General features: G+C 48.0%; 40 protein-coding genes and 1 pseudogene. 21 read left to right on the top strand and 20 right to left on the bottom strand.

The features are described from left to right. Window positions 1–259: 259 nt before the first annotated feature. From B7992_RS11540 to B7992_RS11520, 6 genes and pseudogenes are all read left to right on the top strand, one after another. Window positions 260–649 (top strand): hypothetical protein, encoded by a 390-nt coding sequence (locus B7992_RS11540; protein ID WP_141100453.1) that lies wholly within the window; start codon window positions 260–262, stop codon window positions 647–649. Between the two features lie 10 nt (window positions 650–659). Then, window positions 660–2,036, top strand: a complete 1,377-nt coding sequence (locus B7992_RS11535; RefSeq protein ID WP_088666326.1) for a GspE/PulE family protein — start codon at window positions 660–662, stop codon at window positions 2,034–2,036. Window positions 2,037–2,041: 5 nt separating this feature from the next. Next, on the top strand, window positions 2,042–3,271 hold the full coding sequence (locus B7992_RS11530) for a Tfp pilus assembly protein FimT/FimU (protein WP_088666325.1): 1,230 nt from the start codon (window positions 2,042–2,044) through the stop codon (window positions 3,269–3,271). Next, a pseudogene (locus tag B7992_RS17425) lies at window positions 3,264–3,329 on the top strand (prepilin-type N-terminal cleavage/methylation domain-containing protein); the annotation flags it as partial. The gene B7992_RS11530 and the pseudogene B7992_RS17425, both read left to right, overlap by 8 nt. A 51-nt stretch (window positions 3,330–3,380) precedes the next feature. After that, entirely contained in the window at window positions 3,381–3,632 is a 252-nt protein-coding gene (locus tag B7992_RS11525) for a hypothetical protein (RefSeq protein ID WP_254917692.1), read from the top strand. After that, the gene (locus tag B7992_RS11520) at window positions 3,625–4,017 is read left to right on the top strand and encodes a type II secretion system protein (RefSeq protein ID WP_088666323.1); all 393 of its coding nucleotides are present in this window, start codon (window positions 3,625–3,627) and stop codon (window positions 4,015–4,017) included. The genes B7992_RS11525 and B7992_RS11520 overlap by 8 nt, the downstream gene beginning before the upstream one ends. Here the strand turns inward: B7992_RS11520 and B7992_RS16385 are convergent. From B7992_RS16385 to B7992_RS11470, 10 genes are all read right to left on the bottom strand, one after another. Next, window positions 4,004–4,249, bottom strand: a complete 246-nt coding sequence (locus B7992_RS16385) for a hypothetical protein (RefSeq protein WP_176421933.1) — start codon at window positions 4,247–4,249, stop codon at window positions 4,004–4,006. The genes B7992_RS11520 and B7992_RS16385 overlap by 14 nt on opposite strands. Window positions 4,250–4,514: 265 nt before the next feature. Next, complete coding sequence (locus tag B7992_RS11510; RefSeq protein ID WP_176421932.1) at window positions 4,515–4,874, bottom strand: hypothetical protein; 360 nt, start codon at window positions 4,872–4,874, stop codon at window positions 4,515–4,517. 155 nt (window positions 4,875–5,029) lie between these two features. Further along, entirely contained in the window at window positions 5,030–6,223 is a 1,194-nt protein-coding gene (locus tag B7992_RS11505) for a PilN domain-containing protein (RefSeq protein ID WP_088666320.1), read from the bottom strand. Further along, complete coding sequence (locus B7992_RS11500; RefSeq protein ID WP_141100449.1) at window positions 6,220–8,145, bottom strand: secretin and TonB N-terminal domain-containing protein; 1,926 nt, start codon at window positions 8,143–8,145, stop codon at window positions 6,220–6,222. Before B7992_RS11500 ends, B7992_RS11505 begins: the two co-directional genes overlap by 4 nt. 183 nt (window positions 8,146–8,328) lie before the next feature. Further along, window positions 8,329–9,618 carry a histidinol dehydrogenase gene (gene hisD / locus B7992_RS11495; protein ID WP_088666318.1) on the bottom strand — a complete coding sequence of 430 codons (1,290 nt, stop codon included), beginning with the start codon at window positions 9,616–9,618 and terminating at the stop codon, window positions 8,329–8,331. Next, a complete protein-coding gene (gene cimA / locus B7992_RS11490) occupies window positions 9,609–11,183 on the bottom strand; it encodes a citramalate synthase (protein ID WP_088666317.1) in 1,575 nt (524 codons plus the stop codon). The genes hisD and cimA overlap by 10 nt, the downstream gene beginning before the upstream one ends. A gap of 152 nt (window positions 11,184–11,335) precedes the next feature. Continuing rightward, window positions 11,336–12,901: a peptide chain release factor 3 gene (locus tag B7992_RS11485; RefSeq protein ID WP_073160866.1), complete on the bottom strand. Its 1,566-nt coding sequence runs from the start codon at window positions 12,899–12,901 to the stop codon at window positions 11,336–11,338. Window positions 12,902–13,044: 143 nt separating this feature from the next. Next, on the bottom strand, window positions 13,045–14,094 hold the full coding sequence (locus B7992_RS11480; RefSeq protein ID WP_073284889.1) for a GGDEF domain-containing protein: 1,050 nt from the start codon (window positions 14,092–14,094) through the stop codon (window positions 13,045–13,047). A gap of 160 nt (window positions 14,095–14,254) precedes the next feature. After that, the gene (locus B7992_RS11475; protein WP_088666316.1) at window positions 14,255–14,716 is read right to left on the bottom strand and encodes a 23S rRNA (pseudouridine(1915)-N(3))-methyltransferase RlmH; all 462 of its coding nucleotides are present in this window, start codon (window positions 14,714–14,716) and stop codon (window positions 14,255–14,257) included. An 8-nt stretch (window positions 14,717–14,724) separates the two neighbouring features. Continuing rightward, on the bottom strand, window positions 14,725–15,453 hold the full coding sequence (locus B7992_RS11470; RefSeq protein WP_073160872.1) for a metallophosphoesterase: 729 nt from the start codon (window positions 15,451–15,453) through the stop codon (window positions 14,725–14,727). 144 nt (window positions 15,454–15,597) lie between these two features. Here B7992_RS11470 and B7992_RS11465 point away from each other — a divergent pair, with 144 nt between their 5' ends. Further along, the gene (locus B7992_RS11465) at window positions 15,598–16,227 is read left to right on the top strand and encodes a peptidylprolyl isomerase (protein ID WP_073160874.1); all 630 of its coding nucleotides are present in this window, start codon (window positions 15,598–15,600) and stop codon (window positions 16,225–16,227) included. Next, window positions 16,227–16,916, top strand: a complete 690-nt coding sequence (gene rpiA, locus B7992_RS11460; RefSeq protein ID WP_249269346.1) for a ribose-5-phosphate isomerase RpiA — start codon at window positions 16,227–16,229, stop codon at window positions 16,914–16,916. The genes B7992_RS11465 and rpiA overlap by 1 nt, the downstream gene beginning before the upstream one ends. Before the next feature lie 303 nt (window positions 16,917–17,219). Here the strand turns inward: rpiA and B7992_RS11455 are convergent, their stop codons facing one another. Both B7992_RS11455 and B7992_RS11450 read right to left on the bottom strand, forming a co-directional pair. Next, the gene (locus tag B7992_RS11455) at window positions 17,220–17,924 is read right to left on the bottom strand and encodes a hypothetical protein (protein ID WP_073160878.1); all 705 of its coding nucleotides are present in this window, start codon (window positions 17,922–17,924) and stop codon (window positions 17,220–17,222) included. A gap of 365 nt (window positions 17,925–18,289) precedes the next feature. Next, on the bottom strand, window positions 18,290–18,469 hold the full coding sequence (locus B7992_RS11450; RefSeq protein ID WP_139259155.1) for a hypothetical protein: 180 nt from the start codon (window positions 18,467–18,469) through the stop codon (window positions 18,290–18,292). Window positions 18,470–18,580: 111 nt separating this feature from the next. Between B7992_RS11450 and B7992_RS11445 the strand changes: the two genes are divergently transcribed. Further along, window positions 18,581–21,232 (top strand): U32 family peptidase, encoded by a 2,652-nt coding sequence (locus B7992_RS11445; protein ID WP_254917691.1) that lies wholly within the window; start codon window positions 18,581–18,583, stop codon window positions 21,230–21,232. Window positions 21,233–21,241: 9 nt separating this feature from the next. Here the strand turns inward: B7992_RS11445 and B7992_RS11440 are convergent, their stop codons facing one another. Genes B7992_RS11440 through B7992_RS11430 form a run of 3 tightly spaced genes read right to left on the bottom strand, consistent with a single transcriptional unit; the run spans window position 21,242 to window position 26,937 of the window. Further along, window positions 21,242–23,161 carry a nucleoside-diphosphate sugar epimerase/dehydratase gene (locus tag B7992_RS11440; RefSeq protein ID WP_088666315.1) on the bottom strand — a complete coding sequence of 640 codons (1,920 nt, stop codon included), beginning with the start codon at window positions 23,159–23,161 and terminating at the stop codon, window positions 21,242–21,244. 52 nt (window positions 23,162–23,213) lie between these two features. Beyond that, window positions 23,214–24,833 carry a hypothetical protein gene (locus B7992_RS11435; protein ID WP_249269348.1) on the bottom strand — a complete coding sequence of 540 codons (1,620 nt, stop codon included), beginning with the start codon at window positions 24,831–24,833 and terminating at the stop codon, window positions 23,214–23,216. Further along, entirely contained in the window at window positions 24,793–26,937 is a 2,145-nt protein-coding gene (locus tag B7992_RS11430) for a polysaccharide biosynthesis tyrosine autokinase (RefSeq protein WP_088666314.1), read from the bottom strand. Before B7992_RS11430 ends, B7992_RS11435 begins: the two co-directional genes overlap by 41 nt. A 163-nt stretch (window positions 26,938–27,100) precedes the next feature. Here B7992_RS11430 and aqpZ point away from each other — a divergent pair, with 163 nt between their 5' ends. The 12 genes from aqpZ (at window position 27,101) to B7992_RS11370 (ending at window position 47,442) form a co-directional block, all read left to right on the top strand. Beyond that, on the top strand, window positions 27,101–27,820 hold the full coding sequence (aqpZ, locus tag B7992_RS11425; RefSeq protein ID WP_073160886.1) for an aquaporin Z: 720 nt from the start codon (window positions 27,101–27,103) through the stop codon (window positions 27,818–27,820). A 206-nt stretch (window positions 27,821–28,026) separates the two neighbouring features. Continuing rightward, complete coding sequence (locus B7992_RS11420; RefSeq protein ID WP_254917690.1) at window positions 28,027–30,312, top strand: CotH kinase family protein; 2,286 nt, start codon at window positions 28,027–28,029, stop codon at window positions 30,310–30,312. A gap of 154 nt (window positions 30,313–30,466) precedes the next feature. Continuing rightward, window positions 30,467–32,584, top strand: a complete 2,118-nt coding sequence (locus B7992_RS11415) for an FISUMP domain-containing protein (RefSeq protein ID WP_176421931.1) — start codon at window positions 30,467–30,469, stop codon at window positions 32,582–32,584. Window positions 32,585–32,610: 26 nt separating this feature from the next. Beyond that, window positions 32,611–35,193 (top strand): FISUMP domain-containing protein, encoded by a 2,583-nt coding sequence (locus B7992_RS11410; RefSeq protein WP_088666311.1) that lies wholly within the window; start codon window positions 32,611–32,613, stop codon window positions 35,191–35,193. Window positions 35,194–35,303: 110 nt separating this feature from the next. Continuing rightward, on the top strand, window positions 35,304–36,998 hold the full coding sequence (locus B7992_RS11405) for a diphosphate--fructose-6-phosphate 1-phosphotransferase (protein ID WP_088666310.1): 1,695 nt from the start codon (window positions 35,304–35,306) through the stop codon (window positions 36,996–36,998). 144 nt (window positions 36,999–37,142) lie between these two features. Continuing rightward, a complete protein-coding gene (locus B7992_RS11400; protein ID WP_088666309.1) occupies window positions 37,143–39,503 on the top strand; it encodes an RND family transporter in 2,361 nt (786 codons plus the stop codon). A 107-nt stretch (window positions 39,504–39,610) separates the two neighbouring features. After that, entirely contained in the window at window positions 39,611–40,297 is a 687-nt protein-coding gene (locus B7992_RS11395; RefSeq protein ID WP_369680977.1) for an outer membrane lipoprotein-sorting protein, read from the top strand. Window positions 40,298–40,321: 24 nt separating this feature from the next. Beyond that, on the top strand, window positions 40,322–41,536 hold the full coding sequence (locus B7992_RS11390; protein ID WP_083542168.1) for a DUF1302 family protein: 1,215 nt from the start codon (window positions 40,322–40,324) through the stop codon (window positions 41,534–41,536). A 63-nt stretch (window positions 41,537–41,599) separates the two neighbouring features. Beyond that, window positions 41,600–41,845 carry a FeoA family protein gene (locus B7992_RS11385; RefSeq protein WP_176421930.1) on the top strand — a complete coding sequence of 82 codons (246 nt, stop codon included), beginning with the start codon at window positions 41,600–41,602 and terminating at the stop codon, window positions 41,843–41,845. Continuing rightward, on the top strand, window positions 41,842–43,872 hold the full coding sequence (gene feoB / locus B7992_RS11380; protein WP_088666307.1) for a ferrous iron transport protein B: 2,031 nt from the start codon (window positions 41,842–41,844) through the stop codon (window positions 43,870–43,872). The genes B7992_RS11385 and feoB overlap by 4 nt, the downstream gene beginning before the upstream one ends. A 2-nt stretch (window positions 43,873–43,874) precedes the next feature. Next, window positions 43,875–46,094: a TonB-dependent siderophore receptor gene (locus tag B7992_RS11375; protein ID WP_073160904.1), complete on the top strand. Its 2,220-nt coding sequence runs from the start codon at window positions 43,875–43,877 to the stop codon at window positions 46,092–46,094. 34 nt (window positions 46,095–46,128) lie between these two features. Next, window positions 46,129–47,442: a hypothetical protein gene (locus B7992_RS11370; RefSeq protein WP_088666306.1), complete on the top strand. Its 1,314-nt coding sequence runs from the start codon at window positions 46,129–46,131 to the stop codon at window positions 47,440–47,442. 103 nt (window positions 47,443–47,545) lie between these two features. Here B7992_RS11370 and B7992_RS11365 read toward each other — a convergent pair whose 3' ends face one another. The 5 genes from B7992_RS11365 to B7992_RS11345 form a co-directional block, all read right to left on the bottom strand. Continuing rightward, entirely contained in the window at window positions 47,546–48,484 is a 939-nt protein-coding gene (locus B7992_RS11365; RefSeq protein WP_073160907.1) for a helix-turn-helix transcriptional regulator, read from the bottom strand. A 109-nt stretch (window positions 48,485–48,593) separates the two neighbouring features. After that, window positions 48,594–48,986, bottom strand: coding sequence for a biopolymer transporter ExbD (locus B7992_RS11360; RefSeq protein WP_073160909.1), 393 nt, complete (start codon window positions 48,984–48,986; stop codon window positions 48,594–48,596). Further along, a complete protein-coding gene (locus B7992_RS11355; RefSeq protein ID WP_073160965.1) occupies window positions 48,979–49,551 on the bottom strand; it encodes a MotA/TolQ/ExbB proton channel family protein in 573 nt (190 codons plus the stop codon). Before B7992_RS11355 ends, B7992_RS11360 begins: the two co-directional genes overlap by 8 nt. 8 nt (window positions 49,552–49,559) lie before the next feature. Further along, window positions 49,560–50,270 carry an energy transducer TonB gene (locus B7992_RS11350; protein WP_073160911.1) on the bottom strand — a complete coding sequence of 237 codons (711 nt, stop codon included), beginning with the start codon at window positions 50,268–50,270 and terminating at the stop codon, window positions 49,560–49,562. A gap of 129 nt (window positions 50,271–50,399) precedes the next feature. After that, on the bottom strand, window positions 50,400–51,725 hold a 1,326-nt coding region (locus B7992_RS11345), incomplete at its 5' end, for an ISL3 family transposase (RefSeq protein WP_088666305.1).

Here is a 51,725-nt window from a genome sequence, read left to right as displayed (position 1 = left end):
TTTTTTGCATCCTTCAGATTCCGCTCGGATTATGCATTTGCAAATAGAATTCGGGAAATAATTTACAAACTCAACCTAATTGCATGTAAAATAACGAGTTAGCTACAAAATAATATTTACCTTCGTTCAACACGTTTTTTTTCTTACAAAAAAAACACATTACTTTTTTAAGCATTCTCGTACAGACAACAACCATTTCCGACCCTAGGTAATGGGAGGTTATTTTACTATATTTGACCCCAAAATTTCGGGGGTTATTTTGAAATTTCCATTCATAGCCTATCTGGCCATCTGTACGTTGTTTTTTACCGCCTGTCTTCAAAACGAAGATACCGACAGTCGGATTCCTGTTCGTTACACTATTGTAGTAACCGATTCCATTTCAGGAAACGCAGTTAAGAACGCCAGTGTAGAGTTAACTAACGAAGTTCAAGCCCGACAGGAACTTAAGACAAATTCCTCTGGTACAGTAACCTTCCCTTCAGAAGAAAGTTACGTCAACCAGATTATCGTTACTAAGAAAGGCTACTTTCCAATGGATACGGTGGATGTCATCAGCAATCCAGACACTGCATTAAGCATTATTCTCCGTTCTATTAGCCTTAGGCTTGTTCCTGTAGACACTGCAAAATACGATTCTACCAACTAGCGGCTAGGTCATGTCATTTGAGTTAAAGACTCCCCCCCTACAGAACGCGCTCCGATTCCTGACACAGGAGTCAATGATGCGTTATTCAGCATTTCCCGTCGATTTCAATGAAGATTCACGCAGGCTAACAGTTGCTGTGACCGACGCCAATGATTTTGATTTAATAAATGACTTACAGCTGATTACAGGAGTCTACATCACCCCAGTTCAAGCCGACGAAGATAAAATTATCCAGTGGATTAACACATTTGCCGACAAAAGTGTCCCAAGCCTAGGAACCTCACAAGATAACAGTAAGTTCAGTTCCCCAATCATCCGCCTTGTAAACGAGATTATTTCAGAGGCTATGCATACGGGGGTTTCAGATATTCACTTTGAACCTGGTGAAAAGGCTTTTTGGGTTCGCTTTCGCAAAGACGGCGTTCTAAGGATAGCGAGAAAACTTCCTTTGCGTTCCATTTCCGAGATTATATCCCGTTTAAAGATCATGGCCAGCATGGATATCGCCGAAAAACGCCGCCCTTTAGACGGACGAATCCATTTTGACGACGGAAGCAAGAACGTCGACATCCGTGTTTCTGCTCTGCCCACAGACTATGGCCAAAAGATGGTCTTGCGCCTTTTGGACAAGGGCCAGATAATCCACAAGCTAGACTCCCTGGGCATGACCCCAGAACTGATTGAACTTTGTGAAGGCGAAATACACAAGCCCTACGGGATGTTTCTTATCACAGGTCCTACAGGTAGCGGAAAAACCACGACCTTGTATACCCTGCTGCAAATGATCCGCTGTACCGAATTAAACATCTCCACCATCGAAGAGCCTATCGAATACAAACTGGACGGAATTACACAAACTGCAGTTAATACAAAGATTGGTTTGACGTTCGCTGCCGCTCTGCGAACTTTACTCCGTCAAGATCCAGATGTCATCATGGTAGGTGAAATTCGCGATAGTGAAACAGCAGAACTGGCTATACGCGCAGCCCTCACAGGCCATTTGGTATTCAGCACATTACATACCAACGACGCACCATCCGCCATTGTGCGCCTCATTGACATGGGCATCGAGCCATTCTTGGTTGCATCGGCAGTCAACTTCATCATGGCCCAGCGCCTTGTCCGAAAAATCTGCCCCCAATGCGGCGGTAAAGATCCTAACTGCCTAAGCTGTAGCGGCAGCGGCTATAAGGGTCGAGTAGGCATTTTCGAAATGATGCCAATACCAGAGGAATTACGAGAACTAGTCCATAAGAACGCCACCACGGCAGAACTCAAGCATAAGGCCATCGAACTGGGCATGAAGACATTGGCCAACGACGGCGCCCAGAAAGTGGCAGCAGGTCTTACAACCGAAGCTGAAGTTTCCGCCGAAGCCATCGTGTAGGAACCATGCAGGGCAACAAACACGGATTTACCCTACCACTTACCATGGTAATCCTCACTGTAATCGGGATTCTCAGTTTTTCATTTTACGACATGGTAAAGCGGGAGCGAATAGAATCCAATCGCAGATACAAGTTCATCCAATCAATGCTGGAATTGGAGTCTGCAGCAAATTACGCTTTTTACCGTATGTCTCATGCAGATGAGCCTTGGCGAACTGATTCATTAAAACATATCGTCCACAACAACCACATCTCCTTTTTCATTTCGCATAAGCAGGACGGAGCGTTTGCCAGGCTGACTGCGTTCAACAAAGATTCATCCAGGAGCCTTTCTGTAATTACAGGATACATTCCTAGCCATCGCCCAGCACTTGTGGTAACCGCCTCCCAAACAAGCATTTCTATTGTAGGTGATGCTCAAATCAAAGGCGGAACCGCAGTCCGTTCAGGTTCTGTAAGTTATAGTTCTCATTATAAAATGAGAGCCCATAAAAACGCATTCTATGACACCGTTTTTTCGGGAGAAAACCATTCCTACTACGATACTTTAAGTTTTTTTCCTGAATTGAGTCGTCGATCATTTGACAATATAGTTCAAAAACATTTTCAGAATAAATCCTGCATTCTTGACGGTACAGACGTTATCAATGGTGAGCTCAATTGCGAACTGGTCATTTTTCAAGGGGATTCCAAATGTAACAAATGCAGGATTCAGGCAGACAGAATCTACATTAGGGAACGATCCTCACTCATAAAGACCAATGTAGTAGCAAGAACAATATCCCTTACCGAAAATTCTCGGGTTGACGGAACCTTTTTTGCAAGGGACACCATAGAGGTCAATCAAACCCTAAAGCAAACAGGAAAGGTCAACCTCATTCTACAAGGCCATAGAGAAACTGAAACCAACTACGTTGGAAAAATTTCACTGTTAAAATTTAAAGCAAACAATTCCGCGGTTATTTTTCTTGGTGACAATTGGGACGATACACTCCGGGGAATTTCTGTTGAGGTTACTGACCAGGTGAATTTCAGGGGTACTTTAATTGCCAACGGTATTGTCGACTTTCGTGGAAAACTTCAAGGTTATATGACTGTTTCAACCTTCGGTTTCTACGATGGAATTACGTATTGGCCGGGTTTCCTGAAAGATGGTCAAATTACCGGAGACACTACAGTCAAGGTACTTCTCCCTGATATCGTACATTTTGGAGGAGAACCTAGTTATGAATAGTCTTTCCCAAAAAGGGATTACTCTCGTAGAAGTCCTCATCAGTTTCGCAATCTTATTAACCACTGGAATGTTGCTTTCAGGTTTCTTATTCAGAGGGCCTGTAACGCAAATGGCCCGTAACGAAAACTATGGTAATGAGTTGAGCAAGATTATACTTCTTACAAAAACTATGGAAAATCAAAGTGATTCCATCTACCAGCACACAGATATCAACGGAAATCATTGGGAAATTCTACTCAGCCAAAGTACAGATGGCAACGAAACTTGTTTTAACGCTACCGCCATACGCAACAAGACCGATTCCACTCAATCCCTATATTTCTGCAAATACCATTCTAACCTAGAGGTACGAAATGAATAAGAACGGATTTACTCTTATAGAATTGGTGGTTACCATGGCCATTTCTGGCATATTCTTTACTTTCGCCATGAACATGTTCAGCACGGCAAACAATTCTTTTTTTAACTATAAAAAAAGTCACGAAGAATATTTTGATTACAATGTGATGAGGGCAAAAGCCGACAACATGCTTCGAACCAATCCCGGAGAATGCTCCAATGACAGCCTTTTCAAATTTACCGGGAACTACGCAGACTCCCTCAATAAGTCATTCCCTTTCCCCTTTCCTAAATGCAAAAAATTAGACCGCTATCGCAGCCTAATCTTCTTTTTAGGAAAAATTGATTCCTCATCTAGAGAGATTTACGCTTACAGTCTAGTAAAATCTACCTCTATCGAATGGTAAAGATATCTTCACCAAATCTCAATTCTACGCCGTCGGGCCTAATGGATTCCACCACCACGTCCCAGATTTCTTGACCAACACGAACGACCGAGGATTCGCCGCGGAACTTAATAATGGCAACGGGATTATCGCCAGGCAGAACCGCATCTAGAGTAATGGAGGGTGGCTTAGGTTTAGGTTTCGGACCAACTAAAAGGGAATCAGGAACTTCAACAGTTTTAGCAGTTACCACGCGGGGTTTCGCCACAACCGGAAATAGACTTGCTGGTATACAAAAAGGATCTCGAGCAGACCCACTGGGCATCAATTGAGGTTTTAAACGAGCCAGTAGACTCTTGAAATCCAGCCTTGTTTCGATATCCTGGGATTCAACCTGAGGATTTCCCTCATAAACGGCCCATAGACCAGACCTTTGTTGCCCATCAACCTTATCAGACATCTTGAACAGGAATACTCCCCAAATCAAGATGGTTGTTGATACTAAAAAAACTAAAAACTTATTCATCGCGTACGACCTTACTCAATACCGAAAGTCTAACCGACGCCGACTTGGAATCCATATCAACATCAACAACTTTCACGCAATAAATTCCATTTTCCAAGGAAGTCATAAAGCGGAGAAACGAATTGAATCCAGCACTTGACTTAAACTTAACAGGATATTCAAGGTTTTCACCTCTAGATACTATTTCTCCAGTCGAAAGATCCTGTAGCGTTACGCCATAATCCTTCGCAGCCTCAAGGATAAATGTCAAAATTTTCGAAGACGAAACAGGAACATTTACATAGGAATCCAATTCACTAGAAATTCTTCCGTATTCTGCAATCAAAGAATCGGGAGATTTTGAATTTTCCACCACCCCCCCTGCGTCCTTAACTTCAGATCGAATTGACACAAGAATATCACTTGCAACAAGCATCTTTGGGAAAATAAAAAATCCAATTAAGAACACTGTCAAGGCTATTAAACAGCACGACAATAAAGAATACTTGTATCGATACAGAAGTCTATTCATCGGATAGCCTCCGCCGTCAAATCAAATTTTACTACGGGCTTACGTCTGTATGTCGTCTTTTCAGTAGTCCGCAAGCGCACGTTTACCAAAGAACGATCTACTTCCAAAGAAGAAAGGAACAAAGAAACATCTTCTGAGGACAGGGCATACCCCCGCAAAGAATGTATATTACGACTAAATGTCCAATGATCTACCCAAACATTTTCGGGCAAAGCCGCCAAAATCCTAGAAAAAGACGAAGATACTTGACTGCGATGACTCAGGAAAGTTTCGGTTCCTGCCCTATCTTTTTCCAACTTTTTCCAAACCTTTTCTAGTTCCTTGCGCGTTTCTATATTCTTCTCAAAGGCGGCGATTTGGACCTGAGTAGAAGAGGCATACCATGCTACGCCTCCCCAGAACGCCAAAGAAACAAACAACGTTGCTAGTAAAACACAGATGCAAGCTTTAAAAACTGTACGAAATAAGGCGGCCTCACGAACTCGAGCTACAGCTGTTTCATCAGGGTTTGTTGAAAAAGCGGGCAAATGATCCGTGCGAAACAACCAAGCATCTTCCGCCGCAGCGATTGCAACAGCTTCATCACTGACAGATGTCTCGACAACATCCATGGATTTCACAAAATAACATTCCTTGACAAAATTGACCAGTTGGTCGCACATATTCTTTGACGAGGCATCGCAAATTTTTAGCGAGGCAATCAACTCATCACCAGCAAAAGTCCATATTTTTGAAACACCGTCGGCAAAAGAAACAAATGCTTTAACCTCAGCCTCACTTTTCTGACGAATTCTTTCTACTTCAAAGAACAGTACTGGGAGATGAGCCAAAATTTTAAAGTCAGCCTTAACTACATCTCCAGCTATATTTTCTATAGCCCGACGTAACCCTACAACAGCGTAACCACCATCAATAGAATTTACATGCTCAAAGTCGTCTCGTTTAAATTCTGCTCCCCCGTCAGTATGTAACTTTATAGGGGTTGAATCATCAACCAGAATAACACCATCGGCGGAACCTCCATTTGCGACTTGGAAATGTCTGCAATCAGCCAATGATCCCGTAAATGAAACATTTATGACACAAGCAGAACGTTTACCACGAAGAACTCTTGCAATATAGGCCCACCCACTTCCAACGCAATCACGAACGACAAGGACCCACCAATACTGTCCGGTTAGGATCTTCATTTGGATTCCTTGGAACTCTTTTTACTTTCGGAAACTAAAGGCTTTTTTGCTTTTTCGATTTCTTCGGCAACATCTACGCTGCCTTCAGCACCATAATAAATATGGGGTGTCACAAAAATCAATAATTGACTTTTGCTCTTTACTCGTTCTACATTCTTGAAAAGCCAACCAATGATAGGAATAGAACCAAGGAAAGGCACCTGTCTATGGACATCGCTCACGCTTTCCTTGACCATGCCGCCCAGCACGATGGTTTCACCATCACGGAGCCGGACCGAAGACTTCACATAGCGTTTATTCAAGGTAGGCGGCACATCACTACTAAAGCTACCTTCGGGTTCCGAGAAATCAGGTACTATTTCGCAGGTAATTTCGCCTTCACCTGTCACGTAGGGAGTCACTGTAATATTAGAATTTGCTTCAATCTGTTCAAAGCGCTGAGTTGTCTTAGATGTAACGGCATCACCCTGATTATAATCAACTTCAGAAGACATCATATAATACTGGGTTTGACCAATGGTCAACACAGCAGTTTCCCCATTTAAAGTGGCAATCTGAGAACGAGCCTTTACATCCAAAATTTTTTGCTGTTCCATAGCATTGATCTTTGTAACCATGTCCTTAGGAACATGAATTACATCACCAAGTCCGATTCCATTCATTACACTTTGGGTCTGCTTAGCATTCAAGGTCTGGTCGATACTAGGAAATAGTGTTTCAGAACCCATGTTTTTTGACGCCTTACCAAACAGCAAATTCAAGCCGTGATTATGTCCCTTTTCGATATCCATGTCAACAACAAGAACCTCTATCAAGATCTGAGCCACAGGCAAATCCATCTTTTCAACATATTGGGAAATAGCATCCAAGACATCGTAGCTACCTACGGCAATCAAGGCATTCTGTGATTTTACAACCTGAATTTGGGTACTTTTGGTCAATGTAGTCGGCAAGAGTTTAATCACATTTTCTGCACGCAAATGCTTGAGTTTTATGAGCAAAGAATTATCGGCTGTCTGCATCTCGTGAGGACCAATAAAATAAACCCCATCTCGTTCCCAAAAGGTGTAGGCCGTTCCACGGAACAAATACTTAAGAGCCTCGCGAACCGGAATTCCCGATATATGAGATGTAACCTGTCCGTCTAGTTTGCCATAAACCATGGCGTTCAACTTTGTCTGAGCTAGGACTTCGCTTAGCAAGGTTGCCAACGAAGCTTCAACGGCCTCAATATTCAATAACGAGTCATTGACTAAGCGAACTTTGAATTTCCCACCATTATCGCTATTGCGGCCACCAAGATTCCAATTGCCTTTCTTGATAGATACAACGCCATCATCTTCTTCAAAATCAAGACCTACAGATTCAGCCAAATGTCGAACTGCACGGTCAAAAGTCATGTTTTGTAGAAAAACGGAAACAACCTTATCGCTTCCTTGTTCCAACAAAACATTACGTCCAGAAACTTCAACTATTTTACGGACCAATTTGTCAAGTGGAGCCTCTTCAACGTCGATGGTCAAAAGACCGTTTTCAAAGTTCACAACAAATCGTTTTTCTGGCGGTTTTGGAGGTTCCGGGGCAACCACTACCGGTTTTTGAACCTGTATTACTCCACCATCTACAATATACTCATAACCATTTCCTTGTAATAAGACACGTAAAGCGTCCTTTAAAGGCTGATTATTGAAATTAACCGTTACTGGGCCATGAACATCGGGTGAAAGGAACAAATTTAGACCATACTGAACAGCCATTCCCTGAAGTAAGTCCCGGATTTCGGTATTCTTGACATTCAAATTCTTGACAACAATTGAATCGGCAATAGGTAGTGGTTGCAACGGCAAAGGCTCTGCCCAAACACAGACCCCCATCAAGAATATTAAAACTGCTAGTATTCTACAAAAAAAAGAACTCTTCAAAATACCCCCGCATGTTCTTTATACAAAGAAATGCAGACGCAAAGATAGAAACAAGCAACCCTATTTCAAAGATTACATTTTTGCGATTTTATTTAGTTATGCAACGAAAAAGCCGAGATGAACATCTCGGTTTTAAAAGTTTTTCTTTATTCAAGAAATTTATTCTAAAGAAGCGGCGCTGAACTAAAGGCGCTTAAGCACTGCCTGTGCGTGGTGGTAGAAGCCTTCTTCCATGGCCACGGCAGCAATTGCCTTGGCGTTCTTCTTGATGGCCTTTTCGCTGTAGCGGATGATGGACATACGCTTCAGGAAGTCGTACACGCCCAGGGGGCTGAAGAAGCGGCCAGTGCCGTTGGTGGGCAGCACATGGTTGGGGCCTGCAAAGTAGTCGCCCACCGGTTCAGAAGACCAGTGACCGATAAACACGGCGCCGGCGTTTTCGATCTGGGCAGCCATGGATTCAGCTTCGTCGGTCATGACTTCCAGATGTTCCGGAGCAATCTTGTTTGCAATGGCAACGCCATCAAACCAGTCCTTCACCACGAGAATTCGGCCGAAGTTGTCCAGCACCTTCTGAAGCAGTTCCTTCTTGGGACTGTTTTCCACCTGGACGTCTACGCAGGCAGAAATCATCTGGGCGGTTTCCATGTCGTCGGTAATGCAGATGGCGGCTTCGAAACCAGAACCATGTTCAGCCTGGGAAAGCAGGTCTGCTGCAACGAAGTCAGGATCGGCAGTCTTGTCGGCCATGACGAGAACTTCGGAGGGACCAGCCACCATGTCGATGTCTACGACACCGAAGACTTCCTTTTTGGCGACGGCGGCGAAAACGTTACCCGGGCCCACAATCTTGTCGACGCGTTCAACGATGGTCTTGCCCTTGGAATCCTTGGCACCGTAGGCCAACAGGCCGATAGCCTGTGCGCCACCGATGTGGTAGACTTCGGTAATGCCCAACTGCTGGAGCACGAAAGCCACGGCACGGTTGATTTCGCCCTTGATGGGAGTGACCACCACGATGTCTTCAACGCCAGCAACCAGAGCGGGTACAGCGTTCATGATCACGGTGCTGGGGTAAATGCCAGCGCCACCGGGAACGTAAAGGCCAACGCGCTTCATGGGACGGATGCGCTGACCAAGAACAACGCCGTCCTTACCTTCCATGAGCCAGGATTCTTCCATCTGGTTCTGGTGGAAGTCGCGAACGTTCTTGATTGCCTGCTTGAGAGCCTTCTGCAAATCGGCAGGGCACTTGGCAGCGGACTTTTCGATTTCCTTTTCAGATACGCGGATGTTCTTGCCCTTGAGGCTGTCGAACTTCTGGGCGTATTCCACAGCCTTGGCGTAGCCACCCTTCTTGATGTCAGCCAGGATGTCTACAACCTTGTTATAAATTTCGCGGCTGGGAGCAACTTCACGACCGCAAATGCGTTCAATTTCCTTAGAATTAGGAGTAGCCTTAACTATTTGCATTTCTTAGTTTCCTTCAAAATCTTGTAGCACAGACCGTCCATCAAGGCAAGCCAGCTGGCTTCGATGATGTTGGTGCTGACACCTGCCACATTCCAATGTTCCTTGTCGTCGCCGAAGGTTGTCCACACGCGGACCAGTGCGTCGGAACCCACAGAAGAACCTAGAACGCGGACCTTAAAGTCGTCCAGGCGGACCTTGGCCATGTACGGGAAGAACGGCAGCAGAGCCTTACGCAATGCGGCATCCAGAGCGTTCACCGGACCGTCGCCTTCGCTTACCTGATGGCTGATCTTGTCGCCAATCTTAAGCTTTACAGAAGCTTGGGAAACAGAGAGTCCCTGGGGAGTCTTGTCTTCGGTGACGCGATAGTTCATGAATTCAAAAGGTTCAGTGAACATACCCAGCTGGCGGTAAACCAGCATCTTGAAACTTGCTTCGGCAGAATCGAAGTGCCAGCCGGCGTTTTCCTTTTCCTTGATAGCCAGCAGGAGCTTTGCCACCATGGGATCCTTCTTGTCGATGCCCGGCTTGATAGCCTTCAGCTTTTCTACAACCAGAGAACCGCCAGCCTGATCGCTGGTGACGAACACGCGGTCGTTGCCCACGGAATGCGGGTCCACATGTTCAAAGCTGCGGGACACCTTCATGACGCCATCGATATGGGCACCGCCCTTATGAGCGAAAGCGGCCTCGCCCACATAGGGAGCGCGAACGTCGCTAGGAATGTTCACGATCTGGTCAATGCTCAAGAACAGCTTACGGAGGCCGGAAATCTTCTTGGAGGCAAAGAACTTTGCGCCCATCTTGAAGACCAGGTCTGCCATGATGGTGGTGAGGTTGGCGTTACCGCAGCGTTCGCCGTAACCGTTAATGACACCCTGAATCATGGATGCGCCGGACTTCACGGCGTAGATGCTGTTAGCCACAGCAAGGCCGGAGTCGTTGTGAACATGGATGCCCAGAGGTACGTCTACATGTTCCTTGACGGCTTCAAAAATTTCTTCCAGTTCCCAAGGCATGGTACCGCCGTTGGTATCGCACAGAACGATAAAGTCCGCACCACCGAGAGCGGCAGCCTTCAAAGTTTCGATGGCATATTCAGGATTGGCCTTATAACCGTCGAAGAAATGTTCGGCGTCGTAAATAACTTCCTTGGAATGTTCCTTCAGGAATTCGATGGAAGACTGGATCATGTCCAGGTTTTCTTCCAGAGTAGTATGAATGACTTCTGTAACGTGAAGGTCCCAGCTCTTACCGAAGATGGTCTTTACTGGAGCCTCGGACTTCACCAATGCCTGGAGCAGCGGATCCTTCTCGGGAAGAATCTTCGGGCGGCGAGTACTACCGAAAGCAGCGATCTTGGCGTGCTTCAGCTTCAGCTTCTTTACTTCGCGGAAGTATTCTTCGTCGGTGGGGTTGCTCGGGTTGGGCCAGCCGCCTTCAATGTAATCAATACCGAAAGAGTCAAGAATTCGAGTAATCTGGATTTTATCGGCCAGAGAGAGACTAATCTTGCGATCTTGATTGCCGTCGCGCAGCGTGGTGTCATAGATAAAGCATTTCATAAGTGCAGTAAATTTAGCAAAAAACTTTGTTTTTTTTCGATGTGTTCATACAATAAACAGTAAAGCAAGGTGTTTGCCTGATGTTTAAAAAAGAGATGCAGCGAATTTACTGCATCTCGTAATTTTTTTACCCGAAGGCCGATTCGTTGAAACTATCCCTGGGAGGTTTCAGCGAAGGTCAAGTTTTCGTAATTCTTGATAGCCAGATTCAGACGATATTCGTTGGGGAACAGACAAACTAAGTTGCGTTCCTTGTCCAGCATGCAGTCCATGGCATATTCTTCAGCGAACTTGTTCACGTCCTTTTCGGGGCCGGAGACCCAGCGGATACCGTGAGCGGGTACGCGATCCAAAGAAACGTCAGCGCCGTATTCACTCTGGAGACGGAACTTCAGCACGTCGAACTGCAGTTCACCCACCACACCGATCACCGGAATAGCGGACTTCATAGGTTCATAAAGCTGGGTAGCACCTTCTTCAGAAAGTTCAGCCAGTCCCTTGGCCATCTGCTTGGACTTCAGCGGGTTCAGGAGGGTGACGCGGGCAAAATGTTCCGGAGCGAAGTCAGGAATGCCGGTGTAGCTCATCTTTTCACCATCGGTCAGAGTATCGCCGATGCGGAACAGACCGGGGTCGTTAATACCCACGATGTCGCCTGCCCAGGCATTGTCAATGACTTCCTTGTCCTTGGCCAGGAATGCGGTAGGAGCAGCCAGACGGATTTCTCGGCCGGTACGCACATGGAAAACCTTTTCGCCACGGGTAAAGCTACCGGAGCAGATACGCAGGAATGCGGTACGGTCACGGTGCTTGGGGTCCATGTTAGCCTGGATCTTAAACACAAATGCGCTAAAAGCATCTTCACCCGGATCCACAGGACGCTTGTCGGTATCGCGGATCATGGGAGGAGGAGCCAACTGAGCAAAGGCGTTCAACAGCTGACGTACACCGAAGTTGTTCACGGCACTGCCAAAGAACACGGGGCACATCTCCCCCTTCAGGAACTTTTCGTGGTCAAACGGATCCATAGCGCCAGTGACCATTTCGTATTCTTCCTTGAACTGTTCCACCCAGTTCTCGCCGCACATTTCAACCAGGCGGGGATCATCGGGACCAGTCATCTGGATAAGCTGCTGCTCCCCTTCTTCCTTGTTAAAAGTATGGAAGGTATTGTCGGCGATGCAATAAACACCCTTAAAGAGCTTACCCACGCCAATGGGCAGAGTAAAGGGAGCCACCTTGATCTTCAGGACATTTTCGATTTCATCCAGCAGGTCCAGCACATGGCGACCATCAAGGTCCATCTTGTTGATGAAGGTGATAATCGGAGTGTGGCGCATGCGACACACGTTCATGAGGCGGATGGTCTGCTTTTCTACGCCGTTCACGCTATCGATAAGCACCAGGGCGGCGTCCACAGCGGTCAGGGCGCGGTAAGTATCTTCGCAGAAGTCCTGATGCCCCGGGGTATCCACCAGGTTGAACATGCAACCTTCGAAGGGGAAATTCAGAACGGAACTGGAAACAGAAATACCACGCTGCTGTTCGATCTTCATCCAGTCAGAAACCGTGTAGCTGCGGTTGGACTTGGCGCGAACATGGCCTGCTTCACGGATCACGTTGCCGTACCACAGGAACTTTTCGGTAATGGTTGTTTTACCAGCGTCAGGATGGCTAACGATGGCGAAAGTGCGGCGTTTAGAAATTTCTTCGTTCATAAAAAAGGCTCTAGGTTCAAGGCAAAAGGTTTGAAGCCAGGAACTCAAGAATTAGGGTTCATTTTTTTGCGGCGGTAAAGATAGAAAAAACAGCCGACACCTCGACTGTTCTCCTTAAATTTGACAGGGCTTTTAACTGTTTATTACATCTCGGTGTAAATCTGGTAGCTGTTACGACCTGACTTTTTCACATCATAAAGGGCCTTGTCTGCGCGATCAAATAGGGCCTGATAGTTCATATCCAGGTCGTTTGCAAAGGCCGCCCCTATCGAAATATTGATGACATTCAATTTTTCGTCGTTGCAGAAAGCTTCGTCGGAATTAGAAATCAGATGGCTGATGCACAAGGTCAAATCGGCCATGCTCTTCACGTTGGGCAAGAGCACCACGAATTCATCACCGCCGAAACGGCAGATGGTCACGGATTCAGACTTGTCAAAAGTCTTCTGCAAGATGTTTGCAAACAACTTAATGGCCCTATCCCCTTCCAGATGTCCATAAGAGTCATTCACCACCTTCATATGGTCCATATCCACCACCAGCATGGCTCCGGAATTGTGCTGAACCACCATGAACTTGTCAAAGGCGCGTTCCATGTACCTGCGGTTCCACAATCCAGTTAGCTGATCTGTGTAGGCGGAATGCTCACTCTTATTGATATTCACTTCATTACTGTACATGGTCTTCAGGTGCTTAACCATGGCCTTGTTAATAAAGAAGCCACTTACGAACATCACCACGAACTCGATGGTCATTCCGTCAATGTGGGTAACAAACCATTCGACGGCATCCGGATTAGCAAGGGCGCTGGCCTCGAATTCTGAAATCTGCCAGTTGCTGACCAACATCATCAAATAGCTGAGGATGCTCATGGTGACGAAAGTCCTGCGCTTACAATACAGAAGGCTGGTCATGGGCACAAAGAAGTAGCTTAGCGAGATGTCCATGTGGCCAATACTCATGACGTAGATGGTCACCAAGGCACCTACCAGTCCAATGTACTTGATAATGGAACTTTCAGGCTTGAACTTATAAAGCACCGAATGGCCGATGGCGAAAACGAAAATCACCAAAAAAGACTGGAGACAGGCCCAATAAGTGACGCCAGGAAAGGCGGCAAAAAGAACGCCTAAGGCGATCGTCGGAGAAACAAGGCAGCAATACCAGAGGATGCGGCAAAAAATGCCATTCATCCTTTTTTCGTTGTTGTCTAGAAAATACGAGAAATGATTGTCATAATATTCGGAACCCATGGACAAGAATATAGATGATTACGTCGGGTTCAGAACATCTAACTATACAAAAATACCCCGAAAAACAGATATTTTTATTACAACCTGTATGGTCCAGCCACTACCTGTGGTGGTACGGGTGATTTTGCATCACCATCTGGGCCCGGTAGAGCTGTTCCGCAAAGATGATTCGGGCATGGTCGTGGGTAAAAGTCAGAGGAGACAGGCTCAACAGCATATCGGCGGTTTTCTTCAGATTCTCGTCTATACCGTATGCGGAACCGATCAGAAATACCACATTTCCCGGGAAGCGGCCACGGAGCGTGTCAGATAGTTTGACCGTGTCCATCAGCTTCCCCTCTTCAGAAAGAATGATCCGCTTGAAATCGCTCTTGGGGAATTTCTTCTCGAAAAGGGCAGCTTCCTGCGCCAGGGACTGGTTTCGGTCGTCCAGCTTCGATTCCTTGAGTTCCACGACTTCCAGAGGGATGGCTCCCCCACGGAGACGCTTGACGTACTTGTCGACTTCGTCGGCAACAAAAGGCGAACCTGCCTTACCAAAAACTGCGAGAACCCATTTCATGGAGGCTACTATCTTCCAACTGACAAGCGGTCGATCAGGAAGTTTGCCATTCCCTGCTTGCGCATGCGTTCCTGGGTCTTGGCGATGTCGTAATCCACGCGGATGATGCGCACGCACTTGGTTTCGGTATCCAGCAGGCACCAGCAGGAACGGGGATCGCGGTCACGAGGCTGCCCCACACTGCCGACGTTCACCAGCAGACGTTCCGTATTCTCGATGGTATATTCGTATTCATCCAGAATCTTGGGAATGGCCATGGGGCGGCTTGCCACGATAACCGGGCTATGGGTGTGTCCCACAAAACAGTAGCGGCCAGAAAAATGATCGAAGGCGTCCAGAGCATCTTCCAGTTCTGTCACATAGACCCAGTCTGCAGGGCTCAGGGGCGATGCGTGAACGAAGCAAATATCGTTTTCTTCACGGATGTAGGTCAGGCTGCGCATGTATTCCACAGATTCCTTGGAAAGGTGGGTCTGGGTCCATTCGATAGCCTGCTTGGCATAGGGGTTAAAGCCTTCGCTGGATTCGTGCTTGATGGCGACACTATCGTGATTACCGATAATGCAGATGTCCATATTTTCACGAGCCAGGGCTACACATTCATCAGGGTCTGCGCCGTACCCCACCAAATCACCAAGACAAACCTTCCGATCTACACCATTATCTTCCATGGACTGGAGCACAGCCTTGAAAGCTTCGGCGTTAGAATGGATATCAGAGCAAATTCCGTAAAGCATGAGCCTAATTTAAATAAAAAAGAAGAAATATGAGAGAATTAGGTGGCGAGAAAAGCAAAAATTAAGTTTTCTTTTCTACAAAGCTAAGGCCTTAAACGTCATACGCATTTAAAAATACGGCTCTATTTACTATTTTTGCGTCGTATGGAAATTGTTCAAGACAAGCTGAAGGTCAGCATTGCCTACACTTTAATGGAAAGGTCCGGAAAGATTCTGGAAGAAGTGCCGGCATCCCACCCCTTCGTGTACATTCATGGGTACAACAACATTATCCCCGGTCTGGAGAGTGCCTTGAATGGTCGCCGCGTTGGCGAGAAATTCACAATCGACATTGACGCGAATCTCGGCTACGGTCTTTTCCGCGATGACTTGATCCTGGAAGTCCCTAAGGACGAACTGAAAGAAATTGGTGAAATCTGGCTGGGCATGGAACTGGAAATGTATCAGGATGAAGACATCCGTGAGTTCCAGTTACCCGAAACGGCCGACGAATTTGTAGATGGACTGAACCTGGACAGCGACGACGATAACGAAGCTGACGGTATATACACCATCAAGGAAATCCGCAAGGAAACCGTAATCGTAGACGGCAACCACCCCTTTGCCGGTAAGGACCTGACCTTTGACGTGCAGGTCATTGCCGTAGAATCCCCCAGCTTTACCGAACTGGAATCAGGATTTCCCGATAAGGACGAATTTGACGAACAGGATGAGTTCGACGAATTCGGCGACGATCTTAACAACCCCGATAATTTCAACAGGAGATGGCGATAATGGCCAACATGGATGAACTGAAGAAAGCCGCAGGCGTACGCGCCGCTGACATGATCAAGGACGGCATGACCGTCGGTCTTGGCACTGGAAGCACCGCAGCCCACATGGTAAACCGCCTGGCAGAACGCATCAAGACCGAAGGTATCAAGGTGGTTGGCGTTTCTACTAGCTGGAGCACCACCCTGCAGTGCCGCGCTCTGGGCATCCCCCTGAAGGAAATGGGCGAAGTCTCTCACCTGGACATGGTCATTGACGGTGCCGACGAAATCGACGACAACCGCAACCTGATCAAGGGCCGCGGTGCAGCTCACCTGCTTGAAAAGATTGTGGCCTCCATGACCGACAACTACGTGATTATCGCAGACAGCGGCAAGAAGGTGAACCAGCTGGGTACCAAGTTCGCAGTTCCTCTGGAAATCATCCCGGGTGCAATCGCAGTCGTAACCGAACGCGTTGCCAAGCTGGGTGGCGAAGTCAAGGTCCGTATGGGCGCTCCCGGTAAGGACGGTCCGGTGATTAGCGATTCTGGCAACCTCATTGCCGACGCCAAGTTTGCTCCTATTGCTGATGCAGACAAGCTGGCTCGCGAACTGGAACACATCGTCGGTATCGTCGGTCACGGTCTGTTCGTCGACATGGCAACCAAGGTAATCCTCGCCGACGAAGAAAAGGGACTGATCGAATTCTAAGGAACGAGGTTCTAGGTATGAGGGCGCTCGCAAAGCTCGCTTTCAGGTATGAGGACGGAGCCTTCGGCTCCTTTGAGCTAGATAATCGCGCCGAAGGCGCCTTACTTTAGCTCACAGCTCATTACTCACAGTTCATCGCTCACAGTTCGTATCTCATAATTTGAGTCTGCGCCACTAGATCCTTCGCTCCGCTCAGGATGACAAACGCAGACAAATATCTCATAACTCGTATCTCGTAATTCGTAATAAAAAAAATCCCCCGCATTTCTGCGGAGGATTTTTTAATGCTTTGAGCCAAGCTAATTAAGCTTCGTCGTCAGCCAGTTCCGGAGCCTTCTTGATCACGTTGCGGCGGCCATAGCGAACCTTGGACGGATCGAAAGTGGTTTCAACCGGAGCAATATCAGCTTCGTTCACAACCGGTGCTGCAACAGCTGCGGGAGCTGCGGCGGGGGCTTCAACTGCGGGTGCTGCGGGAGCGGCCGGAGTTTCAACCGGGATGCGAGGAGCGAGGGGACGGCGTTCAGCAACAGGAGCTTCAGCGGCGACCGGTGCAGCAGCTTCGGTAGCGGCAGCTACGGGAGCGGCGGCTTCTGCGGCAGGAGCTGCAGCGGCGGCGTTGAATTCACGACGGGGACGTTCCGGGCGGCCTTCGCGACGGTCGCGGCGGTTGCCACGTTCGTTGCGTTCAGCGCGCTGTTCACGCTGTTCATTACGGGCAGCCGGCTGTGCAGCGTTGGCGGCCTTGTTTTCGCGATTTTCGCGGTTTTCCTTTGCAGGACGTTCCTTATTTTCCTTCTGGCGATTTTCCTTGTTGTTGCGTTCACCGCGCTGAGCCATTTCCTGAGCGTTAACGGGGCGGCGTGCGCCCGGCTTCAGGTTCATGTCGGGGGTGAGCTTCTTGAAAATCGGGGTACGAAGCATAGTAAGGAGCTTGTTAACCTTAGTCAGGATAACGATGCTCAAGATCACTGCAACGAGTGAGAGAGCGATTGCGATGTATTCCATTCGGGGCACCTCATAAATAAGGGTTGACCGCGACTACAGGCTGGAAGAACCCGCAGGCGGTGTGGCGTTGGGTTAATGTAATCCGTATTCGGATTTATGCTTAAAGCCATCTTACTAGCGCCTCCGGAGAGGCTTGACTGGCCATAAGGCTTCGGGCAAATTGGGCCGGCGAAGCATTTAAAGGGGTCTCCGCCGCAGCGGTAGACGGGTTTTTGCCACGAGGCCAAATATACAAAATATTCACAACGAATCCCCCGCACCGACCGACTAGAGGTGGCAGTTCAAGTTGGAATATCTGACTTTTTATATAAAAAAAGCGGGCATAACCCGCTGTTTCCTTAATTTTCAGGCCGAAGGCCCCAAAGTTAGAGGTGCATATCCAGCTTTTGTAAAGATTTCTTCACGGAATCGCCGTAGGCGTTCAGGGAATCCAGGGTATGCTGAAGCGAATCTACAGAGTGCTGAAGACTGGCGTTATTCTGTTTCAGGCGTGTAATTTCGGCCTGTGCTTCCTTATCGGCGCAGCCCATAAAAGAGAAAGCCATTAGAATAAAAATCAAAGACAAAAGGGAATAAAACTTCATGTTCCCAATAATAGAAATTAGAATGGATGGTAATTTCTATCTTGTGGAGCGTAATTTAAAATCCGGTACGCAATGATGAAAGAACAAGAACTTTTGATGCCTGTTGGAACCTGGGAAATGCTGGAAGCCGCCGTCAAGAACGGGGCCAACGCCGTGTATTTCGGGGTTCCCCACTGGAACGCTCGCGGCCGTACCGAAGACTTTTCTTTTGAAGATGTAAAGGCCATGATCGAGTATGCCCGAAGCCGAGGCGTCCGCAGTTTCATGGCCATGAACGTTCTTGTTTTCGAGCGTGAGCTGCAGGAGTTGCCGGAATTCCTGGCCCAGATTATCGCCTTGAAACCCGACGCCTTTATTATCCAGGACATTGGCCTCGCCCGCTTGATTCGCGCAATTTGCCCGGAACAGGAAATCCACGCCAGCACCCAGATGACCCTGGCCAGCGCCGAGGGCGTAAACCTGGTAAAATCCATCGGCTTTAACCGCGCCGTTTTGAGCCGCGAACTTTCGGCCAAGCAGATTGCCGCCGTCAAGAGCGGAACCGACCTTGAAATCGAAGTGTTCGTACACGGAGCCCTTTGCGTCTCCTATTCCGGCCAGTGCCTCACCAGTGAAAACTTCGGCGGAAGATCCGCAAACCGAGGCCAGTGCGCCCAAAGTTGCCGCCTCCCCTACCGCATTTTTGTAGACGGCAAGGAATTCACCGAAACCGACGCCCAGTATTTGTTCAGCACCCGCGATTTGTGCGCCCTCCCCAAGCTTGAGGAACTTGCCGAAATCGGCGTGGAATCCCTGAAGGTGGAAGGCCGTCTGAAGAGCCCGGAATACGTGGCTGCCGTAACGAGAGCCTATAGAAAGGCGTTGGACAACATTTCCGCAGCCACCAGCAAGCGGGGCGATCTCGGTCTGGAAAGTTCAGACTTGGAACCGCTGGAAGTCTTGTTCTCCCGCGGGTTGACTACCGGCTGGCTTGATGGCGACAACCACCAGGAACTGGTGAACGGAACCTTCAGCAATCATCACGGTCTTTATTTAGGTAAAGTCGTCAAGGTAGAGCGTTCATCTGTTTTTGTAACCGCCGAAAAGGAATGGCTCCCCCGCCCCGGCGACGGCATCCTCTTTGAAGATTACCGCTTTGGCGTCTCCCAGGGAAGCCGCCTGTACGGAGCGCAGATTGTACATAACGCCCACAGCAAGCGTGGAGACGGCATGCGTGGCATGGGTCCGCTGCTGCGCCTGGACTTCGGCTACGATTTCGACACACGAAAGATCGGCCGCAACATGGACGTTTTCCGCAACGACTCCCCCACCCTGGAAAAGGAACTGCGCAAGACATTTACCGACCGAAATCAGGAAACCAAGCGTGCGGTGAACATGGAACTTTCCGGTGCGGTGGGCGAACCTCTGACCTTGAAAGTCTGGCTGGCGGGAACCACCCTGATGCAAGGGATGGATAAGGCCGCAGAAGTACAAAGCGAACAGATTTTGGAACAGGCGAAAAATGCAGTCGACCCTGCAGCTCTGGAAGCGCTGGCCCGCAAGGAACTTGGGGGCCTGTCGGCCACGCCCTATGAACTTGGAAGTCTGATGGTCCACGTGGCCGGCGCACCTTTCGTACCCGGAAAGGTGCTGCGCAACCTGCGACAGTCCGCAATTCAACAGCTGGAAGCCTCCTCCCTGCAGTGGAAGGAAATGAATATCAGCGCCGCAAACGGGAAAAAATTCCTGCAGACAATTTCTGCAAAGTTCGCCGTTGCCGCCAAGAAGTCCGCAGCTGCTCAAGATCCATCGGCTTCGCTCCGCTCCGCTCAGGATGACACGCAAAAAGAATTCGGCATCGTCCACAAAGTTGCAAAGCCCGTCATCTCCGTGCTGGTCCGCAACCCGGAACAGATTGCCGCCCTCAAGGGATTAGACATCGACAACGTCATCATGGATTTCGACTGGGGCGTCAAATATGACGAACCCCTCCAGCAGATTCGTGAACTTGGTTTTAAGGCTGGCATGGCCACCCTGCGAATCCACAAGCCCGGCGAAAATCATTACCTGAAAAAGATTCTGGAACTCAGCCCGGATTTCGCCCTTGTCCGCAATCTTGGTTCCCTGTCCATCCTCAAGGATAGCGGGATCCCTCTCGTAGGCGACTACAGCCTGAACGCCGCCAACTCCGCCAGCTACGAATGGCTTCTGGATCAGGGACTGCAGACAATCCACCCCTCCTGGGATCTAAACAGCACCCAGCTTTTCGACCTGCTGAAAAACATCGACGGCAGCCGCCTGGAACTGACCCTTCACCAGTACATGCCCGCCTTCCATTCGGAATATTGCGCTTTCGCCCGCAGCCTTACTACAGGCCGCCGCTTCCCGGAATGCGGAAAAATCTGCACCCAGCACAAGGTGGAAATCCTGGACCACAAGGGAGAACGCCACTTCCTGCAATCCGACGCAGAATGCCGCAACACCCTATTCGTAGGCCGTCCCCAGTCTGCGCTTAAATTGATGCCTCAACTTCGCACCTCCGGCGTAAACCATTTCCGCCTAGAAATGCTCAACGAAGATCCAGAAACTGTCCGACGCAAGGTGCTAATTTACACCCAGGCCATCCGCGGAAAAGTCTCCATCGAAGATGCCATCCGTGAAGCCGGCATTCAGGAAAAGTACGGCCTCAGCGAAGGCCAGCTCTTCAACGAAAGCACCTGGCAGAACCGCAAGAAATGCGATTAAGTCGACCCCCTATAGGGCCTTCATCATTACGGTCTTGTTGAATTCTTCGGGGGTAGTAAAAGTAGGCACTATGTCATGCAGGGCGCTGATGGCAGCCTTGTCGTCATTTTTCTTGGCCGCATTACGCAAGGTCCACAGCGCCACAATAAACTGATCCATGTCGATTTCGATCTGCTTTCCGATAAAGATCAGCTTGTTCTTTGTGCGCAGCAACCCCTCTTCGTTCATGAGGAGTTCTTCCTTGATCTTTTCGCCGGGGCGTAAACCGGTAAACTTGATTTCCACATCCTTGTAGGGCACCTTGCCGTACATGCGAATCAGGTTCTCGGCCAGGCTAACAATCTTGACCGGCTGGCCCATGTCCAGCACAAAGATTTCGCCACCCTTGGCAATGGAGGCCGCTTCCATCACCAGGCTCACCGCCTCGGGAATGGTCATAAAGTAGCGGATTATGTCGGGGTGGGTCACGGTCACGGGGCCGCCCTTTTCGATCTGGCGCTTAAACAGGGGGATCACGCTACCGTTGCTGCCCAGCACGTTTCCAAAACGGGTGGTCACGAATTCGGTCTTGCTGCCGGCCTGCTGGCTCAGGTACTGCACGATCATTTCGCAGCAGCGCTTGCTAGCCCCCATGACGTTGGTGGGGTTCACGGCCTTATCGGTACTGATCATCACGAACTTCTGTACATTGTTGAACAGGGCCAGGCAACCCATGTTAAAGGTACCCATCACGTTGTTCTTGATGGCTTCCATGGGGTTGTGTTCCATAAGGGGCACATGCTTGTGGGCGGCGGCATGGAACACCACGTCGGGCTTGTAGGTCTTGAAGATTTCGTTCATGCGGAAGTAGTCTCGCACACTGGCAATCAGGGTCACCAGGTTCAGTTCCTTGCCATATTCCATGACCAGTTCCTGCTGGATATCGTAGGCATTGTTTTCGTAAATGTCTATGATAATCACCTGCTTGGGATTGTACTTGGCAATCTGGCGTACCAGTTCGCTACCGATACTGCCACCGCCGCCACTAACCATGCAGACCTTGCCTTCGATAAAGTTGCGCACATCCTTGTTGTTGAACTTGATTGGTTCACGGCCCAGCAGGTCTTCTACCTTGATGTCGCGGATCTGGCCCACGTAATTGCCGGATTCCACAATATTGCCCAGGAAGGGGACCACCTTTACAGGCAGGTTGGTGTCGTTACAGATTTCCAAAATTTTCTGGCGGTCGGGGGCCGGGCAGCTGGGAATACAGAAAAGGATTTCTTCGATGCGTTCGAGCCTTGCGATTTTTGGGATTTCGCTGGTACCGCCGGCAACAAGAACCCCTTCAAAGGTCTTACCGATCTTATCACGGTCATCATCAATCAGGCAAACAGGATTGATCTTGCTGGCCGCATTGTCAGATGACATATCTTCCGAGGCCACCTTGAATTCACGGAGCAAAGCCAAAGAGGCGCTGCCGGCACCAATGATCATGGTGCGCTTGCGGTGGGCTTCGTCCATGCCGGTCTTAAGGAGCACCATAAAGGCATCCTTGAACAGGTAGCGGAAAGCGCAAATGCCAAAGGTCGCCACGATAAAGTGGAGGATCTGAAACTCAATGAATACTTTTTCGGTAGTCAGGTACAGCAAGAAGTAGCCCAGGAGCATGCCCAAAAGGCAGCCATAGATACAGCTCAGGTAATCCTTCTTGCTAAAATAGCGCCACAGCTTATTGTAGGCCCCCATAAAAATCAGGGAACCAAAGCAGGTCAATACAGTCAATGCAAAAATGACAATGAGGTCGGGGCGTCCGATACGTTCTGCAAGCAAAGGGAGAGGAACATTCGCTACTAGCCCTGCAAAAACAACGATGCATGCATCCGCTACAGCCAACAAACGCTTTCGCAACCTGAAGTTGGCAAACAGTAGACGAATTTTATTTAGCATAAGCCACTCCCTTTTTATATACCCATGCTCCAGGATTCGTAAAATATAGAAACTACCACATGAGTGTGGTGCGCACATTTACTGCAGGGTCGCTTCCAAAGGTGTATTCCCCCATGAATCCAACATACACGCCCCTAAAATCAAGGGCGACGGTGCCATTGTAGTGCATTTTTGCACCATGTATAAAGTGCTTTTCTGCCCATTTGTAGGGGTCATCAATGCTGCTGCCGTAATCATCACCCTTCCAGAGCCACTGACTACGGTAACTCATAAATATACTGCGAGTCGTCGCAGACTTATCTAAAGTCATTCTACCATATATGGCCCAGTCGATACTCAAGCTATTTGGTCCATTGGGATTTCCTAGAGGCATTCCCAGGTGAGCCATCTGGGCCATAGCTGTATCATAATGACCATAGGTGTATGGTTCTACACGGGCAATTTCTGCGATAGTTCCGGCTTCAATCTTTTTTTCCTTAAGATAAAAGTCATGGGACACTTGCATACCCGCCATGGCTGCCCAACGGTTATTGCTGTACTTGTTTTCGTATACGGCCATGGGAGACTCCAGGTCATCCAAGAAGAATTCACCATAGATTCGAGCCGTATTGAATAGACGATAATTCAAATCCATAGATAGAGCGCCGTTATTCACTCGCTCGGTGTAATTGCCCTTTTCGATAAACAGGGGTACCACGGGAACAAAGAGCCAAGGTTTATTTTCGTTGTACAGGATTTGCAATTCGCTTATGCCAACCACCAAGTCGTTTTTGAACAAGTTAAGTTCGTAACGGTGTGCATACAGATTACGATCATTCAGGTTATCCTTGCTGTAACTCCAGCTGTTGACACGGAGGTCTGCGTAGGCGCTTAGTACATGGAGGGGACCAAACTTAAAATCCAGGGAAATCATGTTATAAGGGAGCGCAAACTGGTTTAAAGACAAATTATTGTAATAACCGGGCCCCCAGTGCATTACATCTCGGGCAAGTTCCAGCCTGGCAAAAGCATAGTTCAAACCAAGGTGGGCGCGATAACGGGAATAGCTAACGTAATCGGCTCCGCCGTCATTGCTATTTTCACTTTGAACATCAAAGACTTCCCCATCATAACTCTTGGGTTTACGTTTGGCGCCCTTATTGACTCCTGCACTGTGCGCTTCAGAATACATACGGGCATCAAGGTCAAAATCCAGGGAATCGGCAAAGCCTCGAATGTAAAGACCAGCATCAACACCAGGCCAAATAGTATCGTCTAGGGCTTCGCCTCCGCGAAAGTCAATTCCAAGTATAGGAGAAACGGCAACTGCATAAACGTGGGGACCGCCAACGAACACATCGCCGATAGTATCCGCAATGCTTGCCATGGCGCGGGCTTCCGTTTCATTGAAGTGTGTGCGGAAGGTGGTATCGCGGGCAGGGTATGCAAAGAACTGTCTACCCTCCCCTATGGTATGCCTATGGTATTCCAACAACATGGGCATATAATCCAGCCCACGAAGGTTACGGTTATGTTCGGTTCCGTGTACAGGAGATGCAGCAAAAGCGGTATTTGCCAACAAACCAAGCAAGGCAAAGGCTACAGCAACCGCACCCAAGAAAGCAAAAACGCCACGGGTCTCGGAATCATCCTTACTTTTTCTTGGAGTAATACCCATAGTATCCATAACCATAACCGTATCCATAACGGCCGGTTTCACGTTCGCAGTGGTTCATCACAAAGGCCTTTGGCTTTTCTCCAAAGCGATTCATCTTGGTCATCGCCTCGGAAATTTCATCCATGCTATGCTTTCCATAATGCAGAACAAACAGGCTGAAATCGGCAGCAGGGTAAATCAATTCGGCATCGGTCACCATGCTCATGGGTGGGGTATCCACAATAATTACATCGAATTGTTTGCGGGCCTCATCAAGCATGCTCCTAAAGTTTTCACCACGCAATAGTTCACTGGGCGACAGCTTCGTGTGTCCAGCAGAAATAACAAACAAGTTTTCAATATCAGAGGTTGCAACTGCAACTCCAAATTCACACAAACCTCCCAGCACTTCAGCCAGACCCATTTTACTACTGCTACGATGCACGCCTCGACGCATATCCGCATCAATCAGCAAAGTGCGCTTGCCAGACGTAGCGTGTAGTGCAGCCAAGTTAGAAGAAACAAAACTCTTACCTACACCAGGAATAAGACCAGACACCATGATTACAGGATGGGTCTGAGACGGAACCGTAAAATCCACAGAGGTAAGCAAACTGCGGAAGGCTTCGCTTGCCGGATCTTCAGGTTGAGAAACAACCAAGGGAACCAAATTGCGACGACGTGCCTTCATGACCTTACCACGACGTTCAGGAATCTTTGCGAAAACACTGATACTCGTAGCCTTTTCCACCTCAGTTGTACTACGGACGCCGTTGTGGAGCATACGCATAAGGAACACCAGCAACACCGCAACCATGAAGGATGCGGCAACGCAGCAGATAAGGATGTTCAACTTCTTGGGTTTGCTGGGGCGATCTTCCACCATGGCATAATCCACCACGCGTACGTTACCCACTTCGCCGGCACGAACCACGCGAAGTTGCTGGATGTTGTTGAGCATGGTATTATAAATAGCATTGTTCACCTGCACATCTTCCTGCAGGCGCATCACTTCTTGCTGAGTCAAGGGCATCTTAGCTGCGCTAGCCTTCAACTTAGAAAGTTCGCCCTTCAACTTGTCCTGCTGCTTAGCAATGGTACGCACTGCCGGGTGTTCATCTTTGAACAAGCGAGTAGCTTCCTGATATTCCTGCTGCAGCTTCAGCAACTGCTTCTGCAAGTCCACTTCTTTCTGCAAATGAACCTGAGTTTCACCAGTCATGTCCACAGAACCAATCTTATGGCGGTAATCGGCCAGGATCTTTTCGGCGGTGTCCAACTTGGCCTTAACACCGGGTAACTGTTTTTCTAGGAATTCCAAAGTCTTTTCGGCTTCGGCACTACGCTTTTCTACATTGTGGCGCACGTAGGTATTTGCAATGGCATTCAGGATTGTTGCGGAACGATCAGCATAGCGATGTTTAAGGGAAACGGCCAGAATACCGGTCTGCTTCCCCTTTTCGCTAACAGATAACTTTCGGGCTAGGCTACGAATGGCGGCCAGCGGCTTAAGTTGCTGTAGTACAAATTCCTGACCGACGGCTGCGCGAATCAGGCGCACACGCATCACCAACGTATCACCGGCATAGGGAGCGCGAACAGTTTCGCCGACTTCAGCTTCTACAAGTTTTGCCCCTTCGGGAGTAATGACGGCATAGGAATTAGCGCCCGTCACCGTGGCAGTCCAGCGGTCACGGCGGGCAATTTCTGGAATATCCAGTTCGTCGATGTCCATGCGACCTTCGCGATGGAGCAGGCGATCCATCTTGCCTACCGGAATGGCATTAAAGCGCAGATGCTCCTCTTCAACCACATAGGCAAGCACGCTACGGCTCTTAACCAGTTCGATTTCGGCGTCGGCGGGGCTAGTCATATCCAACAGGGCACCCATTTCGCCCATGGCTCGGGTAGCCTTGTTTCCGCGAATATCAATCTGCAGCATGGCGTCGCTTGTAAATTCGGGACGAATCCAGTTCATGACCAGACAGCCAATCAGTGCGCCAACAACCATAAAGGTTGCAATAAAAAACTTCTTAGACCAGAGAATACCAATGGCTTCTATCAATGTGATGGTATCCCCAGCCCTCTGGGGAAGCAGACCTGCCAAATTGATAGTCGCTTTCTGTTCGTTCGTTTCCATACAATACTCCTAGTGGTGCCAAATATAACATTTATGTAATATTTTGGAGAGGTGATACTAGTCACTAGCCAGTGATATACACAATTTGTATTTTAGAAAACAACCAAAAAACACTGCCCCCACCCCATCCTAACCCCACGGGGGCAAAATATGGAGATGTAACATGAAACTGTTTTCTCGTGCAATTGCAGAAGCAATCGGTACTTTCTGGCTGGTCTTGGGCGGCTGCGGCTCCGCAGTCCTCGCTTGCGGCGTCCCCACAACCGGCATCGGTTACGTTGGCGTTTCTCTCGCCTTCGGTCTTACCGTTCTGACCATGGCCTATGCCATTGGCCATATTTCCGGTTGCCACCTGAACCCTGCAGTTACCCTGGGCCTTGTCATGGGCGGTCGTTTCTCTGCCAAGGAAGCTCCGGCTTACATCGTCGCACAGATTTTGGGCGGTATCGTCGCAGCAGGTATCCTTCTGCTGGTGGCATGCCCCAACCTGACTAACGCAGGCATCGGTGCCTTCGCCACTAACGGCTGGTCCGATTCCCTGGTAAACGGCGTGAACGCCTTCGGTGGCAAGGCCACTGGCATGGGCACCGCATTTATCGTCGAAATGGTCCTCACAGGCATCTTCCTGTTTGTGATCATGGGCGCAACCGATAGCCGCGCTCCCGCAGGCTTCGCCCCCATCGCCATCGGCCTCTGCCTCACCCTGATCCACCTGATTTCTATCCCCGTAACCAACACCTCCGTGAACCCGGCCCGTTCCACTGCAATGGCCGTGTTTGTTGGCGGTGCAGCTATCAAGCAGCTGTGGCTCTTCTGGGTAGCCCCCATTCTCGGCGGCTGCATCGGCGGTTTCGCCTACAAGATGCTGGGCAAGTCCAAGTAATCGTCAAACGTACTAGCCCGCTCTAAAGGCAAAATAACGGAACTTTTAGTTTCTAGATGGCGTGACTTCGGTCATGCCATCCTTTTTTTTATGCACAAAGAATGTAAAGAAAACCTTATAATTGTACTTATATGGGAATCTTTAGTTAATTTGAGGCTTGGTAGTGTGTGGTTTTGGATTGATTTAGTTTCACTTTGAGGTGTTTTGTGAATAAGAAAATCGTCCGTATGTCTGTAATGGCACGTTATGCCCTGGCAGGATCTTTAATTTTGGGTACAGCTCTTGGAACAACAGCCTGTTCCGACGACAGTTCAACCGGCGCTGATGATAGCACCACCGGAGAGCTGATCAATTCCAGCGAATCTAGCGAACCTATTTACGACGAAAACGGCAATATCATTTCTAGCGCAAGCGGAGATGTTACCCCTGTCGACCCAAACAATCCTGCCCCCCTCAGCAGCGCCGGTGTCGTAGACCCGAACAATCCCTCCCCCAATTCCAACGGTTCCACGGAACCCACCCCGGTGGACCCCAATAATCCTGTACCTACCAGCAGCGCAGGCGTCATTACGGAACCTTCTTCCAGCGCCCTCAAGGAATATGACGACAACCACGCTCCCAAGGAGAGCTTCTTGCCGCCGGCAGGTTTCTATACCAGTTTGACCATCGATCCGCCTACCCCCCAAAAGGGAGGCCAGATCAAGTGTACCTTCGATGGCTCCTTCCCCACCCAGAATTCCGAAAGCATTACTGCAGCCAAGCCGATTACCGAAAACACCGTGATCCGCTGCTCTGAATTTGTAAATGGGCAAGCCGCAGATACAACAACGCAAACATATTTTATTAACGAAAATGTGACCATGCCTGTGGTCGCCCTGACGGTGAATCACCACGACATGTTCGACTCCACCGATGGCCTTTATGCTACAGGCCCCCTGACCAACAACCAGGGCGGCGGCATGTGGGATATAGGCGGTTTCGGTGCCACCGACAACAACAATCCCAAGTGCAGCGAACCCTGTAAGCAGGCCAACTTCTGGAAGGATACAGAACTCCCTGTCCATGTAGAATTCTTCGAAAACGGAAGTTCCACCAAGACCAAGAACTGGGAATTTGATGCCGGCATCTCTATTATCGGAAACTACAGCCGCTATAAGCCCAAGAAGAGCGTCGCCATCAAGATGGATAATGACAACTATGGCGACAAGACCTTAAAGTATTCCCTGTTCAAGACCCGCCCCGAAGCCAAGAAGTTCAAGGCATTCAACCTCCGCAACAACGGTAACCGCTTCTGGACAGACTACTTTGGCGACCCCATGCTGGTAAGCCTCATGGAAGGTACCGAAGTGGACTACCAGCGTAGCCGCCAGGTGGTGGTATTCTACAACGGCGAATACTTCGGCATCCACGACATGCGCGAACGCCTGAACCGCAGTTTTGCCGAAACCAACTACGGTGTCGACAGCAAGAGCATCAACGTTGTCAAGAACTGCAGCAACGGCGACGAAGGCTATCAGAATGGTTGGTGCCCCAGCGGTACCAACGGAGCCTCGGCTAATGAATTCGCACAGCTGGTAAATACGATTACCAGTGGCAACTTCGAAGGCGAAAACAACCAGCAGTACGAAGAAGTCAAGAAGAAACTGAACATAAGCAGTTTCGCCCAGTATATGATTGCCGAAATGTATATCCACAACGGCGACTGGCCCAACAACAACATCCGTTTCTGGGGTAGCCCCGCCAATGGCCAGCCCTTCAAGGCCATGATCTTCGACGTGGACCATGGTTACGGCTTTAGCCCGGGTATTACCGGCTTCGATACCGAAAGCCAAAATATGTTCCAGTGGGTTCTGGGAAGCGCAACCATGGATAACAACAATGGAGGCAACCAGGGTGGCAACCAGGGCGGCATAGGTGGTATCGGCGGCTTCGGCGGCGGTATGGGCGGCTGGGGCATGGGCTCCACCACCACACTGGGCAACATGCTAAAGAAACTCCTGGCCAACCCCGATTTCAAGCGTCTGTTCATTAACCAGTCCTGCATCTTGCTGAACAGCTACCTGACTTACGAAAAGGTCCAGGCCGCCGTACAGAATATGCTGGCCACCATTCCCAGTAGCGAACAGTCCCGCGACGAACAGCGCTGGCCCCGTAACCAGAGCAGCTTTACCTGGGCCCCCTCCGGCAGCGATTTGCTGCGATTCGCACAGAACCGCACCGAAACCACCCGCCAGGAACTGGCCAACTACTTCGGCCTTTCCGGTGAAGTTTCTGTAACCCTGTCTGCAAGCGGTAACGGCAAGATCTATGTCGATGAAATGGCCCTCCCCAGCACCACTTACCAGGGCAAATTCCTGGCAGGAAACCCGCTGAAGCTTACCGCCGTGGCCGTATCGGGAGGCGTATTCACGGGATGGTCTGACGGATCTACTGAGAATCCTCGCCTGGTTGAACCTAGCGCAGGCATGACCTTGACGGCTCAATTCAAATAAGATTTCTCTATCGGTTTAGAAGATTTCAGAAAAACGTGGTGCTTCGGCATCACGTTTTTTGCGATTTAAAGCACAGTTTAACACAAAAAAGGTTAACGTCCCTACCTTTTTTGTTAAAAAAAAATATCTTAATCAAGTGTGAATGGAGAATTTTATGATTAAGCATTTAATTTTTCCCTTTTTAGTTTTTTTGACGGCTTTTTGCTTTACGAACTGTAGTACAATTGAAATTAGTGCTGCTGACAAAAATATCGAAGATGAAAATGGTATTCACCACGATACCGTGTATACTACTGACTCCCTGAGACAATTCTACATCCTCAACGATTCCATCGACAATGTCGACACGGTAAAGTTGGATTCAATTAGGGCAGTCATTGTCACTCACAACGATACCATCTATCTAGATAGCATAACTTACCTGGTAGATTCCTCTGCCGCCAAGGAATTTGAAAAACTGGTAAGCCTGGATTCCTGCGCAAAGGAATGGGAAAACTTTAGGGTAAACATCCCCAAGGGAAAGACATACATTTGTAAAGATGGTTCCTGGTCTGTCTATGTAGACTACACCTTGAATAATGCGGCAGTTACAGGCATGGCCCAGAAGGGGCCTCTCGCCTACCAGTCTAACGTAACCATTACCGAATTAACCCTGGATTCCCTTAAAAAGACGAGTAATAGTTTCAGCGACAAGATTTCTGGCAATATGGGGGAATTCGTGATTCCCAAGGTCACCCTGCAAAATCCCATTGTAGAAGTAGAAGCCGAAGGAACATTCCTTAACGAAGTTACCGGAAAGTGGAGTTTACAGAAGGTGACGCTCCAGGCAATTTCCAAGTTGAGCCACAAGGATTCAACCATCAGCCGCGACAGTGTCAACGTGAATCTGCTGACCCACCTGGAGTACCCCCGCGTAAAAAGACTGTATATGAAGGGCTACAGCGTTGATGCCGCCAAGAAGCAAGCTCAGCAGGAAATCATGAATGCACTAGGACTGGGAACTACCGTAGAACACGCCGAAGACCTGAACTTGTATGGCGAGATAGAAGGTGATGGCCTGCTGATGGCGGTTTCGTTACTGTTCCTGAGAGATCTTGACGATTCAACCGCTTTGGCAAACATTGAATCCTTCCGCAATGACCTGGCGCTCAATGGTGTCTGGAACGATTCTGCATTGAAGAAGGATATGGCCGACTGGGCCTACAGATTTTACGTCGACGTTAAATCCGTCAATATATCCGTAAACCTAAGCAGTTGGAATATTGCGGGAATCTCTTCATATACAAATTATCTGAATCAGTTCTGGTCAAATAAGTATGGCCTGGGCCAATGCAACTCCTACAGAAAAAACATCATTCTTCACAACAAGTCTGTAGCGGCAAGTTCCACTGAACAGTACTATATCTGCAATGGCACCAACTGGCGCGAGGCAACCACCATTGAAAAAGACACTTATAAATGGAATTCCTGCAAAACCGGAGACATCAAGAAAGGTAATGTTACCGATTCAGTCTATGTTTGCGGATTAGGCAACAATTGGACATATGACTACATGCAAACCTTGTTCCAGATTTGTGATGAGTCCTCAATTGGCAAAGTTGTGGAAGACTCCACTGAAACCCTGTATATTTGTACGGAAGAAGGCTTTGTCCAATATGATGTTGATGACGCATACGTACTTGACACTCGTGACGGCCAGATTTATAAGACGGCCAAGATTGGAACTCAAACCTGGATGGCTGAGAATTTGAATTTCGTGCCTACAGCTGAATCAGACCAAAGTTGGTGTTATGAAGGATTGGGCCCTGTTCAATCAACATCTCCTTGCTCCGAAAGAGGTCGATATTACCGCTGGAATGCCGCACTAAATAAGACAAGATCTTCTTGTGGATATGGAGTTAGTTGCACTTATTCAACCCCCATTCAGGGATCATGTCCTGTAGGTTGGCATATTCCCACATTAGAAGAATGGTATACTCTCATTAATTTTGTGATGAATGAATATTCCAATGCCGTTTTTGCATTAAACTCCACAACCACATGGACAAACTCCAGCTACGCCACCGATATTTATGGATTTAGCATTAAAGCATACGGAAGTAATCCATATGGAAATATTTCGTTCAGCAATGTGGGAACCCATGCAGAATTCTGGACTGCAGATCAGATATCCACAAGCAACAGCTATCAAATTTCATTCAAATACAATAACTACACAATAGAATCCTCGGACAAGGATGATGCCAGAAATATCCGCTGTATCAAGGATTAACCTAAAGGCGAGAAAAAGGATAAATTATGTTGAATAGAAAGATTTATACGATTTTCTTTGCTTTCAGCCTTTGGGCAGCTTTGTTCATTTACGGATGTGGCGATGACTCAACATCTAGTGCAACTGAACAAAATGGGAATGCATTTATATATGACACCGTGTATGTCAATGATTCCGTATTCAATATTGACACGTTAAAAATTCTTGATACGCTGTATCGTATCGACACGGTTTTTGTGGATTCCATCATTGGTGTCCTGGTGTTGAATCATGACACTATTTATTTAAAGGATTCCGCAGTCATTGCGGATACGGCAAAAATGAAATCCGTCCTGTCGTTCAAGGAACTCAAATACTGCTTTGATGAATGGGAAGGAAACCGCGTATACACCGTCACCAGTGGATACACCTATGTCTGTAAAGATGAACAATGGGTTCTTGACCGCACAGAACCTTATGCCCTGACAAACGGCACCATTACTGGCGTCGCCCAGAAGGGCCCCTTCATGTTCCATAGCGTAATCAATCTCACGGAACTTTACGGCGATTCCCTTTCAAAGACAACCCGTTCCTATACCGACGAAGTTTCTGGCAACAAGGGTGACTTCGTGATACCCGCCGTAACTCTTGAAAACGGCATCGTGTCCATGGAAGCATCCGGCCGATATTACAATGAAGTCACCGGCACATGGACGACAACTTATATGACATTACAGTCCCTTGTAGAAATTTCTGCAGGCGACCAGAAAAAGGTTGGACGTACCAAAGCGAACATCAATATCCTCACCCACCTGGAATATGACCGCGTATTAAAACTTTATCGGATGGGATATTCTTTAGCTGCTGCAAAAAAACAGGCCCAGCAGGAAATCATGAACGCATTCGGGTTCCCCACCAAGATTACCAACGCCGAAGATCTTGACCTGTTCAGCACCGCCAACAACAACGGCGTACTGATGACAATCTCGCTGCTGTTCCTCAGGGATCTGAGCGATTCTCTTACTGCAGAAGAAATCAGTCATTTTAGGCAGGACATTGCCGAAGATGGCCTCTGGCAAGATTCTGCGCAGAAAATCGCCATGGCCGACTGGGCCTATAGTTTTGACAAGAACATTGTTCGCGCTTCGGTGTCCAGCTGGAACATTGCGGAAATCGCATATTTCGATAACAGTATGAATGACTTCTGGCAGAACGCCTATGGCATCGGAAAATGCACCTCTACCCGTAACGCCGAAGTCATGAAGAATCAGAATCCCAACAGTTCTAACAAGGACCGTTACTTCATTTGTCGCTATGGTTCCGCCTGGGATTCTGCAACCACCTACGAAAAGGATACCTATGGCTGGAAGAATGATGAAATGGGAGCCGTTAAAAAAGGTAGCGCAACAGATTCATTCTACGTTTATAATGGCACATGGAGCTATGACCCCTTGCAGACCTTGTTCCAGAAATGCGATTCAACTAAGATAGGCATGATTCTGCTGGACACTCTAAGCAATCTTTACAAGATCTGTAGAGAATCTGGTATTGATGATGCTACCGCCTTGGAATACAACACTTACCAATGGGAAGCAGGAACCCCAGGTGAAATCAAGACTGGTTCCGTCAACCCTGATTATTACTACTACTATGTAGCCGACAGCGCATGGCGAGAAGCCAAGACCGTCGAAGTAGACACCTACCAATGGGAAGACGGTGTTGATGGCGATGTGAAAATGGGATCCGTGAATACAAGAAACTGTTACATCTACAGCGTGGATTCCTGGCAAGCTACAGCAACAACCATGTGCGACACTTATGGCTGGGCCGACGGTACCGAAGGCGAATTCAAGGCAGGAAACATAAATACCACCATCATTTATGTTTGGGATAGCGATGAATCTGCATGGCGCGAAGCTAAGGATGAATTCGAAAAAAATTATGGCGCATGCACAACCAATCGTGAAGGCGAAGAAATTCCGGTTAAGGCATGCACGATGTCCTGCACAGAAAAGGAATGGAGTCGCGCAACATTTACAGACTCTAGAGACGGCCAAAAATACACCTATGTCACAATCGGCACCCAGACCTGGATGGCAGAAAACCTGAATTTCGTGCCTACAGTAGAATCAGGACAAAGCTGGTGCTATGCAGGATCCAGTCCAGTCCAATCAACTTCTCCCTGCTCTGAAAGAGGCAGATATTATCGCTGGAATGCAGCACTGAATAAGACAAGATCTTCTTGTGGATACGGAGCCAGTTGTTCTTATTCGACCCCCATTCAGGGATCATGTCCTGCAGGTTGGCACATTCCCACTAGAGCCGAATGGAATACCTTAATTTCATTCGTGCAAACAGAATACTCCAACGCCGTATATGCTCTCAGAGCCACTACCACATGGACAACCTCTGATAATGCCACAGACGATTACGGATTTGATCTTAAGGCTTACGGAAGCAACCCATATAGCAATGGTTCGTTCAGCAATGTTGGATCTCGCGCAGATTACTGGACTGCAGACCAGTATTCCTCGAACAACGGCTATTACATTTATTTCAGTTCAAGCAGTAGCACAACAGAATACGCCGACAAGGATGATGCCAGAAATATCCGCTGCGTAAAGGACTAAACAAATCACAGGCTTAAATAACAACAAAGAATCTATTTACTATATTTCTCTGCGTATATTTTTTAACCCGTCTGTCGAAAAAGGCAGACTTCTAACCAAAGGAAGAAACAATGGCTGACAATCTGTCCGTCCTCGGCAAGGCTCGCAAGGCCTACCAGCCGAAACTCCCCGTCGCTCTCCGTAAGGGCGCCCTCAATGTCGCACTCAACAAGGGTAAGGCAACTGAATCTGTCTCTGATCAGAAGAAGATCAAGGCTCTGTTCCCCAACACCTACGGTGCTCCCTACATTCAGCTGAAGGCTGGCAAGGCTGCTGGCGAAGCTAAGGCTTTGAACGTTGGCGTTGTTCTTTCTGGCGGTCAGGCACCTGGTGGCCACAACGTTATCGCAGGTCTCTTCGACGGTATCAAGAGCATCAACAAGAATTCCAAGCTCCTGGGCTTCCTCGGCGGTCCGTCTGGCCTCGAAAACGGCAAGTTCATCGTGATCAACGAAAAGATCATGGACTCCTACCGCAACACTGGTGGTTTCGACATCATCCAGTCCGGCCGTACCAAGCTGGAAACTGAAGAACAGTTCAAGAAGTGCATGGCTGTTGCCAAGGCTCAGAAGCTGGACGCTATCGTCATCATCGGCGGTGACGACTCCAACACCAACGCTGCTGTTCTCGGTGAATACTTCCAGGCTAACGGCGCTTCCTGCGTTGTTTGCGGCTGCCCCAAGACCATCGACGGCGACCTCAAGAACGAATACATCGAAACCTCCTTTGGTTTCGACACCGCTGTGAAGACCTACTCTGAACTCATCGGCAACATCATGCGCGATGCTAACTCCGCTCAGAAGTACTGGCACTTCATCAAGCTCATGGGCCGTTCCGCTTCTCACATTGCTCTCGAAGCTGCTCTCCAGACCCACCCGAACGTCTGCTTGATCTCTGAAGAAGTCAAGGCCAAGAAGATGAAGCTGAAGCAGGTCATCAAGTATGTTGCAGACATCGTTGCTGCACGTGCTGCTGACGGCAAGAACTTCGGTGTTGCTCTCATTCCGGAAGGCCTCCTGGAATTCATCCCCGATGTTGGCGTTCTGATTTCTGAACTTTCCGAAGCCCTCGCTCACCACGAAAAGGAAGTTGAAGGCCTCGACACCGCTGCTAAGGTTGAAAAGCTCTGCCAGTGGGTTTCCAAGGCTTCTGCTGAAGTCCTCGTTTCTCTGCCTTCCTTCGTTCAGGCTCAGCTCATGCTGGACCGCGACTCTCATGGCAACGTTCAGGTTTCCCTCATCGAAACCGAAAAGCTCATCATCGACATGGTGAAGAGCGAACTCAAGAGCCGCAAGAACTTCAAGGGCAAGTTCTCCGCTCTCAACCACTTCTTCGGTTACGAAGGCCGTTGCGCAGCTCCGTCCAACTTCGACGCTGACTACTGCTACAGCCTGGGCTACACCGCTTCCGTTCTCGCTTTCAACAAGATGAACGGCTACATGAGCTCTGTTCGCGACCTGACCAAGGGTATCGAAAAGTGGACCGCCGGTGGCATTCCTATCACCATGATGATGAACATGGAACGCCGTCACGGTGCAGACAAGCCGGTTATCCAGAAGGCTCTCGTCGTTCTCGACGGTGCTCCGTTCAAGTTCTTCGCTGCTAACCGCGAAGAATGGGCCAAGACTGAATCCTACACCTATCCGGGTCCGATCCAGTACTGGGGTCCCAGCGAAGTTTGCGACGTTACCAACTTCACCATCAAGCTGGAACGCGGCGCAATGAAGGTTGCTGCTGCTAAGAAGGCTCCGGCCAAGAAGAAGTAATAGTCCGACTTTAATGGATTAAAGGAATCCTCACGCAATAGCGTGAGGGTTCTTTTTTTTGTTTCAACGGATTATTCAAAGCCCATTTGGAGTAGAAAGATACAAGTCCTTGATTGTAGCTTTGGCTACAAAAAAGGGAAAAACATGAACAAGCACAAACTTAATTTGCGTGCAATTAATGAAAGGTATGCGACATTCGCCAACTTTCTCTTGGGCCACCGTTTAATGTTCATCATTGCGACCTTGTTACTCGTCGCTTTAGCATTAGTCGGCACTAAAAAAATCTTTTACGAAACATCCTGGGATAGCTACTTCGTAGAAAATGACCCGATGCTTCAGCAGACCGACAAGTTCAAAGAACTTTTCGGCAACGACTACTTTGTAACGGTCCTTACCGAAACAGACAACATCTACACCCCCGAAAACCTCAAGCTACTGCGCGAGCTGAGCGAAGAACTTCGCGACAGCATTTCGTACTCCGACGGTAAAGTTACCTCGCTCACCAACGTGGAATACATGCTCGGCACCGACGAGGGAATGGAAATCACCCAGATTGTGCCCGAAGAGATTCCGCAGAACGAAGAAGGCATGAACCAGATCAAGGAACGCGTGAAGGCTAAATCCGAGCTTTCAAAGAAGCTAGTGACCGAAGACGGAAAACAGACCTGGATTTTATTAAAGCTCCGCCCCTTCCCCGACGATTCTGTATGGAAGGCCGAGGGCAAGATTGCTCCAGATATGCAGACCGGCGAAGAAACCGACCACATTATCGAAAAAGAAAAGTACGCACCGCTACACCCCTATGCAGGCGGCATGCCCTACATGAGCAAGCAGAAAATTAACTTTACCAACAAGGAAATGGGGCGCATCATGGGCATTACCCTCCTGTGCGCCATTTTCGTGATGGTTGTCGTAACCCGCTCACTCCGCGGAGTTGTAGCACCAATCCTTACCACATTTGTAGGCATTCTCCTTACATTTGGTCTTGCAGGCTTTACCGGCATGTACATGGATACGACAACTTCCATGATTCCGCCAATTCTTTCGTTTGCAGTCTCCATCGCCTACAACATCCACCTCTATTCCTTCTTTAGAAAGGAAATGTTGTTGCACGGCAAGAGGCGTACGGCTATCCTTAACGCAGTCAAGGAAACCGGATGGTCCATTACATTTTCTGGCCTTACGACCATTGTCGCCCTGTTTTCGTTCCTTGCCGTTATGCTAAAGCCCATTCGCGCAGTCGGAAGCCTTTCGGCATTGTGCGTTCTGTTTATCCTCGCCGTAGCGCTGGTAATCTCCCCAATCATGTTGAGTTTTGGCAAGGACAAAAAGCCAAGCCCGAAAGTTCTTGAAAAGGGAGATACCGGCCTCGGTTTGAAAATGGAGGCCCTAGGCAAGTTTGTTGATGCTCACTCCAAGGCAATCCTTGCCGTATTTGCAGCTTTGGCACTGGTTTCAGTTGTGGGCATGTTCCGAGTAGAACCTACCTTTGACGTGGAACGCACCATGGGCCGCAAGGTCACCTATGTCGATAGAATCCTCCACATGGCAGAAACAAAGCTCGGTGCCATATATTCCTACGAAATTGCCATAGAATTTCCCAACAACGACGACGCAAAATCTGTCGAAAATCTGAGCAAGCTCGACTCGCTCACTTCCATTGTCAAGGAGTTCAAGCTCACCAAGCGCGTAACCTCCATTCTCGACATCATCAAGGATTTGAACCGCACCCTTAACGAAAATAAGCAGGAACAATACACACTCCCCGCAACCGAAGAGGAAGTGGCTCAGATGCTTTTGCTCTACGAAAATGCGGGCGGAAGCGAATCCAACTACTGGATCGATTACGATTACAAAAACCTGCGCATGATGGTCGAAATCAACACCTATAACAGTAACGAGCTGGAATACGAACTAAAGGACATTACCGAAAAGGCATCCAATCTCTTTAGCAACGCAAAGGTCAGCGCCGTGGGTAACGTTCCCCAGTTTACGACCATGCAGCAGTACCTGGTACGTGGCCAGCTGATTTCCTTTGGCATTTCTGTACTCATAGTCGCCGTACTTTTAATGATTGTATTTGGCAGCGTGCGTACGGGTCTTATCGGCATGATTCCAAACATATCCCCGGCAATATTTGTTGGAGGCTATCTCGGATGGCGAGGAGTCCCGTTGGACATGATGACGGCTACCGTCATCCCCATGATCATTGGCCTTGCAGTAGACGATACAATCCACTTCATTAACCATGGAAAGCTTGAATTCGAACGCACCGGGAAATACACGGAATCCATTTCGAGAGTGTTCAAGACAACGGGTCCGGCCCTTGTTATGACAACCGTTATCATGTGTGTAACCTTTGCAAGTTTTAACACCTCGTGCTGCACAATGTTTTTCAACTTTGGATTCACGATTGTCGTAGGTCTCGCATCCGCCCTGGCAGCCGACTTGTTTGTAACACCTATTCTCATCAAGAAGTTTAAAATCTACGGTAAGGAAGAATAACCATGAAATTCAATTTTGTAGACAAGGCTATCGTTTTTATTTCCGTTCTCCTGACAGGTTTCTGCGCTGTTGCAGCAGAAAGCCTTGACGGCCGCACCATTGCCCAGATGGTAAAGAATCGCCCTGATGGCGACACCCGTACTTCGGATATGGAAATGACTCTCATTAACAAGGGTGGAAGTACTCGAGTGAGAAAAATTTCGAGCATGGCCATGGACGTTGGCAAGGATACGAAGCAAATTATGTTCTTCCTGTACCCCAATGACGTCAAGGGCACCGGGTTCCTGACCATTAACTACGACGATATGAACAAGGATAAGGACAAGTGGCTCTACATGCCTTCGCTCAAGAAGACTCGCCGCATTAGCGGCAAAAGCTCGAAGACGGACTATTTTATGGGCTCCGACTTTACCTTCGACGATATCGGCAAGCGTAACGTAGACGAAGATATCCATACACTCCTCCGCGAGGAATCCAAGAATGGGCATGACTACTGGGTGCTTGAATCAAAACCCAAGAAAAACGACGAAATCTACACCAAGAAAATCTCCTGGATCCGCAAGGACTGCCTCATTCCGGAGCGTGTGGAATACTATGACAGGCTTTCCACCTTGCAGCGAGTCCTCGTAAACGACAATATCGAAAATATTGGAGGTTTCTGGACCAGTACATCCATGAATATGGAAAATGTGCAGACCAAGCACAGCACCCATATTACCTTCAGTAACCAAAAATACGATGTCGAGATAGACCCAAAGATCTTTACGGTCAACCGCCTCGAAAAGGGAAAATAAAACTCGTCTATGGGGTTCTGGATTATGAAAAAGTTTTTATTGAGCATTCCCCTAGCAGCCTCAATCTGCTTTGCGCAAGAAGAGTCTAGCCTGCAATTCAACGGATTCGTTGATTCGTACCATGCCCTACAGACCGATTACCCCCACGAAATACTATCCTCACGAACGCGTATGCGTGGCGAGCTTCGTATGGATTACGAGAACGCCTCGTTATACGCAAGTTTTAACGCCATTTACAATGGCGTAGTCAAAAATAGCTCTGGCATAAATCTCCATGAGGCCTATCTGGATTATGCGAATGGTACAATAGATGTGAAAGTCGGGCGCCAGATTGTCGCATGGGGCGTAGCCGACGGCTTGCGCGTGACGGACCTGATTTCGCCTCTGGACTATACGGAGTTCCTGACGAAAGACTATGACGACACACGCATTTCAATCAATGCGGTTGACTTTAAGTATACTGGCGAAAATGCCATGGCGGAATTTATTTTTGTTCCGGTTCCAGAATACTTTCAGTTCCCCGAAACAACCGATAATCCGTGGTATTTCAAGACGCTACCCGAAAATGCTGAACTAGAGCTAAATAACTATCCCGAAAAACGCATTAAATACAGCGAATACGGAACCAGGCTTCGCTTTTTCCTTGAAAGCCTAGATATTTCCATTATGGCGTTGCACACTTACAACAAGTTACCCGTAATGGTATCCAGTTACGACTTTAACACAGGGGCTATTCTTGTAAAAGGCGTATACGACCCGATGACCGTCTTTGGCGGCGATATTTCGATGCCCATAGGCGAATTCGTGTTCCGAGGTGAAATTGCGGAATATTTCCACGAGCCACTCGCTCTTGCAAGCGGAACAGCATATTGCCACAAGAATACCTTTAATGCCCTCGCAGGAATCGACTGGTATGCCGGAAATAACTGGACTTTCATGGTGCAGTACCTGCATAAGTACCTGGCCGATTACGAAAAACGATTAAGCTCCGAAAAGAATACCTCCCAGGGGACCTTCCGCATATCGAAGGATTTGTTGAACAATACGCTCAAGCTTTCGCTTTACGGCATGATCGACTTTGACAACAAAAGCTACTATGGCCGCCTATCGGCAGATTACCAGCTCAACGACCAGATTACCCTATCGCTTGGCTATGATTTATTTGGCGGAGACAAGGGGCAGCTAGCCTCCTATGAAGAAAACAGTGGCGTATGGGCCAAGGCAAAATACTTTTTCTGATTGGATTATATAGGGTCCTTTTGGAGTAGCTAAGGGACACCACTAGAATTTATCTTGCACGCCATGGAAAATTCCGTCGCAAGCACAAACATTTCGCTGATTTTAATTGACGAAAATCAGAACGGTACCGTAGCAAAAATCGAAGGCGATTCACGCTTTTTGTCGAGAGTCGTTTCTATAGGCATCGTAAAGGGTTCCGAAATCAAGGTTTTAAAGAATGACGGCAAGTCTCCCCTCCTCATATTTGTGAGAGACACTGTCATAGCACTCAACCGCAAGGAAAGTGCGCAAATATGGATTGAAGCATGAACAAGAAGTCTTTCAAAATAGCCCTGCTTGGGCAGCCGAACTCAGGAAAGTCTACCTTGTTCAACGCGCTTACCGGTTTTCACCAGCATGTGGGCAACTGGCCCGGCAAAACGGTAGAAAAATGCGAAGGTCTCTTTATACATGATGACGCATCTTACGTGGTTGCGGACCTTCCCGGCAGCTACGGCCTTACCGCAAACTCAGAAGAAGAAGTCGTTACCAGGGAATATATCGAAAATGAAAAATTGGACCTAATCATAATCCTTGCAGATGCCTCCCAGCTGGAACGTAGCCTATACATGTTTTCGGACTACGTGGGCATTAGGATTCCGGTGCTTTTGGTGATCAATATGATTGATGTCGCCTACGAGCTTGGAATTAAAATAAAGATCGAAGATATTCAGAAAAAGCTGAACGTTCCTGTAATTGGCTTTAATGCTTCTGATTCTTCAGGCTACGACTACTTCTATTCAACGCTTGAAAAGGCACTCGAAAATCCGCGGGTACTTTCGGCAGATTCGCTCAAGAGTGCCTACGAAGAGTGTAATAACCAGGTGGCAATCAAAATTTCTGAAATACTTGCCAAGTACGATTTCAATCGGTACAATTCCCTATGGATCGCTACAAAGTTTATCGAAAATGACCAGCTCGTCATGGCCGAAGTAAGCAAGATTGCCTCATCCGAAGACCTTGAAAAGGCCGAAGAACTGAAGGGTGGAAACGATAGCAACGCTAGACTCATGATCGGCGAGTCCAAGTACTTCTGGATTTCCAATCTTATACGCGGTTGCATATCTAAGCGAAACGACAATATTACACTCCGTAAATTTGACAAGGTTGCTACACATCGCATAAAAGGCAAAATACTCGCCATAGCCATTATGCTTGTGGTGCTAATTCTCTGTATGGCGCTTGCCATGCCGGGCATTACCCTTGGCTTTGGCCTGCAAGGGTTCCTGAGCCCCATCGTAAGCGACTCACTCTCTTATATTGGTGTTGGAAATATCTTCATTTCGTTCATAAACAAGGTGATTATTGGCGGAGTGGGACTCACTATCTGCATGACAAGCTTTGTTTTTGCCATCGTATTCGTTTTCGGACTCCTAGAAGATGTGGGTTACATGGCCAGACTTTCGTACATCTTTGATTCTACCATGAGCCGCCTTGGCCTCCACGGCAAAGCAGTAATGCCACTATTTTCAGGCCTTGCCTGCTCGGCAGGGGCAGTTTGCGGCACTCGCGTCATTGACACTCAGGGACAGCGACTATTTACTATGATGCTTCTGTGGGGTATACCCTGTGGAGCAAAGCTTTCCGTTGTTCTTTTCATGGCAACAACCTTCTTTGGCTCCGTAGCCCCATTAATTGTACTTATCTTCTTTGCACTTATTCTAGGGTCTTTCTACCTGTCATCAAAGACGCTCGGAAAAAAGCTCCTGCCGGAAAACGAAAGAGTCGGCATTATCATGGAACTCCCCCCCTACCACAAGCCGCACTGGAAGGCTCTCTGCAAATCCGTTATTCGCAACGTGTGGAACGTATTCTGCAAGGCGGTCAAGATCATCGTCATGATTTCGGCACTATTCTGGATCCTCTCCTACTCCGCCGACGAAAATGTAACGCATACAATCCTTTACAAGATTGGAAACTTTATAGAGCCCGTCACGTCGCTTTTTGGCATGCGCTGGCAGCTGTTTATTTCGTACCTCGGAGGCGTATTCAGCAAAGAAGCCTCCCTCGGCATCATGAATACGCTCTTTGTCGGGGCTGGTGAATCATTCTCATTACTCACGAGGACTGGTGTGAGCGAAAATTTGGGAGAAGCTCTCAGGGCATCCGTCACAAAGCCCGAGGCATTAAGCTTCCTGTTCGCTTCCATGTTCAATATTCCCTGCGTTATTGCCATAGGGACCACCTACCGCGAAATGCATTCCGCAAGGTGGGTTGTGGCAATTATCGGATACTACTTCGCAATATCACTCGTTCTAGCCTTTATTGCATACCACATCGGTCTACTGATATTCTAAAAATGAAACTTATCAAGCTATTCACCATACTTACTTTCTCTACGCTTGCCTTTGCACAAGATGACGAAGTCACCACACTTGACGACGACTTTTTCGAGGAAACTACAGAAGGAGCCTCCCGTGCAGAATCTAACGATTCCGAATTTACGACTCAGAATAATGGCGGAGAAGAGGTTACCGTTCTCAGCGATCTTTCTGTTGATGGCGAAGGTATTAACGAATCTGCCCCGGCAGATACAAAGACAAAGGCAGAATCCGTCAAGGTTATGAACACCCAGGAATTGCAGGGTTCAAGCAATACCATTGCCGATGCGACAAATCGGTCGTCGGGGGTAAAAGTCAAGCAGTCCGGCGGCATGGGTAGCGATGCAAAGATAAGCATCCGCGGCATGGAAGGCAAAAATGTAAAGGTCCTTGTCAATGGAGTTCCCGTAGAGAACGGCAGCGGAAGCCTTTCCATAAACGACATTCCCATCGACATGATTGACCGCATCGAAGTCTACAAGAGTTACGTTCCAGAACGCTTTGCAACTGACGGCATGGGTGGCGTTATCAATGTGATTACAAGAAATATGCCAAAGAGCTGCATAAGCGCCTCATACTCATTCGGAAGCTTTAATACCCATAAGGTATCCCTAGACGCAAAATATGTGTACGCACTCGATTCCCTAAAAGGAAGGGCAATCGAAACGGGCGTCAGCAGCTACCTGAACTACTCCGATAACGACTACAAGTTTACAACTCCCTACATGGATACGACGGTTACCAGGGATCACGACCGCTACTACAGCTATTCCGTATCGCCCTATATCGCACTCGACAATTACTTTTTCGATAAGATTACCCTTGGCGGAAGCTACAATATTGGCGATAAGGAAGTCCAGGCAAAGAACCACAAGATTGTGGATGCCCATGGCGAATTCAGTGGCTGGGGCATAAACGCGGGCATTGAAAAGCAGGACCTATTTTTCAAGGGACTAGCCCTCTCGCTTGGCGTTTCATTTGAACGTTCCAATGAGACTTTCATCGATACTAGCCATACCTATCACTACGGCTGGACAGATGACGATGTCAAGGAAAGCAAGCGCAGCATCGGTGAAATAAGAATTTCTAGCCCAGCCTGGGACGAATTCGTCAACACCTCCGTAAAGGTGCCCTGGAATATCGATTACCAGTTCACAAGCAATCATTCCATCAACTGGAGTGGTCTTTATAAGTACGATCACCAAGATCCGACGGATAAACTTTCAGATGGAGGAAGGCAGCTTTCTACCGCAGGCTTCCCTGGATACAACTATTCCGTCGTATCGGGCCTTTCTCTCGAAGATAACTTTTGGAACTCCCACATCCAGAATATTATTGGTGTCAAGGGATACTATTACAAGCTAGATGCCGAAGATGATGCCGTTCGTCTGCAAAAGCTAAAGAGCGGGGCCGTCAGCCGTAAGAATATAGGCTATAGCGAAAACCTTAAATTCCAGATTGTGGAGCAGTTCTCCATTCGTGGTGGCTACCAACATAGTTTAAGATTCCCGACCCACGAAGAAATCTTTGGTGACGGAATGTACATAAATATAGCCCCAGCCCTAAAGCCCGAAGTTTCGGACAATTTTACCGCCGGCGCTGACATAGACCTAAAGCATATCCCCCTTATCCTCAAGGGACATTTGGAATTCAACTACTTCTACATGCTCCTGGATGATAGAATTTACCTGAACTCGCTCTTATCATCGATTCCTCGCCCCTATTACAATAGCGTTGGCACCAAGACCAAGGGCTTTGAAATCGACGCCAATGTCGATGTAAACGAGTACTTGAACCTTTCATGGAACATGACTAGTCTTGAAGTCAAGAGTCGCGAAGCAGACCCCAGCTATGGCATTGGCAAGAACTGGAATATACCGAACATCCCCCTGTTCTACATGAACTTTGGCGTAGAGCTCCATGCAGGCGATCTGTTCAATCGCGATGATTTCCTTAAGATTTACTGGAACGCAAACTATACCGACGAATACTATTACGCCTGGAAGGTTTCCAATAAACAGGAACGAATTATTCCTTCTTCTTTCTCTCAAAATATCGGCATCGAATACTCCATCTTCGCTAATATGCTTTCGTGGAATTTTGAAGTCACAAACTTTATGGACAGGATGATTTACGATAGCTATGGCGATTCCAAGCCTGGCAGGGCATTTAGCACAAAGATTAGGCTCAATCTGTAAGGTTTTAATCAAATAACAACAAAAAGGATCAATAATGAATACATTCAAGAAGACTCTTATCGCAGCAGCCTCTGCAAGCATCATGTTTGCAGCCTGCAGCGACGACTCCAGTTCCAACGCCTCTAGCGACGAATCTTCCACCACCGTCGCCACGTCAAGTTCCAGCACTAAGGGTGATGCAAAGTCTAGCTCCAGCGCCAAGGATGATGACAAATCCAGCTCTAGCACGGTCGCCAGCACAAAATACGGTATTTCGTTCATGGTTGGCGAAAGCCAGTTCTACGGCACCACTGCTCTTGATGAAGATTTCAATACCGCAATCAAGAGTTTCCATGAAACGACCTCTTCGGGTAGCCTAGTCTACTTTAACGGAGCCCTGTATAGCCTTTCCATGGATGAAACCGGTGCTTCCGTTCTCAAGATGTTCAAGCTGGACAAGAACCAGGATGTTCCTGAAAAACCGACAAAGACAAGAAGCTTCAATTCTACGGCACTCATGATGCAGTTCGTTGACAACAACAAGATGTACGTCATCGAAACTATGGCTGATAAGCTCATTGCCCTTAACCCAAGCGATTTGAGCATCACCGCCGAAATCGACCTTTCCGAATACGTTGATGAAGAAGTAAGTGCCGTCATGGCATTCCCGGGCTCCAGCGCCATTTCCGACGGCAAGCTCTACGTAACGCTCTATCAAGTTGTTGACCTCAACAACTCCATCATGGGCCCCCAGGGTGAAGTTGCCATTATCGATGTCGCAACGGACAAGGTGATTAAGGTTGCAAGCGAAAGCGAAACCTCTGCACTCGGTGTTTACGACGACATGAACAATACCATGGCATTTACCGATGAAGAAGGCGACGTCTACTTCTATGCCAACGGCGCAATGAACTTTATCGAAGGCTACAACGAAGGCTTTGTACGCATCAAGAAGGGTGAAGAAGATTTCGACACCAGCTATGTATTCCATCTGCACGAAGCAAAGTATGATGGCAAGAGCAGCAACACAAACTGGCTCATGACCGGTGGTGTCTATGCTGGCAACGGCAAGTTTGTCGGCCTCTTCGGCGATTTATCAGATCCGACCAACTTCAACAACTTTGAATGGCAGTATGTAGTCATTGATATCTACAAGAAGAGCATTAAGAAGATTGACCTCGGTCTCACCCTCCCCTGGCTAGTACCTTCCGTACACATGGATACTGATGGCACGGTGCTTCTCGGCCACATGGACGAAGAAGGAGCCTCCGTTCTCTACCGCTATGACCTAGATAGCGACAAGATCACAAAAGTTGCCGACGTAGAAACAGGCTTTGTCTACTACGTGTTCCCGCTGAGCAACAACTAAGGTTTTTGTTACCCCACAAAAAAAGAGGTCGCTCACATCACAGTGAGCGACCTCTTCCATGTTTTATAGAAATTAGACATTAGAGGAAATCTTTTTAGCGAAACTAAACATGTTCGCTGCGATACTCTTTAGGCGTTTGGCCAATGACTTGCTTGAATGCCGCAGTAAACTTACTGGAATTGATGTAGCCTACGCGGTTTGCAATTTCAAATATGGGGAGTTCGTCCTTTGCAAGATATTCCGCAGCGATTTTCATACGGTAATTCTTGAGATAGGCGTATATTGACTCCCCATAAGCTGTCTTAAAGCACTTTTTAAGTAACGTTGCACTCATATCCAGCTTCGATGCAAGATCCTCAATGGTGTAATGTTCATCTAGATTTTCGCGAATGAAGCTGACTACAAGCTCAATCTTGTCCTCGTTCTTTCTCGACAAGCGCTTTGGAGCATGCAGAAAATGAATTAGCGGAGCATCCTTCAAATAGGCGAATATTTCAAGAATTTTGAGCTTAAGATAGGTTAGACGCATGCTTTTGGGAACAAGATACAGTTCCGAAAAGATATTCAGAATTCTCTTATCCGAGCAAATGCGTACATTGGACCTAAGAGAGAGAACCTTCTCGTAAACGGCATTGAAGTCAATGTTAAAGTTGCAGAAGGCCGCCTGTATTTCGTTAACTGCATTCTTACTCGAGAAAACAATGGTCACGCCATGAAAAGTCTTTGTTGGAAACGAGAACATCTGATTTTTGAAGAAGGTCCTCGATATACCGAGATCTCCCCCTTCAAGGCTATCTTCGGAATCCAGTTCAAACTGAACTTCACCCATATAGCAATGAGTTATGGCCATGGCGTCTTGCGGAGCATCAAACTTAAGGACTGCGCATTTTACATGACAATCCACATACATCACATCAACACCATCTACAATATGGTAGACAACCAAATGACCTGTATCCGTACCATCGGACAACAGGTAGTGTTGCATGAACTCCGTTCTTTGAAGTAACTGAACATTCTTTTCAATAGAAAGATTTAGCATTTTAACCCCGATTTTCACGGTAAAAGTTAGCTAAATCTAACTAAAATGTCTAGTGGATCCTAATATGCTTTTTTATTACAAAGTACACACTAGAAGTATGATCACCTTTTTAAGGTTCCTTATAATCATTTATCAGTTGAATGTTGTATAATTTTTTCATTTGGAGCACATCAAGCACTGAAGCTACACGCTCGTAAGGGGTTTCCTTATCAATTTTTATGGCTATGGGCGATTTTTTATTAACCACATCCCCTGCCTTTTGCTCCAATACGGCAAGTTCTATCTTTTGGCCATTTAGGGCCAATTCATCCTTGCTTAGCTCAATATACAGACCTTCTGGAACATCGCGCTTGATTTCGCTCTGAATTTCAGGCAAAATCAATTTTAAGACAGATTCATCCTGCTTGAATACCGACGTTACCAAGAAAAATACCAGCAATAGGAAGACACAGTCAATAAGCGGCGTCATGTCCGGACGGAGTCTTTTTTTGTGCCTAACCATTATCGGAATCCTCTATATTGATAGAATGATCGCGTTCCTGGAGGATTCTCCCCATCTTCTGGAACACAAGATTTTCAACCTCGTCCTGTTCCATTTCCATATGGGCATTTAGATAGTTATAGGCAATGACGTGCGGAATGGCGACCAAAAGCCCAAGGACTGTAGTCACAAGTGCAAATTTGATACCCAGTGCAAAAGCCCCCGCATCGTCGAGACCAGAAACAGCTATTACGCCAAAAGCGTCAAAAATACCGGCCACCGTACCTAAAAGTCCCATCAATGGCGACACCGTCGCAATATTCTCGATGGTCGTAAGCCCCTTTGTCAATGGAGAAAAGGCTAGCGATATTTCGGTGCGAATATTTTCCACGATAATGTGGTGGTCCGTATTGGCAGAAACAATCCTATGAATAATCTTTGACGGGAGCCTATTCTGAACCCTGCGCTTGAAAACGACAATTGCCACTATTTTCCACACGATAATAGCATACCCAATAAAATTCATGGCGATTAGGATATAGGCAATGACGCCACCCTGCTTGATAAAATCAAGAACGTAATTCATTTTATTCCTCAATGAAGTTGATATTTGATGGGAATTTCGATTGTCCAATGATCTTTGTTTAAAAGATCAGGAATTGGAGCAACAGATGTTAGTGCGGCAACAGCATCCAAAGCACTCTGATCCAGGGCAGAATAGTCACTCCCCTTTGCCAAATGAATGTCTTCAACCCGTCCATTCTTTTGTACCGTAAAGCGAACTCGCACGGTGCCCTCTTGATTTAGGCGGCGCGCCGTGGTTGGATAAAGCTTATTCTTGTCGATATTTTTCTTGACCTGTACAAGATACGCCTTCATCACCTTTTGAATCGAATCCTTAGAAATCGGGGCTGGTTTAGGAGGCTCTACGGGAACGACTTTTTCAACCTTTGGCGGAGGGGGTGCAACAGGAACTTCAATAACTTCCGTCTCAACAGCTACAGCAATCGGCTCTATCGGTGGCGTTGGCTCTTCAACTTCAACAACCGAATCCTTTACGACATTCGGGATTATTTTCGCCTTGACAATCTTCTTTTTTGGGGCTACAATTTCTTGCGGAGGCTGAGGAGGAGGTAAAAAGATCTGTTCCACGCGGATAATTTCACTGCCATCACTCACGACTATTTGGGCAATTTTATCTTTATGGGCCACAAGCAATATGCAAAGATGCACTACAAGTGCACAAAGAACTCCAAATAGAAGTGCTCTATTAAACGAATAGCTCTTGTATGGATTCGTATTCATAAATATTTCTGCGGTAATTTACCCAAACCTACGCTTATTTTCTACTCCAAAAGGGATTGCAATAATCCCAATGGACAATCTGAAAATTTCTGAGATTTTTTGAGGCATCATCAACATGTGTGGAAGCATTTAGGCAGCCTTGCTAGATGATTCTCTCGATTCCGATTCCCATTCGTAGGCTATCTTTACATCTACATAGGAACAGCTCAACATTATCAGCGACAGCATGTTGTTCATATTCCTGAAGCCATAGGCAGTCCGTATCAGTAGCTTTATCTTGTTGTTCGTCGCCTCGATCCTTGCGTTTGACACGCCCAGCCTGATTGTGTTGAGGATTCCGTCGTAGTTGCGCTTGATCTTTGCGTACAGATCCTTTACTGGGCCGATGCGTGAGTGACTTGCCCGCCACAGCCACCTGTCCAGATTTTCCCTGGCATCGGCATAGCCCATCTTCAGGATGATGCGCAGCTCCTCCTTGAGCTGGTATGCCCTGTAGAGACGCGGATAGCGGCTGGCTATGAGCTCTATTTTTCTCTGCTGGCTTTCGTTAAGGTTTTCCGGAGCCTTGCCCAGAGCGTACCTGGAGTTCTTTATCCCCTCCGCGGTGCGGTCCTTCGGGACGCTGTCCTTCGTGGGCCTGCCTCGGCCCCGTTTCGGATTGCAGCGTTCCTTGCGGGCCTCCCTCCAGGCTTCCACACGGACCTTGTCCAGGGCATCCGTCGCCCACTGTACGACATGGAAGCTGTCCACGCACCGTTCGGCATTGGGCAGGAACTCCTCGATGCTTGACCTTATCCACTTGGCCCCATCACAAGTCACAAGCTCCACGCCCTTGCGCTGCTCTTCGCTGAGTTCCCTCATGAAGATGTCCAGCACCTCCTTCCCGTAGCCCTCGTGCACCCAGATCACGCAGCGCCTGTCGTGATCCACTACCACCGTTATGTACTTGTGCCCTTTCTTGTAGCTGGTCTCGTCGATGCCTATGCGCCTGAAGATGCAGCCTGCCTTGATAGGCCTTGTGTCCAGGCGTTCCCATACGCGGTCGACGATTTCTCCCACGGTATTCCAGGCGATGCGTAGCTGCTTTGCGACAGCCTTTTTCGACATGCTGCATACGGCCCATGCGACCTGCTGCTCGAAGGCGTCGGTGAAGCCTGACCTGTGGCTTGCCCACGGCACCTTCACGGTTTTTACGCCGCACTTCCTGCACTTCACCCTGTAGGTGTCCATCTTGATGAAGCCCATTTTCGTGCCGAGATCGAGCGTCCGCCATACCCTCTGTTCCCGGCCGTTGTCGTAGAGTTTCCCTTTTCGCCCGCAACAGCCGCACCTGCTGGCGTTGCCCTTGGTGAGTCTTACCGTGATGGTGACCGTGGTATCGGTTTGTTCCTGCTTGACGACAGTACAGCCGTTGACATTGAAGATGGATTTGTATAATTTTGACATGGGCTTTTT

It is taken from the genome of Fibrobacter sp. UWH1 (assembly GCF_002210365.1).
In the GTDB taxonomy this organism is placed as follows: Bacteria; Fibrobacterota; Fibrobacteria; order Fibrobacterales; family Fibrobacteraceae; genus Fibrobacter.
Note: the sequence above shows the minus strand (reverse complement) of the source record. Positions and strands in the feature narration are given on the sequence as shown.

Coding starts and splice junctions, on each gene's coding strand:
- B7992_RS11365 (WP_073160907.1), bottom strand. CDS start 48,484: ATGCTAAATCTTTCTATTGAAAAGAATGTTCAGTTACTTCAAAGAACG.
- B7992_RS11485 (WP_073160866.1), bottom strand. CDS start 12,901: ATGAACGAAGAAATTTCTAAACGCCGCACTTTCGCCATCGTTAGCCAT.
- hisD (WP_088666318.1), bottom strand. CDS start 9,618: ATGCAAATAGTTAAGGCTACTCCTAATTCTAAGGAAATTGAACGCATT.
- B7992_RS11475 (WP_088666316.1), bottom strand. CDS start 14,716: ATGAAATGGGTTCTCGCAGTTTTTGGTAAGGCAGGTTCGCCTTTTGTT.
- feoB (WP_088666307.1), top strand. CDS start 41,842: ATGAACAAGAAGTCTTTCAAAATAGCCCTGCTTGGGCAGCCGAACTCA.
- B7992_RS11440 (WP_088666315.1), bottom strand. CDS start 23,161: ATGCTAAATAAAATTCGTCTACTGTTTGCCAACTTCAGGTTGCGAAAG.
- aqpZ (WP_073160886.1), top strand. CDS start 27,101: ATGAAACTGTTTTCTCGTGCAATTGCAGAAGCAATCGGTACTTTCTGG.
- B7992_RS11375 (WP_073160904.1), top strand. CDS start 43,875: ATGAAACTTATCAAGCTATTCACCATACTTACTTTCTCTACGCTTGCC.
- B7992_RS11415 (WP_176421931.1), top strand. CDS start 30,467: ATGATTAAGCATTTAATTTTTCCCTTTTTAGTTTTTTTGACGGCTTTT.
- B7992_RS11400 (WP_088666309.1), top strand. CDS start 37,143: ATGAACAAGCACAAACTTAATTTGCGTGCAATTAATGAAAGGTATGCG.
- B7992_RS11435 (WP_249269348.1), bottom strand. CDS start 24,833: ATGGTTATGGATACTATGGGTATTACTCCAAGAAAAAGTAAGGATGAT.
- B7992_RS11450 (WP_139259155.1), bottom strand. CDS start 18,469: ATGGCTTTCTCTTTTATGGGCTGCGCCGATAAGGAAGCACAGGCCGAA.
- rpiA (WP_249269346.1), top strand. CDS start 16,227: ATGGCCAACATGGATGAACTGAAGAAAGCCGCAGGCGTACGCGCCGCT.
- B7992_RS11535 (WP_088666326.1), top strand. CDS start 660: ATGTCATTTGAGTTAAAGACTCCCCCCCTACAGAACGCGCTCCGATTC.
- B7992_RS11525 (WP_254917692.1), top strand. CDS start 3,381: ATGGCCCGTAACGAAAACTATGGTAATGAGTTGAGCAAGATTATACTT.
- B7992_RS11480 (WP_073284889.1), bottom strand. CDS start 14,094: ATGAATGGCATTTTTTGCCGCATCCTCTGGTATTGCTGCCTTGTTTCT.
- B7992_RS11370 (WP_088666306.1), top strand. CDS start 46,129: ATGAATACATTCAAGAAGACTCTTATCGCAGCAGCCTCTGCAAGCATC.
- B7992_RS11405 (WP_088666310.1), top strand. CDS start 35,304: ATGGCTGACAATCTGTCCGTCCTCGGCAAGGCTCGCAAGGCCTACCAG.
- B7992_RS11390 (WP_083542168.1), top strand. CDS start 40,322: ATGAAAAAGTTTTTATTGAGCATTCCCCTAGCAGCCTCAATCTGCTTT.
- B7992_RS11360 (WP_073160909.1), bottom strand. CDS start 48,986: ATGGTTAGGCACAAAAAAAGACTCCGTCCGGACATGACGCCGCTTATT.
- B7992_RS11520 (WP_088666323.1), top strand. CDS start 3,625: ATGAATAAGAACGGATTTACTCTTATAGAATTGGTGGTTACCATGGCC.
- B7992_RS11445 (WP_254917691.1), top strand. CDS start 18,581: ATGATGAAAGAACAAGAACTTTTGATGCCTGTTGGAACCTGGGAAATG.
- cimA (WP_088666317.1), bottom strand. CDS start 11,183: ATGAAATGCTTTATCTATGACACCACGCTGCGCGACGGCAATCAAGAT.
- B7992_RS11505 (WP_088666320.1), bottom strand. CDS start 6,223: ATGAAGATCCTAACCGGACAGTATTGGTGGGTCCTTGTCGTTCGTGAT.
- B7992_RS11470 (WP_073160872.1), bottom strand. CDS start 15,453: ATGCTTTACGGAATTTGCTCTGATATCCATTCTAACGCCGAAGCTTTC.
- B7992_RS11350 (WP_073160911.1), bottom strand. CDS start 50,270: ATGAATACGAATCCATACAAGAGCTATTCGTTTAATAGAGCACTTCTA.
- B7992_RS11410 (WP_088666311.1), top strand. CDS start 32,611: ATGTTGAATAGAAAGATTTATACGATTTTCTTTGCTTTCAGCCTTTGG.
- B7992_RS11530 (WP_088666325.1), top strand. CDS start 2,042: ATGCAGGGCAACAAACACGGATTTACCCTACCACTTACCATGGTAATC.
- B7992_RS11385 (WP_176421930.1), top strand. CDS start 41,600: ATGGAAAATTCCGTCGCAAGCACAAACATTTCGCTGATTTTAATTGAC.
- B7992_RS11395 (WP_369680977.1), top strand. CDS start 39,611: ATGGTAAAGAATCGCCCTGATGGCGACACCCGTACTTCGGATATGGAA.
- B7992_RS11355 (WP_073160965.1), bottom strand. CDS start 49,551: ATGAATTACGTTCTTGATTTTATCAAGCAGGGTGGCGTCATTGCCTAT.
- B7992_RS11465 (WP_073160874.1), top strand. CDS start 15,598: ATGGAAATTGTTCAAGACAAGCTGAAGGTCAGCATTGCCTACACTTTA.
- B7992_RS11455 (WP_073160878.1), bottom strand. CDS start 17,924: ATGGAATACATCGCAATCGCTCTCTCACTCGTTGCAGTGATCTTGAGC.
- B7992_RS11430 (WP_088666314.1), bottom strand. CDS start 26,937: ATGGAAACGAACGAACAGAAAGCGACTATCAATTTGGCAGGTCTGCTT.